The 51,535-nt window shown below is 70.7% G+C and carries 74 protein-coding genes, 1 tRNA gene and 1 pseudogene (2 of these 76 running past the window's edge); 67 read left to right on the forward strand and 9 right to left on the reverse strand.

From position 1 onward, the window contains the following. The 30 genes from ACTYVM_RS05115 to ACTYVM_RS05260 all read left to right on the forward strand — a co-directional run. Window positions 1-604, forward strand: the 3' portion of a protein-coding gene (locus tag ACTYVM_RS05115) for a sigma-70 family RNA polymerase sigma factor (RefSeq protein ID WP_445524747.1). Its footprint begins 29 nt before the window's first position; the window shows 604 of its 633 coding nt (coding positions 30-633); its start codon lies off the left edge, out of view; it ends in the stop codon at window positions 602-604. Continuing rightward, complete coding sequence (locus tag ACTYVM_RS05120; RefSeq protein WP_445524748.1) at window positions 601-1,362, forward strand: BN159_2729 family protein; 762 nt, start codon at window positions 601-603, stop codon at window positions 1,360-1,362. Before ACTYVM_RS05115 ends, ACTYVM_RS05120 begins: the two co-directional genes overlap by 4 nt. After that, window positions 1,359-1,709, forward strand: a complete 351-nt coding sequence (locus ACTYVM_RS05125; RefSeq protein WP_445524749.1) for a hypothetical protein — start codon at window positions 1,359-1,361, stop codon at window positions 1,707-1,709. The genes ACTYVM_RS05120 and ACTYVM_RS05125 overlap by 4 nt, the downstream gene beginning before the upstream one ends. After that, window positions 1,706-2,362, forward strand: a complete 657-nt coding sequence (locus ACTYVM_RS05130) for a hypothetical protein (protein ID WP_445524750.1) — start codon at window positions 1,706-1,708, stop codon at window positions 2,360-2,362. Before ACTYVM_RS05125 ends, ACTYVM_RS05130 begins: the two co-directional genes overlap by 4 nt. Then, a complete protein-coding gene (locus ACTYVM_RS05135; RefSeq protein ID WP_445524751.1) occupies window positions 2,359-2,655 on the forward strand; it encodes a hypothetical protein in 297 nt (98 codons plus the stop codon). The genes ACTYVM_RS05130 and ACTYVM_RS05135 overlap by 4 nt, the downstream gene beginning before the upstream one ends. Beyond that, window positions 2,652-3,974: an AAA family ATPase gene (locus ACTYVM_RS05140; RefSeq protein ID WP_445524752.1), complete on the forward strand. Its 1,323-nt coding sequence runs from the start codon at window positions 2,652-2,654 to the stop codon at window positions 3,972-3,974. Before ACTYVM_RS05135 ends, ACTYVM_RS05140 begins: the two co-directional genes overlap by 4 nt. Before the next feature lie 75 nt (window positions 3,975-4,049). After that, window positions 4,050-5,525, forward strand: a complete 1,476-nt coding sequence (locus tag ACTYVM_RS05145; RefSeq protein WP_445524753.1) for a UvrD-helicase domain-containing protein — start codon at window positions 4,050-4,052, stop codon at window positions 5,523-5,525. Then, window positions 5,522-5,839 (forward strand): hypothetical protein, encoded by a 318-nt coding sequence (locus tag ACTYVM_RS05150; RefSeq protein ID WP_445524754.1) that lies wholly within the window; start codon window positions 5,522-5,524, stop codon window positions 5,837-5,839. Before ACTYVM_RS05145 ends, ACTYVM_RS05150 begins: the two co-directional genes overlap by 4 nt. After that, window positions 5,836-6,351, forward strand: a complete 516-nt coding sequence (locus tag ACTYVM_RS05155; RefSeq protein ID WP_445524755.1) for a hypothetical protein — start codon at window positions 5,836-5,838, stop codon at window positions 6,349-6,351. Before ACTYVM_RS05150 ends, ACTYVM_RS05155 begins: the two co-directional genes overlap by 4 nt. Beyond that, window positions 6,348-6,824, forward strand: a complete 477-nt coding sequence (locus tag ACTYVM_RS05160; protein WP_445524756.1) for a WhiB family transcriptional regulator — start codon at window positions 6,348-6,350, stop codon at window positions 6,822-6,824. Before ACTYVM_RS05155 ends, ACTYVM_RS05160 begins: the two co-directional genes overlap by 4 nt. A 74-nt stretch (window positions 6,825-6,898) precedes the next feature. Then, the gene (locus ACTYVM_RS05165) at window positions 6,899-7,954 is read left to right on the forward strand and encodes a helix-turn-helix domain-containing protein (protein ID WP_445524757.1); all 1,056 of its coding nucleotides are present in this window, start codon (window positions 6,899-6,901) and stop codon (window positions 7,952-7,954) included. After that, a complete protein-coding gene (locus ACTYVM_RS05170) occupies window positions 7,951-8,658 on the forward strand; it encodes a zinc finger domain-containing protein (RefSeq protein ID WP_445524758.1) in 708 nt (235 codons plus the stop codon). Before ACTYVM_RS05165 ends, ACTYVM_RS05170 begins: the two co-directional genes overlap by 4 nt. Continuing rightward, window positions 8,655-8,918, forward strand: a complete 264-nt coding sequence (locus ACTYVM_RS05175) for a zinc finger domain-containing protein (RefSeq protein ID WP_445524759.1) — start codon at window positions 8,655-8,657, stop codon at window positions 8,916-8,918. The genes ACTYVM_RS05170 and ACTYVM_RS05175 overlap by 4 nt, the downstream gene beginning before the upstream one ends. Next, window positions 8,915-9,211 carry a hypothetical protein gene (locus tag ACTYVM_RS05180; protein ID WP_445524760.1) on the forward strand — a complete coding sequence of 99 codons (297 nt, stop codon included), beginning with the start codon at window positions 8,915-8,917 and terminating at the stop codon, window positions 9,209-9,211. Before ACTYVM_RS05175 ends, ACTYVM_RS05180 begins: the two co-directional genes overlap by 4 nt. After that, entirely contained in the window at window positions 9,208-9,426 is a 219-nt protein-coding gene (locus ACTYVM_RS05185; RefSeq protein ID WP_445524761.1) for a hypothetical protein, read from the forward strand. Before ACTYVM_RS05180 ends, ACTYVM_RS05185 begins: the two co-directional genes overlap by 4 nt. Next, the gene (locus tag ACTYVM_RS05190; RefSeq protein ID WP_445524762.1) at window positions 9,423-9,704 is read left to right on the forward strand and encodes a hypothetical protein; all 282 of its coding nucleotides are present in this window, start codon (window positions 9,423-9,425) and stop codon (window positions 9,702-9,704) included. Before ACTYVM_RS05185 ends, ACTYVM_RS05190 begins: the two co-directional genes overlap by 4 nt. A 2-nt stretch (window positions 9,705-9,706) precedes the next feature. Further along, window positions 9,707-10,213, forward strand: coding sequence for a single-stranded DNA-binding protein (gene ssb / locus ACTYVM_RS05195; protein ID WP_445524763.1), 507 nt, complete (start codon window positions 9,707-9,709; stop codon window positions 10,211-10,213). A 127-nt stretch (window positions 10,214-10,340) separates the two neighbouring features. Continuing rightward, window positions 10,341-10,514 carry a hypothetical protein gene (locus tag ACTYVM_RS05200; RefSeq protein ID WP_445524764.1) on the forward strand — a complete coding sequence of 58 codons (174 nt, stop codon included), beginning with the start codon at window positions 10,341-10,343 and terminating at the stop codon, window positions 10,512-10,514. A gap of 62 nt (window positions 10,515-10,576) precedes the next feature. Continuing rightward, window positions 10,577-11,140, forward strand: coding sequence for a WDGH domain-containing protein (locus ACTYVM_RS05205; protein WP_445524765.1), 564 nt, complete (start codon window positions 10,577-10,579; stop codon window positions 11,138-11,140). Next, window positions 11,133-11,390: a hypothetical protein gene (locus tag ACTYVM_RS05210; RefSeq protein WP_445524766.1), complete on the forward strand. Its 258-nt coding sequence runs from the start codon at window positions 11,133-11,135 to the stop codon at window positions 11,388-11,390. The genes ACTYVM_RS05205 and ACTYVM_RS05210 overlap by 8 nt, the downstream gene beginning before the upstream one ends. Next, the gene (locus ACTYVM_RS05215; protein ID WP_445524767.1) at window positions 11,387-12,238 is read left to right on the forward strand and encodes a 3'-5' exonuclease; all 852 of its coding nucleotides are present in this window, start codon (window positions 11,387-11,389) and stop codon (window positions 12,236-12,238) included. Before ACTYVM_RS05210 ends, ACTYVM_RS05215 begins: the two co-directional genes overlap by 4 nt. 70 nt (window positions 12,239-12,308) lie before the next feature. Beyond that, a complete protein-coding gene (locus tag ACTYVM_RS05220; protein ID WP_445524768.1) occupies window positions 12,309-12,659 on the forward strand; it encodes a hypothetical protein in 351 nt (116 codons plus the stop codon). Beyond that, the gene (locus ACTYVM_RS05225; protein ID WP_445524769.1) at window positions 12,656-12,985 is read left to right on the forward strand and encodes a hypothetical protein; all 330 of its coding nucleotides are present in this window, start codon (window positions 12,656-12,658) and stop codon (window positions 12,983-12,985) included. The genes ACTYVM_RS05220 and ACTYVM_RS05225 overlap by 4 nt, the downstream gene beginning before the upstream one ends. Continuing rightward, window positions 12,982-13,194, forward strand: a complete 213-nt coding sequence (locus tag ACTYVM_RS05230) for a hypothetical protein (RefSeq protein ID WP_445524770.1) — start codon at window positions 12,982-12,984, stop codon at window positions 13,192-13,194. The genes ACTYVM_RS05225 and ACTYVM_RS05230 overlap by 4 nt, the downstream gene beginning before the upstream one ends. Then, window positions 13,191-14,504, forward strand: coding sequence for a hypothetical protein (locus ACTYVM_RS05235; RefSeq protein ID WP_445524771.1), 1,314 nt, complete (start codon window positions 13,191-13,193; stop codon window positions 14,502-14,504). The genes ACTYVM_RS05230 and ACTYVM_RS05235 overlap by 4 nt, the downstream gene beginning before the upstream one ends. Continuing rightward, window positions 14,501-14,827 (forward strand): hypothetical protein, encoded by a 327-nt coding sequence (locus ACTYVM_RS05240; RefSeq protein ID WP_445524772.1) that lies wholly within the window; start codon window positions 14,501-14,503, stop codon window positions 14,825-14,827. Before ACTYVM_RS05235 ends, ACTYVM_RS05240 begins: the two co-directional genes overlap by 4 nt. A gap of 3 nt (window positions 14,828-14,830) precedes the next feature. Continuing rightward, window positions 14,831-15,265, forward strand: a complete 435-nt coding sequence (locus ACTYVM_RS05245) for a hypothetical protein (protein WP_445524773.1) — start codon at window positions 14,831-14,833, stop codon at window positions 15,263-15,265. Between the two features lie 2 nt (window positions 15,266-15,267). After that, window positions 15,268-15,396 carry a hypothetical protein gene (locus ACTYVM_RS05250; protein WP_445524774.1) on the forward strand — a complete coding sequence of 43 codons (129 nt, stop codon included), beginning with the start codon at window positions 15,268-15,270 and terminating at the stop codon, window positions 15,394-15,396. 89 nt (window positions 15,397-15,485) lie between these two features. Then, a complete protein-coding gene (locus ACTYVM_RS05255; RefSeq protein WP_445524775.1) occupies window positions 15,486-16,352 on the forward strand; it encodes a hypothetical protein in 867 nt (288 codons plus the stop codon). Between the two features lie 44 nt (window positions 16,353-16,396). Beyond that, entirely contained in the window at window positions 16,397-16,615 is a 219-nt protein-coding gene (locus ACTYVM_RS05260; RefSeq protein ID WP_445524776.1) for a hypothetical protein, read from the forward strand. Window positions 16,616-16,850: 235 nt separating this feature from the next. Here the strand turns inward: ACTYVM_RS05260 and ACTYVM_RS05265 are convergent, their stop codons facing one another. Next, window positions 16,851-17,114 (reverse strand): hypothetical protein, encoded by a 264-nt coding sequence (locus tag ACTYVM_RS05265; protein ID WP_445524777.1) that lies wholly within the window; start codon window positions 17,112-17,114, stop codon window positions 16,851-16,853. 142 nt (window positions 17,115-17,256) lie between these two features. Between ACTYVM_RS05265 and ACTYVM_RS05270 the strand changes: the two genes are divergently transcribed. The 16 genes from ACTYVM_RS05270 to ACTYVM_RS05345 all read left to right on the forward strand — a co-directional run bounded on the left by ACTYVM_RS05270 (window position 17,257) and on the right by ACTYVM_RS05345 (window position 27,404). After that, window positions 17,257-17,433 carry a hypothetical protein gene (locus ACTYVM_RS05270; protein ID WP_445524778.1) on the forward strand — a complete coding sequence of 59 codons (177 nt, stop codon included), beginning with the start codon at window positions 17,257-17,259 and terminating at the stop codon, window positions 17,431-17,433. Continuing rightward, window positions 17,433-17,630 (forward strand): hypothetical protein, encoded by a 198-nt coding sequence (locus ACTYVM_RS05275; RefSeq protein ID WP_445524779.1) that lies wholly within the window; start codon window positions 17,433-17,435, stop codon window positions 17,628-17,630. Before ACTYVM_RS05270 ends, ACTYVM_RS05275 begins: the two co-directional genes overlap by 1 nt. A gap of 75 nt (window positions 17,631-17,705) precedes the next feature. Then, the gene (locus ACTYVM_RS05280; protein ID WP_445524780.1) at window positions 17,706-18,563 is read left to right on the forward strand and encodes a hypothetical protein; all 858 of its coding nucleotides are present in this window, start codon (window positions 17,706-17,708) and stop codon (window positions 18,561-18,563) included. Window positions 18,564-18,580: 17 nt separating this feature from the next. Further along, on the forward strand, window positions 18,581-18,880 hold the full coding sequence (locus ACTYVM_RS05285) for a hypothetical protein (protein ID WP_445524781.1): 300 nt from the start codon (window positions 18,581-18,583) through the stop codon (window positions 18,878-18,880). Next, window positions 18,877-19,458 (forward strand): hypothetical protein, encoded by a 582-nt coding sequence (locus tag ACTYVM_RS05290; protein ID WP_445524782.1) that lies wholly within the window; start codon window positions 18,877-18,879, stop codon window positions 19,456-19,458. The genes ACTYVM_RS05285 and ACTYVM_RS05290 overlap by 4 nt, the downstream gene beginning before the upstream one ends. After that, a complete protein-coding gene (locus tag ACTYVM_RS05295; RefSeq protein ID WP_445524783.1) occupies window positions 19,455-20,039 on the forward strand; it encodes a hypothetical protein in 585 nt (194 codons plus the stop codon). The genes ACTYVM_RS05290 and ACTYVM_RS05295 overlap by 4 nt, the downstream gene beginning before the upstream one ends. Continuing rightward, window positions 20,036-20,860, forward strand: coding sequence for a hypothetical protein (locus ACTYVM_RS05300; RefSeq protein ID WP_445524784.1), 825 nt, complete (start codon window positions 20,036-20,038; stop codon window positions 20,858-20,860). The genes ACTYVM_RS05295 and ACTYVM_RS05300 overlap by 4 nt, the downstream gene beginning before the upstream one ends. Window positions 20,861-21,013: 153 nt before the next feature. Further along, on the forward strand, window positions 21,014-21,259 hold the full coding sequence (locus tag ACTYVM_RS05305) for a hypothetical protein (RefSeq protein WP_445524785.1): 246 nt from the start codon (window positions 21,014-21,016) through the stop codon (window positions 21,257-21,259). Window positions 21,260-21,359: 100 nt separating this feature from the next. Further along, window positions 21,360-21,584, forward strand: a complete 225-nt coding sequence (locus tag ACTYVM_RS05310) for a hypothetical protein (protein WP_445524786.1) — start codon at window positions 21,360-21,362, stop codon at window positions 21,582-21,584. Window positions 21,585-21,668: 84 nt separating this feature from the next. Continuing rightward, window positions 21,669-21,884: a hypothetical protein gene (locus ACTYVM_RS05315; protein WP_445524787.1), complete on the forward strand. Its 216-nt coding sequence runs from the start codon at window positions 21,669-21,671 to the stop codon at window positions 21,882-21,884. A gap of 296 nt (window positions 21,885-22,180) precedes the next feature. Beyond that, a complete protein-coding gene (locus ACTYVM_RS05320; protein WP_445524788.1) occupies window positions 22,181-22,669 on the forward strand; it encodes a hypothetical protein in 489 nt (162 codons plus the stop codon). A 143-nt stretch (window positions 22,670-22,812) separates the two neighbouring features. Next, window positions 22,813-23,316, forward strand: coding sequence for a helix-turn-helix domain-containing protein (locus ACTYVM_RS05325; protein WP_445524789.1), 504 nt, complete (start codon window positions 22,813-22,815; stop codon window positions 23,314-23,316). Next, on the forward strand, window positions 23,303-24,580 hold the full coding sequence (locus ACTYVM_RS05330; RefSeq protein ID WP_445524790.1) for a PBSX family phage terminase large subunit: 1,278 nt from the start codon (window positions 23,303-23,305) through the stop codon (window positions 24,578-24,580). Before ACTYVM_RS05325 ends, ACTYVM_RS05330 begins: the two co-directional genes overlap by 14 nt. After that, window positions 24,580-24,753: a hypothetical protein gene (locus tag ACTYVM_RS05335; RefSeq protein WP_445524791.1), complete on the forward strand. Its 174-nt coding sequence runs from the start codon at window positions 24,580-24,582 to the stop codon at window positions 24,751-24,753. Before ACTYVM_RS05330 ends, ACTYVM_RS05335 begins: the two co-directional genes overlap by 1 nt. Beyond that, complete coding sequence (locus ACTYVM_RS05340; RefSeq protein WP_445524792.1) at window positions 24,753-26,273, forward strand: phage portal protein; 1,521 nt, start codon at window positions 24,753-24,755, stop codon at window positions 26,271-26,273. The genes ACTYVM_RS05335 and ACTYVM_RS05340 overlap by 1 nt, the downstream gene beginning before the upstream one ends. Window positions 26,274-26,288: 15 nt before the next feature. Beyond that, on the forward strand, window positions 26,289-27,404 hold the full coding sequence (locus ACTYVM_RS05345; protein ID WP_445524793.1) for a phage minor capsid protein: 1,116 nt from the start codon (window positions 26,289-26,291) through the stop codon (window positions 27,402-27,404). On the opposite strand, the gene ACTYVM_RS05350 is transcribed toward ACTYVM_RS05345, so the two are convergent. Further along, window positions 27,401-27,646, reverse strand: coding sequence for a hypothetical protein (locus tag ACTYVM_RS05350; RefSeq protein ID WP_445524794.1), 246 nt, complete (start codon window positions 27,644-27,646; stop codon window positions 27,401-27,403). The genes ACTYVM_RS05345 and ACTYVM_RS05350 overlap by 4 nt on opposite strands. 134 nt (window positions 27,647-27,780) lie before the next feature. Between ACTYVM_RS05350 and ACTYVM_RS05355 the strand changes: the two genes are divergently transcribed. The 19 genes and pseudogenes from ACTYVM_RS05355 (at window position 27,781) to ACTYVM_RS05445 (ending at window position 44,653) form a co-directional block, all read left to right on the forward strand. Then, the gene (locus ACTYVM_RS05355) at window positions 27,781-28,569 is read left to right on the forward strand and encodes a hypothetical protein (RefSeq protein ID WP_445524795.1); all 789 of its coding nucleotides are present in this window, start codon (window positions 27,781-27,783) and stop codon (window positions 28,567-28,569) included. A 14-nt stretch (window positions 28,570-28,583) separates the two neighbouring features. Then, window positions 28,584-29,516 (forward strand): P22 phage major capsid protein family protein, encoded by a 933-nt coding sequence (locus tag ACTYVM_RS05360; RefSeq protein ID WP_445524796.1) that lies wholly within the window; start codon window positions 28,584-28,586, stop codon window positions 29,514-29,516. A 4-nt stretch (window positions 29,517-29,520) separates the two neighbouring features. Further along, entirely contained in the window at window positions 29,521-29,850 is a 330-nt protein-coding gene (locus ACTYVM_RS05365; protein WP_445524797.1) for a hypothetical protein, read from the forward strand. A 101-nt stretch (window positions 29,851-29,951) separates the two neighbouring features. Continuing rightward, window positions 29,952-30,392 (forward strand): hypothetical protein, encoded by a 441-nt coding sequence (locus ACTYVM_RS05370; protein ID WP_445524798.1) that lies wholly within the window; start codon window positions 29,952-29,954, stop codon window positions 30,390-30,392. Between the two features lie 20 nt (window positions 30,393-30,412). After that, entirely contained in the window at window positions 30,413-33,415 is a 3,003-nt protein-coding gene (locus ACTYVM_RS05375) for an ATP-binding protein (RefSeq protein ID WP_445524799.1), read from the forward strand. 2 nt (window positions 33,416-33,417) lie between these two features. After that, window positions 33,418-34,113, forward strand: a complete 696-nt coding sequence (locus ACTYVM_RS05380) for a hypothetical protein (RefSeq protein WP_445524800.1) — start codon at window positions 33,418-33,420, stop codon at window positions 34,111-34,113. Then, window positions 34,110-34,427 carry a hypothetical protein gene (locus ACTYVM_RS05385; RefSeq protein WP_445524801.1) on the forward strand — a complete coding sequence of 106 codons (318 nt, stop codon included), beginning with the start codon at window positions 34,110-34,112 and terminating at the stop codon, window positions 34,425-34,427. Before ACTYVM_RS05380 ends, ACTYVM_RS05385 begins: the two co-directional genes overlap by 4 nt. 61 nt (window positions 34,428-34,488) lie before the next feature. After that, window positions 34,489-34,788, forward strand: a complete 300-nt coding sequence (locus ACTYVM_RS05390; RefSeq protein ID WP_445524802.1) for a hypothetical protein — start codon at window positions 34,489-34,491, stop codon at window positions 34,786-34,788. Beyond that, on the forward strand, window positions 34,785-35,225 hold the full coding sequence (locus ACTYVM_RS05395) for a minor capsid protein (RefSeq protein WP_445524803.1): 441 nt from the start codon (window positions 34,785-34,787) through the stop codon (window positions 35,223-35,225). Before ACTYVM_RS05390 ends, ACTYVM_RS05395 begins: the two co-directional genes overlap by 4 nt. A gap of 10 nt (window positions 35,226-35,235) precedes the next feature. Beyond that, on the forward strand, window positions 35,236-35,730 hold the full coding sequence (locus ACTYVM_RS05400) for a phage tail tube protein (RefSeq protein ID WP_445524804.1): 495 nt from the start codon (window positions 35,236-35,238) through the stop codon (window positions 35,728-35,730). Beyond that, complete coding sequence (locus ACTYVM_RS05405) at window positions 35,730-36,251, forward strand: DUF7426 family protein (protein ID WP_445524805.1); 522 nt, start codon at window positions 35,730-35,732, stop codon at window positions 36,249-36,251. Before ACTYVM_RS05400 ends, ACTYVM_RS05405 begins: the two co-directional genes overlap by 1 nt. A 68-nt stretch (window positions 36,252-36,319) precedes the next feature. Continuing rightward, a complete protein-coding gene (locus ACTYVM_RS05410) occupies window positions 36,320-36,460 on the forward strand; it encodes a hypothetical protein (RefSeq protein WP_445524806.1) in 141 nt (46 codons plus the stop codon). 6 nt (window positions 36,461-36,466) lie between these two features. Further along, entirely contained in the window at window positions 36,467-39,904 is a 3,438-nt protein-coding gene (locus tag ACTYVM_RS05415; protein ID WP_445524807.1) for a phage tail tape measure protein, read from the forward strand. After that, window positions 39,904-42,615, forward strand: a complete 2,712-nt coding sequence (locus tag ACTYVM_RS05420) for a hypothetical protein (RefSeq protein WP_445524808.1) — start codon at window positions 39,904-39,906, stop codon at window positions 42,613-42,615. Before ACTYVM_RS05415 ends, ACTYVM_RS05420 begins: the two co-directional genes overlap by 1 nt. 14 nt (window positions 42,616-42,629) lie before the next feature. Beyond that, window positions 42,630-42,956: an H-type lectin domain-containing protein gene (locus ACTYVM_RS05425; RefSeq protein ID WP_445524809.1), complete on the forward strand. Its 327-nt coding sequence runs from the start codon at window positions 42,630-42,632 to the stop codon at window positions 42,954-42,956. Window positions 42,957-43,021: 65 nt separating this feature from the next. After that, window positions 43,022-43,249 (forward strand): hypothetical protein, encoded by a 228-nt coding sequence (locus tag ACTYVM_RS05430; protein WP_445524810.1) that lies wholly within the window; start codon window positions 43,022-43,024, stop codon window positions 43,247-43,249. Then, window positions 43,249-43,791, forward strand: a pseudogene (locus ACTYVM_RS05435) (glycoside hydrolase family 25 protein); the annotation flags it as partial. The gene ACTYVM_RS05430 and the pseudogene ACTYVM_RS05435, both read left to right, overlap by 1 nt. 316 nt (window positions 43,792-44,107) lie before the next feature. Next, complete coding sequence (locus tag ACTYVM_RS05440) at window positions 44,108-44,332, forward strand: holin (protein WP_445524811.1); 225 nt, start codon at window positions 44,108-44,110, stop codon at window positions 44,330-44,332. A gap of 3 nt (window positions 44,333-44,335) precedes the next feature. Next, entirely contained in the window at window positions 44,336-44,653 is a 318-nt protein-coding gene (locus tag ACTYVM_RS05445; protein ID WP_445524812.1) for a hypothetical protein, read from the forward strand. 63 nt (window positions 44,654-44,716) lie between these two features. Here ACTYVM_RS05445 and ACTYVM_RS05450 read toward each other — a convergent pair whose 3' ends face one another. Genes ACTYVM_RS05450 through ACTYVM_RS05460 form a run of 3 tightly spaced genes read right to left on the reverse strand, consistent with a single transcriptional unit; the run spans window position 44,717 to window position 46,348 of the window. Beyond that, on the reverse strand, window positions 44,717-45,565 hold the full coding sequence (locus ACTYVM_RS05450; RefSeq protein ID WP_445524813.1) for a helix-turn-helix domain-containing protein: 849 nt from the start codon (window positions 45,563-45,565) through the stop codon (window positions 44,717-44,719). A 23-nt stretch (window positions 45,566-45,588) separates the two neighbouring features. After that, window positions 45,589-46,116 (reverse strand): DUF6879 family protein, encoded by a 528-nt coding sequence (locus ACTYVM_RS05455; protein ID WP_445524814.1) that lies wholly within the window; start codon window positions 46,114-46,116, stop codon window positions 45,589-45,591. Next, window positions 46,088-46,348 (reverse strand): hypothetical protein, encoded by a 261-nt coding sequence (locus ACTYVM_RS05460; protein ID WP_445524890.1) that lies wholly within the window; start codon window positions 46,346-46,348, stop codon window positions 46,088-46,090. The genes ACTYVM_RS05455 and ACTYVM_RS05460 overlap by 29 nt, the downstream gene beginning before the upstream one ends. Window positions 46,349-46,579: 231 nt before the next feature. On the opposite strand from ACTYVM_RS05460, the gene ACTYVM_RS05465 reads away from it, so the two are divergent. After that, a complete protein-coding gene (locus ACTYVM_RS05465) occupies window positions 46,580-46,972 on the forward strand; it encodes a hypothetical protein (protein WP_445524815.1) in 393 nt (130 codons plus the stop codon). A gap of 271 nt (window positions 46,973-47,243) precedes the next feature. Then, window positions 47,244-47,435, forward strand: a complete 192-nt coding sequence (locus tag ACTYVM_RS05470) for a DUF397 domain-containing protein (protein ID WP_445524816.1) — start codon at window positions 47,244-47,246, stop codon at window positions 47,433-47,435. A 51-nt stretch (window positions 47,436-47,486) separates the two neighbouring features. Here the strand turns inward: ACTYVM_RS05470 and ACTYVM_RS05475 are convergent, their stop codons facing one another. From ACTYVM_RS05475 to gyrA, 4 genes are all read right to left on the reverse strand, one after another. Beyond that, the gene (locus ACTYVM_RS05475; RefSeq protein WP_445524891.1) at window positions 47,487-47,708 is read right to left on the reverse strand and encodes a helix-turn-helix transcriptional regulator; all 222 of its coding nucleotides are present in this window, start codon (window positions 47,706-47,708) and stop codon (window positions 47,487-47,489) included. Window positions 47,709-48,257: 549 nt separating this feature from the next. Next, window positions 48,258-48,331 (reverse strand) — tRNA-Ile (locus ACTYVM_RS05480). A gap of 132 nt (window positions 48,332-48,463) precedes the next feature. Beyond that, entirely contained in the window at window positions 48,464-49,204 is a 741-nt protein-coding gene (locus ACTYVM_RS05485; protein ID WP_445524817.1) for a DUF3566 domain-containing protein, read from the reverse strand. An 18-nt stretch (window positions 49,205-49,222) separates the two neighbouring features. Further along, window positions 49,223-51,535, reverse strand: the 3' portion of a protein-coding gene (gene gyrA / locus ACTYVM_RS05490) for a DNA gyrase subunit A (protein ID WP_445524818.1). Its footprint extends 282 nt past the window's final position; only the last 2,313 of its 2,595 coding nucleotides appear in the window; its start codon lies off the right edge, out of view; its stop codon occupies window positions 49,223-49,225.

Genomic DNA, 51,535 nt, shown 5'->3' on the forward strand with positions numbered 1-51,535 from the left:
CCCGCCGGGAGGTGCCGCCGTGACCGACCTGGTCACCCGCGCCGGCCTCGGCGACCGTGACGCCTTCGCCACCCTCTACAACGAGTACCGGGCCGGGGTGTACCGCTTCCTCGCCAGGCGGACCAAGGACCGGGGCCTGGCCGAGGACCTCACCAGCGAGACGTTCGTGCGCGCCCTGCGCAGGATCGACGTCTTCGCCGAGCGGTCGGCCAGCGGCGGCTTCAGCGCCTGGCTGATCACCATCGCCCGGAACCTGCACCTGGACCACCTCCGGTCGGCCCGCTTCCAGCGCGAGGTGCTGGTGGCCGAGATGTTCGACGACTCGGTGGGGCGGGAGCCCAGCGCCGAGGCGACGGCCCTGCACGGCCTGGACTTCGCCGAGATGGTCGGGGACCTGAAGGCCGCGATGGACGAGCTCACCCCGTACCAGCGCGACTGCGTGCGGCTGCGGTTCCTGGAGGGCCTGTCGGGGCCCGAGACGGCCGCCCGGCTGGGCAAGACCGGCATGGCAGTGAAGATGGCCCAGCACCGCGCCATGTCCACGATGAAGCACACCATCCGTAGCCGCGCCGCCGTGCGGCAGCAGGACGGGGCCGCCGCGTGAACAGCAACCTCTCCCACGCTGTCCGTGTCGTCCGCGAGGCTCTGGCATCCAGCGGCAGTGACCCGGCGGCGGCTATCGTTCACGCCCTGGCCGACGCCAAGCTCCTGGCCGCCCCGCGGTCGAAGGGGGTCGTCCTGCGCCGTGCGGCTGGCGGCGGCTGGGCGCGCGAGGACCAGAAGCTGACGGACCTGGAGCAGCAGGCGCTCGCCTGGGACCAGTCGTGCCAGCGGGCCGGCAAGGTGGCGGCCGCCATCGAGGCCGCGATCGGTGAGCACCCGTCGTTGCAGCGGGTGAAGGTCGACGGGGACCGGGTCCTGGTCGCGCTGCACATCACGCAGCAGGCCGAATGGGCGCACTGGCGGCAGTTCTTCGGGATCACGCACGACAAGGAGCAGCCGCTGCCGTATGCGGTGGCCGGGGATGGCTACCGGGACGGGGTGCGGGTGTCGGTCGTGGCGTACGACCTGCCGCAGACGCGGGCCCGCGAGGCCTCGCTCGCAGCTCGTCCGTTCCAGCTCGACGGGTTCGTGTACGACCTGGCGGTGCCGCAGCGCGACCGCGATGGTGACGTCTGGTTCTTCCAGGGCGAGACGCGCGCGGACGGGATGCCGCTGCTGTCGATCGACGGCCGGCCGGAGCGGTGCTCGCTGGCGAACATCGTGGAGCAGGTCGGCCCGTTGACGCCCGTCAGGGACGCCTCGTCGGACCTGGTGACGCCCGTCACCGCCAAGGGTGCCGAGGGCGGTGACGCGGCATGAAGACGCACATCGCGGTCCAGGCGGCCGTCGTCACGATGCTCGTCGCCAAGCGCCCCGCCCTCGCCCAACTGCCCATCGAATGGTCACTGAGGAGCGACGGCTCGATCTACGTCGACATGGCCCTCCGCGCGGATGCCGCACTCGTTCCGCAGGCTGCTGCCGAGATGGCGCGCGCTATGCGGGGCGCCCGCGAGTACAGCTTCGACCTGCGGCAGGACGACGGCACGGTGACCCGGACCTTCCAGGTCGAGGGCAAGCCGTCGGGCGTGTCAGTGGAGTTCCTCGCCTCCCAGCGGGGCCTTCGTCTGGACGAGGCAGCTGCTCCCGAGGGTGGTGACGGCGCGTGAACACGAGGTTGGTGAACACCGCGGCGAAGGTCATCGCGGCCGCGATGGAGCAGGGGAAGCGGATTCCGGCCACGCTCGCGATGGCGCTGGAGTCGGCGCAGCTGCTCCAGTCCCCGGAGACCGTCGCCGAGCACGTCCAGGCCAAGGAGTACCTGACGGGCGCCCGGCTGTCCCTTTGGGAGGAAGAGCAGGACAACGCGCGGCTGCGGCTAGCGCTGGCGTCCGCGAAGCGCGGACGCCGGGAGCTGCGGTCCCGCGTCGCCGAGCTGGAGGCCCGGCTGGCCGAGGCCGAGCGTCCGGTGGACGGGTACACCCGGAAGTTCGCGCCGGTGCTGGCCCTCCGCGAGGACACCCCGTCGCACACGGCCGAGGGCTCTCCGGCCGCGCGCCTCGCACGGCGCCTCCGCACGCAGCCCGACGTCCAGGCCATCGACGTGATCGACGACGGCGCGATCCGGGTCACCATCCACCCCCAGACGCTCGACTGCTGGCGCTGGTGGCAGGCCCGGTTCAACGTCGACGCCGCCTCCGCAACGTCGCGCGGCAGCCTCATGACCGCGACGGGCCGTCATGACGGGGTGACGGTGCACTTCGCCGCCCTGGGCGTGCCCGCACTGATCGTCGACGCCGTGAAGGGTCGTGACGACCAGTGAGCGCGTACAGCAGCGTCTACCAGGCCCTCACCAGCGGCCGGCCCCTCCGCCCCGGCGAGGCCGCGCAGCTGCTCGCCGACCTCCGCCGCGAGACCGGCGACGAGCTCGCGGACGCGATCGAGCGGGACCTGTCCGGCAAGTACCGCCGCGGCCCGCAGGACACCGACGGCGAGTTCCGGAAGAAGCGCCGTCAGTACGGCGCCGCCATGCGAATCGTCAAAGCCCTCCGCTCTCTCGCCGCCGTCCCCATCCACCCCGCCTTCCCGCACCAGCGCAACCGGAGCACCTCATGACCACGTTCTCCTTCGCCCCGGCCACCCGTGAGGCCGCCCGCGCCCGCATCGGACTCCAGGGCCCGGCCGGATCTGGCAAGACCAAGACCGCACTGCGCCTCGCCGAGGGCCTCGCCCAGGGCGGGCAGATCGGCCTGGCCGACACCGAGCGCGGCTCCGCCCTCAAGTACGCCCCCGTCCCCGGCCGCCCGGAGCTCGGCGGGCACGCTTTCGGGCACCTGCCCATGGACCGGCACGACCCCCGCGACCTGATCGAGGTCGTGCGGGCCGCCGAGGCCGCGAACCTGGCCGTCCTCATCGTCGACTCCTGGAGCCACTTCTGGAACGGCCGCGGCGGTCTCCTGGAGATCGTCGAGGAGGCCGGGTCCCAGAAGGGCGCCGGCGGCACCTTCGGCGGCTGGCGCACCGGCAACCCGATCGAGCAGGAGATGCTCGACGCCCTTCTGAACTTCCGCGGCCACCTCATCGTGACCATGCGGACCAAGGGCGACTACGTGATCGAGGGGAAGAAGGTCACGAAGGTCGGTGTGAAGGCTGTCCAGCGCGAGGGTGCCGAGTACGAGCTGGACGTCGTGATGGACATGGTGGAGGGCACGGCCACCGTCACGAAGACCCGGTACGAGCCGCTCAACGGGCAGGTCATCCACCACCCGGGCGAGGACGTCGCCGAGATGATCCTGGAGCAGCTCGGGCAGGGCGTGGACCCGGTGCAGGTCATCGTGGACGAACTGACCGGCGAGGGCCTGACGTACGAGCGGGCGCTGGAGCTGCACGGCCGGGCCCGGGCGCGGAACCTGCTTGCCACCGGCCAGATGCACCCGGTGTCGGGTGAGCCGACGACGCTGGGGGACCTGATCCGGGAGTACGGGCAGGCCGTCAAGCCTGCCGCGACGCCCGTCACGACGGGTCAGACGACTCCGCCGGCGCCGCCCGCCGCGCAGCCGAACGGCGAGGAATGGACCGGCCCGTCGGCTCATTCGCTGCCCGACGCCGAAGCGTCCGCCCCTGCGGTGCGCAGGTCGGCAGTGCCGGAGGAGCCCTCGGTGACGCCCGTCACGGCTCCGCAGATGCGGATGATGCACGCGCTCTTCAACAAGCTCGCCGTGACGGGCCGGGACGACCGCCTCCGCGCGACCTCGATCATCATCGGCCGCCGCGTCACCAGCGCGAACGAGCTGACCCTGGCTGAGGCCCAGACGCTGCTGGACTCGCTCAACCTCTACAGCGACCGAGAGCCGAGCGAGTTCGCCGCGATGGTCCAGGGCCTGGAAGCAGAGGCCGAGGCCAGCTGGGCCGCCGAAGACGTTCCCGCCGCCTGATTCACCACTGACCGCGGGTCCGCCCCGACCCCACGCCGGGGCGGGCCCGCACCCCCCGAAAGGAGGTGCACCCCAGTGGTGAACCCCACCAAGGAACAGACCGAGGCGATCGACGCCTACGGTGACGGGCTGGACCTCGTCCTCCAGGCCGGCGCCGGGTGCGGCAAGTCCTCGACGCTGAAGCTCATCGCCCGTAGCGACCGGCGCCGCCGGATGACGTACGTCGCCTACAACAGCGCCATCGCCGCCGACGCCCGCCGCAGCTTCCCGCCCAACGTCAGCAGCAAGACGGGCCACGGCCTCGCCTTCGAGCCGCGGTACGGCGAGCGTCTCAACCGGCCGCGCCAGACCGCGCACCAGGCCGCGCAGGCCCTCGACGTCCGCTCAATCCTCGGCATCATCGGCGCGACCCCAAGCATCCGCACGGACCTCGGCGCGCAGAAGGCCATGACGTCCAAGATCATCATGCGGATGGCGCTGGACACCGTCACCCGGTTCTGCCACAGCGCCGACGCCGAGATCACCCCCAAGCACATCCCGCACTACGACGGCCTGACGAAGAAGGACGCCCGCGGCGAACTGGAGAAGCTCGTCCTGCCGGTCGCCAAGGCCGCATGGGAGGACCTCCAGCGCGACGAGTCCGTGCTGAACCTGTCCCACGACCACTACCTGAAGATGTGGGCCCTCTCACGGCCGAAGATCCCGACGGACGTGGTGCTGCTCGACGAGGCGCAGGACACCAACGACGTGCTGTCCGCGGTCCTGCTCGACCAGGAGCACGCGCAGCGCATCGCCGTCGGCGACTCCGCCCAGCAGATCTACAGCTGGCGCGGCGCCAACGATGCCCTGGCCAAGTTCGTCCGCGAACTCGGCTGCCCCGAGCTGAACCTGTCCCAGTCGTTCCGCTTCGGGCCGGCCGTCGCCGCCCGCGCCAACATCTGGCTCCGCTTGATCGACGCTCCGCTGCGGCTCACCGGCTGGGATGCCACCGAGTCCACTGTCGGCCCGCTCGATGCCCCGGACGCGATCCTGTGCCGCACCAACGCGGGCGCCATGGGCATCGTCATGGAGGGCCTCGCCAGCGGCCGGAAGGTGGCCCTGGTCGGCGGTGGCGGCGACATCAAGCGTCTCGCCTGGGCAGCCGAGTCCCTCCAGGACGGCCGTCCGACCGACCACCCCGAGCTGTGCGGCTTCGTCTCCTGGGACGACGTCCGCCAGTACGCCGCCGAGGAAGACGGCTCCCTCGAGGTCCTCGTGAAGCTCATCGATGAGCACGGGCCGGACCGGATCGTCGCCGCGGCGGACGGACTGTGCTCGGAGCAGCAGGCCGAGCTGGTGGTGTCGACCGCGCACCGCAGCAAGGGCCGCGAGTGGCCGGCCGTTCGTATCCACTCGGACTTTCGGGCACCGAAGCCGGACCAGAAGACCGGTTTGGTCGTCCTGCCCCGGGAGGAGGCCCGCCTGGCCTACGTGGCCGTTACGAGGGCCCGGGAGCAGCTCGACGACACCGCGCTCGCGTGGGTCCGTGACGTGACGGCGGTGGCGGCATGAGCGTCCCTGAGCGCACTGGCCGTGCCCGGCCCGGGCGCGGGTGCCGCTGGTGTGGGTCGAAGGCGGAGATCGTCAGATACGAGATCCGGGACCCGGAGAGCGGCGGCACCGGCAGCGAGGTCATGTGCTGCGTCTGCGGCAAGCATCAGTGGCGGTGGGGCGCCGAGAGGGAGTTCTGGGCGCAGGAGACTCACAAGGAGATCGCCTGCGACGTGCTGGTGGCCGCATGGCTCGCTGCTCAGATCATCCAGCTCGGCAAACAGGCTCCGGCCAAGCCCGAGCAGCTCGGTTTGTTCGAGGCGGTGGCGGCATGAAGACGCCCACCACCTCCGTCACCGGCGTCCCGGCCGGCCGTCAGCGGGGCTGGATCCCGGTCACGACCCTGGCCGTCCCCACCGTCTGGATGGCCACCCCTGAGGGGCTGGTCTGCCTCGACCTGATCGCCGTGGAGCTCGCCGCCAACGGGTTGCGGAAGGGCTGGACGCTCACCTCGGACGAGGCCCGCTACGCGGCAGGCCTCCTGTTCGAGCGGCAGGTGCCCTACTCCGTCGTCTCTGTCCGCACCGGGACGAACGGAGCCACGTTGCAGGCCTGGTTCCCGGAGCAGGCCGTCGCGAAGGAAGGCAAGGCCCGGCCGCGCCCGTCGAAGCCGAAGCCCGCGCCGAAACGGAAGCCGCCCGCCCCGTGCGGCACCTATCAGGGCTACCGGCGGCACCACCGCCACCGCGAGCCGGCGTGCGAGCTGTGCAAGGAGGCAAGGCGGGCCGCGGACCGCCACTACCGGCAGCACGGAAGGTACGTCGATACCCCGGAGGTGACGTCATGACGGCCGTCGACGACACCCGTCATGACGGGACGCAGGGACGGGACTGGGAGCTGGACGCCGTGTGCCGCCCCCTGGACCCGGAGGTCTGGTTCAGGAAGGCGGACCGCTCGAAGGCCCGCGAGTTCTGCGAGGCCTGCCCGGTCGCGGCCCGGTGCCTGGAGACCGTGATGCGTCGTGAGGAGGACCTGTCCGCGGGCTACCGGCACGGGATCTTCGCCGGGCTGACCGGGCCCGAGCGCGCGGCCCTCGCCAGGGCCCGCGAGCGGGCCCGCGAGGAGGCCCTGGAAGAGGAGACGCCAGCCACGCCGAAGAGCAACGCCGGGCGGCCGCTGTCGCCGTGCGGCACCCGGGCGGCGTACCAGCGGCACCTCAGCAAGGGGGAGCCGGTCGACGACGCCTGCCGGGCCGCGAACACCGTGAGCAAGCGGCAGTACCAGCTCACTGGCTCCAGCGTGCTCCCGGCCGGCCGATAGGCGCCGGTGGTCCGGCGGATGACACCGGCCGCTGGACCACCGGTCACCAACCACCACGACGTGAAAGAGGGCGAGTGAGCACCGAGGCCATGACCTGGGCGATGGACGACGCCCCGATGCTGCGGACCGACAAGGGACGGCCCGACAGCACGGCGCGGCATGTCCTCCAGGTCCTCGCCGAGCACGCGCGCCCCGACGGCTCCAACTCGCACCCGTCGAACCTGCGGATCCAGTACCGGACCGGCTACGACGAGCGGACCATCCAGCGGGCACTGCGCCGCCTGGAGACGGGTGGCCTGATCAAGCGGCAGGGCGCCGTGCAGGGGCGGACGAAGTGGAAGCTTCAGATGCACTTGCGGCGGCCGGAGTTCGACTGGGCGGAGCTGGAGGACGAGGCCGAGGCTGCGAGGCAGCAGGCTGCGGAGCGTCAGCGGCGTGCCCGAGCGAAGCGCGTCACGCAGTCAGAATCCGTGACTGTCACGCACGGAGAGTCCGTGACAGTCACGCACTCAGACGACGTGACAGAGGGGGGTGTCACGCACTCAGAGTCCGTGAGTCACGCACTCCCAATGCGTGACGTCACGCACTCTGCGTCCGAATGTCACGCACTCAGTGCCCCCCTAACCGTCATTAACCACCAGGGGAACCACCAGGAACCGTTCCCCGCTCCCGCCGACGCTTCCGGTCCTGCCGCCACACCCGCCCCCGGTGACACAAGAGACGCGGACGACGACGTCCTCGAGGGCGAGCCCGTCGACGACGACCAGGCCGACGCCGCCGACGCACCCATCACCGCGCAGACGATCGTCGGCGAGTGGCTGGACCGCTGCACCGAACGCCCGCCCTCCCGAGTCGTCGGCCAGATGGCCAAGGAGATCCGCGTCCTCCTCGACGACGACGGCATCCACCCCGACTGGATCCGCCGCGGCATCGCCCGCTGGATGCAGCGCGGCCTCCATCCCTCAACGCTCTCCAGCGTCGTCAACGAGGTCATGAACGCGCCCAGTCCCGCAACGCCGCGCCAGTCCGCCGGCCCGCGCTACGACCCCGCCACCGGCACAGACCTTTTCGAGCGCGCCATGGCCCGCGCCAAGGCCCGCGACGCAGCCGCCGAAGGAGGCACCCCATGAACAGCCAGGAGGCCACGGCCCTCTGCGCCTACGTCCACCAGCTGTGCCCTCAGCAGCGCTTCAACGAGCACACCCCCGACGTGTGGGGCGACGTCCTCGCGCCGTACGACTTCGACGAGGCCCGCGCCGCCGTCGTCGCCGTCGCCTCGCGCCAGGCCTTCGTCGCTCCCGCCGAGATCATCACCGAGATCCGCGAGCGCCGCGCCGAGCGCATCGAGCTGTCGAACCTCGTGTACGACGGCGACCCGCTGGAGACCGGCGCCCAGTCCGCGGCGAACATCCGCGAGATCATCCGAGCCGCTGGAGACGGCCTCACAGGCCCCAGCAGCATCCGCGCATCTCTCGGTGCCGGAGATCGCCTCGCACTGCCCCCTGGCGCCGATCACGGCCCGTACGAGGGCCGTGCAGCCGCCATCCGCGCCTCCATCGGCAAGATGCCCCCGCGCGTCCGCGAGGGCGTCGTCAACGTCCGCGCCGTCCCCTGCCAGACCTGCCAGGCCCTCCCCGGCGCCAGCTGCACCACCCGCGGCCGCCGCCGCCAGGACGTCCACCCCAGCCGCCTCGACGACGCACGCCGCGCAGCCGCCGGCCTCCCCCCGGTCGACGCCGCCGAGGCGCTCCAGGCGCAGGCGCGCATCCAGGCCGCTTCCGCTGCCGCGCTTGCCCGCGACGAGGGCCAGGAGCAGGAGGCCGAGGCGTCATGACGCGCCGCTACCGCTTCCCGCAGATGGCCGTCCGGTGCCCCTGGTGCCGGGCCGCCGTCGGCGAGCTGTGCACGAACCCGCGCGGCACCCAGGCCCGACGCCGGGACACGCACGACGCCCGCCGACTCGCCTGGGCCATGACAACCAGGTGCGCTGAATGCCACGCCGACCCCGGCCAGGCCTGCACCACCGAAATCCACGGCCACACCATCCCCCTCCCCGACGTCCACCCCACCCGCACCCCCACCACCACGCCATGAAACGACTCGCCACCTGCCACGACTGCCGCCAGCCGATCCTCTGGACCATCACCGAGGCCGGAAAGCGCCTCGCGGTCAACCCCGACCCCGACCCCGCCGGCAACACCGCCGTCCGCTGCGACGGCACCGGCGCCTGGCGCTCCCGACGCCCCACCACCGAACTCCCAATCACCGGCTGGGAGCGACTCCACGCACCGCACGTCGCCACCTGCCCCACCCGCACCGAACAGCTCACCCTCCCCGTCGGCGTGACCAGCCTCGCCGCCCACCGTCGAAAGAGGAGGGCCCGATGAAGTGCCGGTACTGCCCCCGCCGCCTCAAGACGAAGGAGTCGCAGGACCGCGGCTACGGCCTGGTGTGCGGCCGGAAGCAGGGCCTGATCCCGCCGCCGACGCCCCGTCACGCCCGCCCGACGACACCCGTCACGGCCGTCACGACGCCCGACGTCCACCCCGACCAGATGGCCATCCCCATCCAGCCCGAACTGCCGAAGGAGCCGATCCTGTGACCGGACCCGAGCACTACCGCGAAGCCGAACGCCTCCTGAGCGCGGCTTCCTACACCCACGGCCCCGGCGGAGACCCGGTCCACCCGGAGGCCGCCGCGCACCACCTCGCCATGGCGCAGGTGCACGCCACCCTCGCCCAAGTCGCCGCGCTCGTCTCCAGCCAGCCCCTCGAGGTCCACAGCAAGGACAGCAGCGGATTCGGCGAAGAGGACTGGGACGAGTGGCAGGAGTCCTTTCACTCGACCACCAAGCCCAGCACCACCACGAAGGAGAACTGATCTTGCTTCCCACCCTGACCGGCGTCGGCCGACTCACCGCCGACCCCGAACTCCGCTTCACCCAGTCCTCGAAGGCCGTCGCGAGCATCCCCCTCGCCTTCAACTCCCGCCGCCTGAACAAGCAGACGAACGAGTGGGAGGACGGCGACGTCTTCTACATCCGCGGCACCGCCTGGGAACGCCTCGCCGAAAACGCCGCCGAGACCCTCGCCAAGGGCATGGAGGTCATCGTCACCGGCGAGGTGCGCACAGAGTCCTGGGAGAAGGACGGCCAGAAGTACGAGCGGCCGGCCCTCCTCATCCGCTCCATCGCCCCGAACCTCGCGTTCGCCGTCGCCCAGGTGTCGAAGGACGCCGCCAGCCAGCAGAACGGCCAGGGCGGCGGACAGCGCAGCGCCGGACGACCCCAGCAGGGCCAGACCCAGCGCTCCCGCCCGACCAGCCCGCCCGCCGACGACCCGTGGGCCGTCGACCAGGCCAACGGCTACAGCAACGAACCCCCGTTCTGATGCGCACCCTCCGCACCATCGCAGCCACCACAGCAGCCGCCATGCTGCTCCTCGCCTGCCACCCCGCAAGCAAGGCAGTACCCGCACCCTCACCCCAGGCCGCACCCCAACCCCCGGGACAGACCTGATGGCTGTCAGCATCCGCCTCCAGAGCACCGACGACCTGGCGGAAATCGTCGAAGCACTCCTCACCGCAGCCGAAGCCAAGGAAGAACACGCGCCCGAACTCGCCCTTCGCTGGCGCTGGCTCGCCAACGACATCGGCGACGCACTCGACACCATCCCCACACCCACGCAGTAACCCACCAGCGGACAGGGACCCCACGCAGGGACCCGCCCCGGCCACCACACCGGAGCATGTCCATGACCAGCAACAACCCCAGCAGGAACCAGTCCCCGGCACCGGTTACCCCCTGGTTCGCGCGCCTGTTCCGCCGCCCCAGCCCGGCCACCACCACCCCGGCCCCGGCCGCACCCAACCGCGCTGACCTCACCGCCCGCCTCGCCCGCGACCTCCAGCACGCCCTGGAGAAGACCGACCGCTGGAAGCGGCACGCCAACGAGTTCGCCACCGAGCGCGATGGCGCGTACCGGGAGCGGGCGCAGCTGCTCGCCTGGCTGGCCGCACTGCACCCCGCGTTGGCCGTCATCACCCCGGCCGCCGACGTCACCGACGAGGACGGCTGGCACCTCCTGTACCTCGTGGCCGGCGGCTGGCAAATGTCGTGGCACATCCACCCGCGCGACCTCCCGCTGTTCAAGCACGTGACGGTCGTCGAGCCGTCGGATGAGCGGGCGCAGTGGGATGGGCACGGGACGGAGCAGAAGTACCAGCGGATGCGGAATCACGTCCGGCTGCTCGCCCTGGACGAGCTGGCGGCTGACGGGTCGTCGACGCCCGTCACGCCGGAGGCCCGCAGTGCCTGACGCCCCCGAGATCGAGGCCCGAGCAATCCAGCCCCAGCGGCTCGCCGAGATCCGCGCACTGAAGTTCACCACCGGCCTCAACCCGGCGTGCGGCGTGTTCGCCACGGGCACCGAGCGCGAGCTCTACCGCCTGGCCGCCACGTCCTGGAACGCCCTTCAGGACCTGCTCCGCGACCACGCCCACCTCACCGCGGCGCACGCCGACACCGCCGAGCGCCTCGCCCAATGGGAAGGAACCCCAGACCAGTGACCGCCATCGCCTTCGTGGACTGCGAGACCACGCACCTGGACGCCGAGATCGGCGAGGCCTGGGAGGTCGCCGTCATCCTCCGCACGCAGGAGGACGGCGAGCAGCCCATCGACACCGAGTACCTGTGGCAGTTCGCCATCGACCAGGCCGCCGCCGACCCCGAGGCCCTGCGCATCGGCCGCTTCCACGAGCGCAACATCGTCCACCCCGGATGTCCCGCGGCACGCATCGTCCCCGGCGGGGCTGACTGCGTGAGTCGCAAGGAGGCCGTGGAGGCCATCGTCTCCGTGCTCTCTGGCGCGGTCCTGGTCGGCTCGAACCCGGGCTTCGACGAGCGGTTCCTGCGCAAACTCCTCGGCCCCGGCGGCGCGCAGTGGCACTACCGGCCGTACGACATCGTCCAGCTCGCCGCCGCGAAGATCGGCGCGCAGGCGGCCGGCCCGCTGCCCTGGTCGTCACGCGCCCTGTCCCGGGCCATCGGCGTGGAACCGCCGACCCCGGACACGGCACACACCGCGCTCGGAGACGCCCGCTGGGCCCGCGACGTGTACGACACCGCCACCACCCCGCAGCCGTTCGAGCTCACCCCGGAAGACCGGGCACGGCACGCCATCGGCCTGTACACCCAGACCGCCATCGAGCTGGAGGACGCCCGCCGCGACCTCGTCAAACTGCGCGGCGCCTACGACAGCGCGTGCCAGACCATCGCCGCCATGCACAAGGCGGCCGTCGGCGAGGCCCGCGGACCGGACCGCGGTCTCGTCGAGGACGTGGAGGACCTGCGCGCCCGCGTCACCGAGCTGGAGCAGGGCGAGACGGCCGACGGGCACAGCGACGACGACGCCTGACCGCGCCCGGCCGCCCGCGAAGCCAGCGCGGGCGGCCGGCGCCCCACCATCCCACCCACCAGGAGCCGCCATGTCCGAACACCCTGCCACCCTCGACCGCGTCCCGGTCGCCCACTCCGTCGTATACGTCGTCCGTGGAGCCCCGGAGGTGCCGGACGAGTACAACGAGACCCGCACCATCGCCCCGACCGAGATCACGCTCACCTACCGCGCTGCCCCGGACTCCGCACTGGGTCGCGTCCACGCGTACGTCAAGGGCTGGTGGATGCAGGACGGCGCGCGCGTGCACGTGGAAGCCGTGGGCCGGCACTTCCACGGCGACCCTGCGGCTTGGCCGGAGTGGCTGGCGGCCGAGGCCCGGCTGCACGACCCCGAGCAGCCCACCGCCGAGGCGCAGCAGCCCGGCGAGCAGCCGTCATGACGGGCGTCACCGTCTACGTCGTCCTGGTCGTCGTCATCGCCGCGCTCCTCTGCGGCCACCACGGCGAAGACTTCCCGCCCATCCTCACCGCCCTGAGACGGAGACAGCACGTGTTCAGCCACCTCCTCACCGCCACCCTCGCGACCGCCACCCTCGCGGTCTCCGCGGGCTGGTGCTGGGGCCACCGCACGGCCCGGATCCGGCACGTGCCCATTGGCGCGACCGCCGCCCACGACGAGACGGCGCTGAGCGCCCACGACCGGGCCACCTTCGACGACCTGGTGGCCGGCCTCGACCACCCCGACCACCCTGGGAGCACCACATGACCGACCAGCCCAGCCGCAAGCCGTACGACCACGCCCTCCACCTGATCAACCACACCGGCGAGAGCATCAGCATCGTCACGACCGGGGCCGACGGTCGTCCCCGTGAGCTCGATGGCCGCACCACGGCTGGCGTCCTCGCCGCCCTCTCGAACCTGGCCGTCGCCTCCGCGCTGCTCGCCGTGGCCGACGCCGTGCGAGGTGAGAAGTGACCTCCGTCCGCTACCGCAAGCGCCCCGTCGAGGTCGACACCATCCAGTGGACCGGCGACAACGAAGCCCAGGTGCAGGCCTTCACCGGCCCGCAGAACTTCTACGCCCTGGACGACGCCGACCGGGCCAACAGCGACGACCCCGAAGCCACCGCCACCGTCTACGACCGGCTGCACTCCACCTGGATGCTCGTCTACACCGGGCAGCACATCGTCCGCGGCGTGAAGGGTGAGTTCTACCCGATCGCCGAGGACGTGCTCGCCGAGACGTACGAGCCGGTGCTGGTTGACCCAGTCAGCACCGTGGCGGCCGTCGGGATGCCCGTCACGACGGGGCTGACGGGTGAGGCCAGCGGCCCCGAGCTGCCGCCCGCCCCGACCGAGGCCGAGCAGCTCCGCGACACCCTCCGCACGTTGGAGACGATCGTCAACCGCGTCCGCGAAGCCGTCGGCACCAGCGAGCCCGCCCCGGCAGCGCCCGCCGACGACGCACAGCGCACCGCCCGCCGGGCCAGCATCCGCAACCTCCTCGACCGCGCCGGCCGCGGCATCCTCATCGGCGGCACCGAGGGCGAGCTGCTGCGCCAGCAGGTCGAGGCCGAGATGCGGCTGAGCGACCAGCGCGTCGCCCAGGCCGAGGAGCGGGCCGAGGGCCGCGCCCAGGCCGCCGAGCAGCGCGCCGACATCTACCAGGCCGCGTGGCATTCCGCCCGCGACCGCGCCCACAAGGCCACGAAACGCACCAGGCATGACGCCGAGACGTACGAGACGCAGACCGCAGCACTCCGCAGGCAGCTCGCCCGCGCCGAGCAGGCCGAGGCCGCAGCCGAGCGCGTGCGCACGCTGCTGCCCGACGCCCCGGTAGACGACTTCCTCGCGGCAGGCATCCGCCCCGCAGACCTCCGCGCCGCCCTCGACGGCACCGAGCAGCCGCCCAGCCCGACCCCAACCGACGCGGCCGAACCCGAACCGTCCCCGCTACGCGAGCAACTCGCCGAAGCCCTCGCCCGCTCCGAAGGCTGGGCATGGGACCCGGAACACGGCAGCCCGTCCGCCGCCAACATCCACCGCTACCGGAAGCTCGCCGGAGCGGCAGTGGCTGCCATCCTGCCCACCACCAAGCTGCTCGGCGCGCTCCACGAGTCCGCCGAGCAGGACGTCACCCGCGTCATCGACCTGTACGAGCGCTGGTGCAAGGCCGGGCCGCCGCCTCTCGGCATCAGCCTGTCGCGCTGGTGGGACGAGCGGCTCGTCGAACTCCGGCACGCCGTTGTCGTCGAACCCGCCGAGCGCCCGTCGGACCCGTCATGACGGGGCGTCTGGAGGTCCTCGGCGACGACGGCGAGTGGCACGAAGTCCCCGGCGTCGCCTCCGTCGAGCTACGCCAGGAGCAGCCCGAGCCCTGGGCCGAGATCGCGGACGAGGCGTCGCTGAGCGTCGCGCAAGTTCGTGAGCGGTACGCCGCCGTCGTGCACGCCTACGGCAAAGCAGCCGCCGAGGCTGCGCGCGTCATCGCCACAGCCGCTCGCGCCCTCCGCCAGGCCGGCCTCGTCAATCAGGACGGCCGCCCGATCCGGCGCCCGGACCGGCCCGCCTGGCAATCCCCGTACGGACCACCACCCAGGAGGCACTGACCCATGACCCTTGCAGTCGACTTCGACGGCGTGATCCACACCTACAGCCGCGGCTGGGCCGACGGCACCATCTACGACCCGCCCCTGCCCGGCGCCCTCAACGGCCTCCGAGCGCTCATGCAGCACGACGCCGTGTTCATCCACACCACCCGCGACCCCGCCCAGGTCGCCGAGTGGCTGACCACGCGCGGCTTCATCTGCCGGACCGAGCACGACGGCCCGTTCTGGAACGTGCGGGGCGTCCTGCTGGTGACCAACCGGAAGTTGGCCGCGACCAGCTACCTCGACGACCGGGCCGTGAAGTTCACCGACTGGAACCAGGCCCTCGCCACCCTCCTCCCGGCCGCCATTGTCCGACGCGCCGTCCGCGACGCCTCGAAGTCGCCGAGCCGGATCCTCCTCGGCGACAGCACCCCGACGCCGACACCCGAGAGCTGATCATGCGGCGAACCATCGCGATCTACGCCCGCCACTGGATCGCCCGGCCCTTCTACCGGCTCCTAGGCATCCGTCGCCCGTCCGACGGTCTCAGGGAGCTGGAGTACCGAGCACTGCGGCACGGCCGCTGAGCAGCACGAAGGGGCGCGCTTCTTGTCTCCCCAGACCAGCGCGCCCCCAGGCAGTGATCACCGTACCCCTCGCCACCCCAGGAGCCACGATGACCACCGCCCCCACCCCGCCCGCCATCTGCGGCGCCTGCAACCACCACCACACCGACCACGACACCCGCAAAGCCCACTGCAACACCTGCCAGGCCGACTGCGCCTACCGCCCGCCCCGCCTCCTCGCCTGCCGCCTCTGCTACGAGGAGCTCGGCCAGGAAGTCCACCCGCACCCCGAGTGCCCCATCGGCCACCTCGACACCGTCACCGACCGCTGGACCACCCTGGAGGAGCGCGCCGGCACCCGGCCGACCACCAGCTGGCCCCCCGCCATGGGCATCACTCGGCTCATGTCCGACGAGGAGCGCCAGGAGCTCGCCGACGAACGAGCCGACACCAACCCCGACGCCCCCGGACCCCGGCCGGCACCCGTCGACGTCGACGTCCTGGACGTCATGACGACCGTCACGACGGGCCTGACCACGGCCGCCGACTGGCTCGCCTCCCGCATCCAGCGCGAGCCCATCAAGGCACCGGCCGGGAAGGGCTGGGGCGACCAAGCACACAAGGCGGCGGTCCTGCTCGCCGCGAAGGACGCGGCCGACCCGGCCCGCTGGCGCTTCACCGGGCAGCGCAGCGCCACCACGGCCGCGCAGTGGCTGTCCGACCGGCTCGCCCAGCGGCCCGGCCCGTGCCGCCAGCTCGACGACGGCGAGCGCCAGGCCGTCGCCGAAGTCGCGCGCATGGCTGCCGAGCTGGTGCGCCTGGCCCTCGGTGACGCCCGACGCAAGACGCCCGTGTCCGAGCCGTGCCCGGCACCGTGCCGCGGGCAGCTGGTCGTCGAGGGCGGCGACGGCGAACCGCCCGTCGTGCGCTGCGAGGACTGCGGCCGCACCTGGACCGACAACTCCACCGCCGCCTGAGACTTCCCGCCCATCCCGGGACGGGACCCACCGAGAGGAACACCATGCGCGACCTGATCATCCCCGAGAGCAGCGAGGGCCGGACGAAGGAGGACCTCCTCGCCGCGATCCGCAAGCAGACCGCGGTCGCCGCGTGCATGTTGCCCCGCGAGGGGGCGGCAGCGCTCCGCGATCTCGCCGAGGCGTACTCCGCCCTCACCGTCGTGCCGCTGCCGCTCCTGCACGAGCGGACCACGGAAGGGCCGGCCAGTGACGGCGCCTGACGGGCCCCGTCACCCGCAGGCCTGCGACGTCCCCACCGGCGAGCACGAGCCCGGTCCCGCCCGCCTCTACCCGTGCGGCTGGCGCTGCACCAGCCACAAACCGCAGCCGCGCGTGACGCCCGTCGACACCCCGTCACCGCAAGCCCGTTGAACCCGTAGTACGGGCCGCCCCCCTCGCGGTACCGTCATGGACGGCAGATGCCCCCCGCAGGGCGTCACCTCCAGCGCCGCGGACCTACTCTTCAGCCTTCGGCGGCTTCCCTTTCAGGTCCGTCCTCCAGCCCGGCCGTGTGATCCGGCTTCGGAAGTACGGCGCAGCGAGCCGATAGTCGACAGCGTTCGACCTGCCGACCTTCACCACGGGCGGGAAGCCCGGGTCCTCTTTCGAGATCTTCGACACCCGCTGATGGGTGATCCGCTCGACGATCCCATCTGCGACGAGTCTGCGCGCAAGCTCACGGAACGACACCATGTCCGGCCCTCCTTCGGCGTCGGCCATGGGCACCATCCTGTCTGACCTTATTGCCACATGGCAACAAGGTCTGTACTTTGAAGCTGGCAACAACAAGTGGCCCCGGCTGGTCTCTCACCACCGGCCGGGGCCGGACCCACCACAACCTCTACGAAATGGCAGGTCCGCCATGGAGCGTACCGACCAGCCCGACCACCAGCCCAGCCCCATCGCTGACGACATTGACGCGACCACCCCCGAACTCCTCGCCCGCGCCTCCGTCGACTACGCCGACGCGCAGGGCCGCCGCGAGCAGCTCTCCGGCGAGGACCGCGTCAACGGCAACGAGACCGGCGGTGTCTCCTGATGGGCTTCGGCGACTTCGTCCGCAGTCTCAAGCCGGGCAATGACCGCGCGTTGGCGGCCGAGAAGTATGCCGGCCGCGAGTCCGCCACCGCCCGGGCCACCCGCAAGCGGCACGAAGGCCACCGCCGCACGGGCGTCAACCGCGCAGCCCAGCAGGGCGAGCGGTGGGAGCAGAAGGACCGCCGCCGCTTCCGCTGAGCCCACCCCCACGCCTGCCGCGCCCCGGCACCCCCGCGCGGGGCCGGCCCCGTTCCCTGCTCCCGGAGGAGCACCGTGAAGACCCGCCTGCAACGCCTCCGTCACCGGCTCACGCACCGCCCGGGACGCCCGCACTACCCCGCCCCGTGGTGGGTGCGCTGGTTCACCAACGCGGGACGCCCCGTCGTCGCCGTCGTCGTCCTGATCATGTGCGCGCCCGGCGAGCACCACCTGGCCGTACTGGCCGGGTGGGACAAGCGTCTCGCCTGGGGCATGGCCGCCGTCCTCGCTGCCTACGCAGGCATCGCAGCCTCCGTCGCGTCCAACCGGCCGGCCGGATCCCCGGGCAAGATCTCGGCAGTCATCGGCGCCTTCGTCTCGCTCGGCGCAGCAATGGCGGCTCAACCCGTCTCACACCTCTTCGTCACCGGCTGGCTGTCCTCGACGCCCCGTGCTCCATGGCCGCTCGTGGTGGTCGTCTCGTGCGTCCCACCGCTCGTCTTCGGCCACTTGCTGCACTTGGCCGCCACGCCCCTGCCGCGGGCTGCTGAGACGCCCGTCAAGGAGCCTGCGACGCCTGCGGCCCCGGCCGTCCCGACCGTCCCGGCCGCCCCTGCGTGGGAGCACGCCGTACCCGCCGGAGCCCGCCTCCTCCCGATCGTCGCCCGCCCGACCGCACCCGCCGCGCAGGCACCCGCCCCGGTCCCGCAGCCGATCACCTACAGCGACCCCCGCTGCGCCGTGATCCGCGCGCTGTACGACACCGTGCCGCCGACCCGCCCGGGCACCAAGGCCATGCGCTCCGCGATCATCGCAGCCGGATACAGCGACGCCTCCGACGGCACGATCCGCGGCCAGCTCCGCGCCGAAGTCGAGGCACACGAGCCGCACCTCACCCGCCTGCCGACCGCGCCCGTCGCCATCGGCGCCTGACCACCTGCGAAGTGCCCATGCTGTTCCTCGCCATCTGCCTCGCCGGACTCGCCCCCGGCCTCGCTACCGTCTGGCTCGTCCACAGCCGCGGCCACAGCTGGGCCCTCGCCATCGCGGCTGGCGTCGGCGTGACCGCCTGCCTGCCGCTCCTGCTGCTCGCTGCGGTCCTTGCCTGGCCGCCCGCCGCGTACGCGATCACCGCCGTTGCGGTGCTGGCCGCGCTCAAGGCCTACGACGACGGCCGGGTCTTGATCGCCTCCGCCTGGGCCACGGCCGCCGTCGCCGCGTACGCCTGCGCCGGGTGGTGGACGCCGTGACCGACCGGCGCCCCATCACACCGACCCGGGTGATCCCGGCCGGCCAGCCGCTGCCCGCCCCGGCCGACCCGCCACCGCCGCCCCCGCCGCCTGCTCCTCCGGCCGTCCCGGACCAGCATCCGGACTGGTGGCGGACCGGATCCGGACCATCCGGACCGCCCCCGCCCGTTCCGGTCGACGTCCACGTGACCGTGACCGTTGACCAGGGCGGACCGCTGATCCCGGTGGATCCGGAGCCCGGTCCGCGCTGGTGGCAGCGGATCCGGATCGGCTACAACGCCGCCCTGGCCGTGCTGTCCCTGGGCCTGGCCGGGCCGTGGGCCGCCGTCCTAGTCTCCGTCCGGGACGAGGAGTCCCTCGCCGGGGCCTGGGTCATGGCCCTGATCCCACTGGTTGTCCTCGGCTTCGTCGACAACGCGAAGCGCGCCGAGGCCGCCGGAGCCGACCCCGACCTGTGGGCGCCGAAGTGGCGCGCCGCCCTGGTGCGACTGCTGCTGTGGGCCGCGGTCATCGGTACCTGCCTCGCCCTCCCGCTCACCACGCTCGTCTACGCCCTCACGGGAGTGAAGCCCGCATGACCACGACTGTGGCCGCCAGCCAGTACACGACCACCACCATCAGCACGGCAGGGTTCGCCCTCGGCCTGGCCCTGCTCGGCGCTGAGCTGTGGCGCTGGCACAAGGGCAGCAAGGGCGCCGGACCCAAGGGTGCCGGGCCCGATGCAGGCGGTGCCGGCAAGGACCCGAAGGCCCTCATTCCGCTCGTCTTCGGCATCGTCTGCGGCATCCTGATGATCGCCTGCCCCGCAGGCTTGCTCGGCGCCCTCGCCGGGTTCCTCCGCTGGGGCGGCAACAGCGTCGGTGACCTGGCCATGAAGTGGCTCACCGGCGCCCCGTCCCAGACCCTCGGCACCGCCGCCACCCCCCGCATCGACCAGTACGGCGCCATCGTCGTCACCGCCGTCATCGTCACCCTGTGGCTCCTGCGCAAACAGATCGCCAAGGCCATCAAGGGCCGCTGGTGGAAAGGCGTCCTGATCGGCTGCCTGCTCTGCGTCAGCACCGGCACCGCGGCCCTCATCGCACAGCAGGTCGTCGAGGGCGCCAACGGCCTCGGGGCGTGGGCGATCGGCGGCCTCGCGAAGGGCACCTTCGTATGAGCGCCCCGACGACGATGCAGTGGCTCCGGCAGGCCGGACAGCGGATCGCCACCGGATCCGGCCGCCTTGCAACCCACCTGGCGGCCCGGGCCGTTCACGCCGGTCGTCGGGTGTGGCGGGCGGCCGCGGGCTGGCTGGGGGAGTCCTCGGGTCTGGGCTGGCTGCTCCGCCTGGCCGTGCTGCTCGCGGTCGCCGCCGTCCTCCGGAAGATCGTCGCAGCCGTAGCCGTCGGCGTGTACATGCGGGTGGCCTCCGGGTCAGCGCCGTGGCTGCTCTGGGGCACGGCCGGCACGTGGCTCGTCGCCGCGTACCGGTGCGGCCACGACGGCTGGACGCCGAAGCAGCCCGTCGGCCCTGAGCCCGCGACGCCCGACCCTGACGGCGCCACCGTCCAGGAGGCAGGCGAGGAGCCGCCGACCGTGCCCGCCTCGGGACCGTCGCCGGTGTCGCCCACCGCGCTCGTCGCCGCGGTCCGCGATATCGGCACCCCGCACGCCCAGTTGAAGCCCCTCGCCGAGCACCTCGGCACCACCACCGAGGCGGTGCGCGCCGCGGCGGCCGGGATGGAGTGGGAGGTGAAGGACGTGCGGATGCAGGGTCGTTCGGCGTCGGCTGGGCTGCGCTGGGACGAGGTCCCCTCCCCTCCCCCTGCTGGCCCCTCTCCGGGTGTCGTCGGCGCAGGTCAGGCCACCGACGACAACGACGACGACACGTGCGGGGAGGAGCCCGGAGAGGGGATCGATGTACGGCGCACCGGCAGCGGGCTGACCATCTACGACCTCGCCGACGTCCACCGGCACCACCGCGTGGACGACCACTAGACCCTGGGGCGGCTGGGTCCGCCCGGAGCCCAAGCCCGTCCCCGGCACGCCGAAGAAGTGACGGCCAGGCTGAGAAAGCCAAAGCCTGACAGAACCTTGACAGCTTGCCGGTCCGGCTGCGGACCGGCCCCCTCCCTCTGGAGACTTACCTCCATGACTCACCAGACCGACATCGCCGCCTTCATCGCCGAGCACCCGCCGCGCCCCGGATTCTCCGCAGACCAGATGGCCGCCACCTGGGACCACCTCAGCTCCATCGCTGACGGCCAGGACCACTCCGCCCGCCGTCAGTTGGCCGCCGCCGTCCGATGGGTGCAGAAGTACCACGGGGCCGAGACCGCTGACGCTTTCGTGACTTACCTCAGCGCTGCTTCCTCAGGACCTGACCAGTCCGTGTGACGCAGACACGACGTCCGTAGCCGCCCTCGTAGCAGAATGACCCCGGGTCCCGTCGCGCACTCCCCCGCCGCGGCGGGGCCCACTGCGAGAGGATCAGTCCATGAGTCACCACTACGGTCTCGGCGCTGCCTGGAACCTGGCTCCCCGTGCAGGGGTAGAACTCGGCTACCGCATGGAGGCGTTCTACGCCCGTGCGGCATCCCTCGGATTCGACCGCGGTGACGCCGACCTCGCCCTGCGCGAGGCGCAGGGCCGGCAGGCGGGCAGCTCACCGTCGCAGGCGGAGTGCGACGCCGCGATCGCCCAACTCTGCGCTGGCCAATAGTCGCGCCACCGCGAGAGGATGGGCCCGGCTCCGCGAGGAGTAGCGCAGCGTGCGCCTGCCCCAGCCCGGGGCGAAGCTGGAGGCATGAGCACAGCGCGCGTCGTGGTTCACCCGCCGGCCGAGACCGGCGGCCGCCGAGTCACCGTCGACGGCGTCTCCATCGGCGTCGCCTTCAGCCTCCATGATCTCGCTGTCTTCCTGGAGCGGGCCAGCCTCGAAGGCTGGGACGAGCTGGACGTCGCGCAGCACGCCGAGCTGATCGACTGGCGGGGCGGCGGGCCGGAGGCATGGGAGAGCTGACGCGGTCTTCCCTTGCGTCGGGACTCATGCTTATGGTCGGCGTGCACCACGCCTGGGGGGCAACCGCGACGGCCCGCCGGCCCCCGTACCCCTGGGGCCGGCGGGCCGCGTGCTGTTCGGTGGCAGTGCGGGCGGGGTGCGTAGTCCCGCGCTGTCCGGACACTGCATCAGCACTTCCGCACTGCCACCCGCAGGATAGCCACCCGCGAACGTCACAGAACCGCCACAGCCACACACAACACCCCCACAAGCGGCGATGATTCACCTTCCGCCACAACCACGCCCCAGGGGGAACCATGCGCATCTACCACGCCGCCGCCATCGCCACCAGCGCTCTCGCCCTCACCGCCTGCATGACCACCACCAGCGGCAGCGCCAGCGGCGAAACCAAGGCGGAACCGAAGGCCACGGCCAGCAAGGCGGCCGCCAAGCCCGCCGGCCTCACCGCGAAGCAGGCCGCCGCCAAGCTCGCCAAGGCCACCGGCGTCACCGACCTCGGCACCGTGACCGACAACACCGCCACGTGCTCGAACAAGGCCTTGGGTAAGAAGGCGCACGCCAACGACTGCACGCAGCTCATCACCACCGACACCGTCTCGATCTACGAGTTCGAGAAGCCGGCCACCGCCGCGCACTGGGTCAAGGAGATGAAGACCAGGGGCGACTGGCGGCAGGTCAACCGCTTCGCCCTCGCCTGGACCGCGCGAGGCCAGGACATGACGAGCGACGAGCGGCGCGCGGAGTTGGTGAAGGCGCTGGAGAAGGCGACCGCCAACGAACCGTGACGTGACCTGGTTGCATTCCAGGACGGCGTGATCCATCCTGGGGCCAAGTCCGGCGTGCCCGGACACCACAGACACCAGCGCCCCTTGGCGCACAGGAGGCCCGCCACCGTGCGGGCCTCCGTCATGTCCAGGGGGTGACCGCCGTGGTCGCAGCCCGACCAGTCACCGATGAGGAACGCGAGCGGGTCCGCGAGCTCCACGCCGCGGGCAAGGGCCGCAACGAGATCGCGGCAGAGCTGAAGCGCTCCGGCCGCACCATCAGCAAGATCGCAGCCAGCTTCGACCCGCCCCTCTCGTTCGCCCGGGCCGCCGAGGTCCGCGTCGCCACCGAGGTCCGCCAGGCCGACCTCGCCGACCGCCGCGCCGAACTCGCCCAGCGCCTCCAGGACGTCGCCGAACGCGAGCTGGAGAAGGTCAACAAGCCCCACACCTACTTCGACTGGGGCGGCAAAGACCACGACTTCGACACGTACGACGCGCCCGAGCCGACCCCGGCCGACAAGCGGGCGCTGATGGGCGTCGTCGCCACCGCCATCGACCGGTCGATGAAGCTCGCCCCGCCGAAGGACGAGGACAACTCCGGAGAGGTCGGCTCCCTGCTCACGAACCTCTTCGACCGGCTCCGAGAACGCCATGGAGACCACTGAACTCACGCTGTCCGACAAGCAGGAACGGAGCATCGCCCACTCCACGGCCTGGCTGAACGTGTGGGAAGGCTCGGTCCGGTCGGGCAAGACCATCGCCAGCCTGCTGCGCTGGCTGATGTACGTCGTGACAGCACCACACGGCGGGCAGCTCGTCGTCGTCGGCAAGACCTACGACACCGTCGCCCGCAACGTGTTCGGCCCGCTCCAGGACCCGAACATCGTCGGACGCGAGGTAGCCAAGCTCGTCTCATACACCCGCGGCTCCAGCGTCGCTTGGATCCTCGGCCGGCAGATCGAGGTCATCACCGCCAACGACGCCAAGGCCGAAGCGAGGCTCCGTGGCCTCACGGGCGCGGGCGCATACGTCGACGAGCTCACGCTGCTCCCGAAGGAGTTCTTCAAGCGGCTCGTCGACCGCATGTCCGTCCCCGGCGCCCTGATCTTCGCGACAACCAACCCCGACAATCCGGGCCACTGGGCGCGCAAGGAATGGCTGAGCAAGGCCGATGAGCTGGGCATCCGCACCTGGCACTTCGTCATGGACGACAACCCGTCCCTGACCGAGGACTACAAGGCCCGGATGCGCCGGAACTTCACCGGCCTCTGGTACCGCCGGTACATCCTCGGCCACTGGGTCCAGTCCGAAGGCGCGATCTACGAGCAGTTCGACGTGAAGAAGCACGTCGTGTCGACCCTGCCGCGGATCGACCGCTGGCTGTGCGACGCCATCGACTACGGCACCGTCAACCCGTACGCGGACCTGCTGATCGGCCTGGGCGCGGACCGCAAGCTCTACGTGGTCTCGGAGTACCGGTACGACTCGCGGCGCGAGCGCAAGCAGATGACGGACGCGGAATACTCGCGGGCCCGCCGGCAGTGGCTCGCGAAGGTCCCGCAGCCCGGCACCAACGTGGTCGGCGTACAGCCGGAGTGGACGGTCGTCGACCCCTCTGCCAGCTCGTACATCGAGCAGCTGCACCGCGACCAGGTCCTCGGCGTCACCCAGGCCGACAACACGGTGCTGGACGGTATCCGGACCGTCAGCAGCCTCCTGTCGACGGAGGACCTGTTCATCCACGAGTCCGCCGAAGGCCTCATCGACGAAATGCCCGGCTACTCCTGGGACGACGAGGCAGCAGAGCGGGGCGAGGACAAGCCGATCAAGCAGGACGACCACTCCTGTGACGCGCTCCGATACGGGGTGCGTACCACCGAGTCGCTGTGGCGGCCCTACCTACCGACCCGGCTGGAGGTGGCCGCGTAATGGCCAGTACGCCCGAGCAGCCCGTCACCTGGCAGGCCGCCATTGAGAACGCTGCCCGGCTGCTCCGCGCGGCCGAGCTGGAGACGAACCTCGCCCTGATGGAACGGCTCGACGAACTCGCCACGTCTTGGCTGAGCCTGGCGCACCTGCTGATGGAACGGGAGGGCGTCTGATGCCGCTGCCGACGGGTAACGTCCCCTGGCCTCCGCCCTACCTGCGGCCAGCCCTGGACTCCATGCACACCTGGGATGCCTGGTGGTCCGGAGACCCCGACCGCCTGGAGGACCTGTACGGCGGCGGCACGGCCGGCGGCATGGACCCGAAGCGGTTCGCTGCCACCACGTCCGGAGGCGTCTGGGGCAAGCTGGCCCGCTGGTGGTGGGGCACGCCGACCGCCGAGGGGGAGCGGCGCACGAAGATGCACGTGCCGATCGCCGGGGACCTGTGCGGCGGCAGCGCGGACCTGTTGTTCTCCGAGCCGCCGCGGTTCACCGTCGACGATCAGGCGACTCAGGACCGGCTCGACGTGCTCACGGACGACGGGATGCTGGCCACTCTCCAGACTGCGGCCGAGGTCATCGCCGCGCTGGGCGGGGGCTACCTGCACCCCGTGTACGACCAGGACATGGCGGACCAGGCGTGGCTTCACACGACCCACGCCGACCGTGCCATCCCCGAGTTCAGGTGGAACCGGCTCTCCGCGGTGACGTTCTGGAAGGTCGTCCACGAGGAGGACGGCCAGGTATGGCGGCACCTGGAGAGGCACGAGCCGGGCATGATCCTGCACGGCCTGTACCAGGGGACGAAGGAGAAGCTGGGCCGGGCCGTACCGCTCCAGGACCATCCGGCCACCGAGGACTACGCGCCGCTGGTGAACGAGGACGGCGCGCTCCTCACCGGCTACGACAAGCTGGACGTGTCGCACGTCCCGAACCAGAACAGCCGCCGCTGGCGCCGCAACGAGCGCCTCCAGGATCTAGGCCGCTCGGACCTGGATGGCGTCGAGCCACTCATGGACGCGCTGGACGAGACCTACTCCAGTTGGATGAGGGACATCAGGATCGGCAAGGGCCGCATCATCGTGCCGGACTCCTACCTCCAGTCCCAGGGCCCCGGCCGTGGGGCGAGCTGGAACCCGGATCAGGAGGCGTTCGCCGGGGTTAACGCCCTGACGCGTGGCGACTCCGGCCTCCAGCTCACGGTCGCCCAGTTCGCGATCCGCGTGCAGGAGCACCGGGAGACTGCGGAGGACCTGGTCAACCAGATCCTCCGCAGCGCCGGATACAGCGGGCAGACGTTCGGCCTCGGTGGCGACGCCGCGGTGACCGCGACGGAGGTCAACGCACGCGAGCGCAGGTCGATGACGACCCGCGGCCGGAAGATCCTCCGCTGGCGGCCGGCCCTCGCCCACGCGGTGGAGGCGCTGCTCACCGTCGACCAGGAGGTGTTCCGCACAGGGAGCATTCCGCAGCGGCCGACGATCGAGTTCCAAGACAGCGTCCAGGAGGACCCGCTGTCGCTGGCGAACACGGCGGAGGTGCTGCGCCGGGCGTGGGCCGCGTCCACCGACACGCTGGTGCAGATGACGCATCCGGAGTGGGACGACACGATGGTGGCGGCCGAAGTGGAGCGGATCCACCAGGAGCAGGGCATGGCCGTCGAAGACCCGATGCAGGCAGGTCTCTTGCCGTAGCGGAGGTGGTCGACCATGCCCGTGTCCGCGGCTATGGCCGAAGACCTCGCCGCCGCCGTCGCCGACCTGTACGAGGCAGCCGAGGGCGTGCTCATCCAGAAAATCCGGCGTGCCCTCGCCGAGGGCATCGACAGCCCGGTGTGGGTGGAGCTCAAGCTCGCCGCCCTGGGCGATCTTCGGGCCGCGATCGACGAGGTCCTCGCCGCCCTCCAGACCGACGCCACCGGGGCGATCGCGCAGGCTGTCGCGGAGGCGTACGAGCGTGGGCAGCAGGCGGCCGTGGCTGAGCTGGGGGCGCTCGGGGTGGGGCAGGCAGCGGCCGCGGCGGAGGCGCTGCCGACAGCGTCGGTCGTGGACCGGCTTGCCGCGGCGGTCGTGGACGACACCCGCCCGGTGCACCTGCGGATGCTGCGACAGAGCATGGACGTCTACCGCGACGTCATCGCGCGCGCGTCCGCGGCTCCGGTGCTCGGGGCGCAGACACGGCAGCAGGCCGCACAATCGGCGCTCGACCAGTTCGCGGACAAGGGCATCACCGGGTTCGTCGACCGGTCCGGTCGGAGCTGGGAGCTGCGGTCGTACACCGAGATGGCCACGCGGTCGGCGGTCGGCAGGGCTGCGGTTGAGGGGCACTCGGATCGGCTTGCCGCGGCGGACGTGGATCTGGTGCTGGTGTCGCAGGCGCCGGAGGAGTGCAAGCTGTGCCGTCCGTGGGAGCGGAAGATCCTCGCCCGCACGGGCGAGGCCGGCGCGCGCGAGGTCCGTGTGGAACACGCCACCGAGGACGACGAGGTGGTCACTGTGAAGGTGGCCGGCTCCCTCGAGGAAGCTCGGTCGGCCGGGCTGATGCACCCGAACTGCCGCCACACCGTCAGCGCCTACCTGCCCGGCGTGTCCCGCATCCCGGAGGAGCAGCCGTCGCGCGGCACGTACGAGGACACGCAGAAGCAGCGGTACCTCGAGCGGCAGGTACGGAAGTGGAAGCGTCGGGCCGAGGCCTCGTTGGACGAGCAGGGGGCCAAGGCTGCGCGGGCGCGGGTGCGTGAGTACCAGAAGCGGATCCGTGAGCTGACCACCGAGACAGGCCTGCCGCGCAAGTCGCACCGCGAGCAGCTCACGACCGCCCGTTAGAAGCCAGCAACCCGTCCAGGCCCGCGATCGGACTTGCCGAGCGCAGAACCGGTGACGCTGAACCAAGCCGCGGGCCCGTAGACGGCGATCGGAAGAGCGTCCGTCTTCACGTACTTGCCGGACTCCTTCTCGAAGACCGACAGAGCACCGCTGTCCTCAACTCGGTAGCGGTACTCATTGCCTTCGCCGTCCTCGTACTTGAACGGCTCTTCCCTACCTATGAACTTGATCTCTACAGACATGCCGAAACGGTAGCCCAACTGACCTAACCGGGGCTCGTCTTCACACAGTCTTCCGCCCGCCAGGCGCGGGCCGGATCGCACAACCCCCGCCAGGCGCGGGGCAGAACATCCCGACGCGCACCAGGAGTGCACGCATGCAGAAGCGAACCCTTCCCCGGCTGGCTGGCGCTGGCTGGGCACACCCGTACCCGACGGGCCCTTTCGACCAGTTCCTGTACGCCGACGGCGGGGACGGAGACGACTCCGGATCCGACAGCGGCGACGGTGACGACGGCGCGGACGACGACCAGAGCGACGACGATGCCGGCGGGACCGGCGACGACGACGGCCAGGACGACGATGCGGCCAAGGACGCGAAGCCCAAGCCGAAGCCGCCCGCGAAGAAGGACAGCGGCGAGGACCCGGCCGCGACGATCGCCCGGCTCCAGAAGGAGCTGAAGACGGCGAACGGCGAGGCCGCGAAGGCGCGCACGTCCGCGAAGAAGGCCGCGGCCGACGAGGCCCGCACGGAGATCGTGCAGGAGCTCGGCAAGGCGCTCGGTCTGATCAAGGACGACAAGGATGCGCCGCCGGACCCGGCCGCACTCACCGCGCAGATCGAGAAGGCCACGGCAGCGCACCGGGAGACCGCCGTCGAACTGGCGGTGTACCGGGGCGCATCGAAGTACAGGGCAGACCCAGACTCGCTCACCGACAGCCGCGCCTTCCTCAAGTCCATCGCTGGCCTCGACCCGTCCGACGAGGGATTCGCAAAGGCAGTCAACGCCGCCATCAAGAAGGCGGTCGACGACAACCCGAAGCTCAAGGTCGCGACCGCGCCCAAGCGCACGTCCAGCGACTTCAACGGATCCGGGGCCGGCGACTCCGGGCCCAAGACCATCGACCAGATCCGCGCTGAGCGCCGGAAGCGCCGCGCTGGATAGAAGGAGTAAGCCCCATGGGCAACACGCTGCTCACCCCCGAAGTCATCGCGCAGCAGGCGCTGGCCACCCTCTACGAGACCACCGTCATGGCGCCGCTCGTCCACCGCGACTACGAGCCGGAGTTCGCCCGCAAGCAGGGCGACGCCATCACCATCCGCAAGCCCGCCGTCTTCGAGGCCAAGGAGTACAACCGGGCGGCCGGCATCACCGTGCAGGACGCTCAGGAGTCGGGCATCCCGATGTCCCTGAACCACTTCGCGGACGTGTCCTTCGCGGTGACCGCCGAGGACCTGACGCTGAAGATCGAGGACTTCGACGAGCAGCTCCTCGGCCCAGCCATGGAGGCGATCGCCCAGAAGATCGACAAGGATCTGCTGGCGCTGAGGGACGACATCGTCCAGGAGGTCGGCGTCGTCGGGGGCGACAACATCAAGCCGTGGGACGACCCGCGTGTCCTGATCGACGCGGGCCGGGTCCTCAACCAGCGCAGCGTGCCGCTGACCGAGCGCCGCGCGGCGGTCGGTCCGCTGACGTACGCGAACTGGTCGATGGACGAGCTGCTCACGGACACAGACAAGCGCGGGTCGACGGAGGGCCTGCTGGAGGCGTCGATCGGGAAGCGGCTGTTCCAGTTCGACGGCTACATGACGCAGCACGTCGCCAAGCCCGCGCAGACCATCGGCAACTCGACGACCGAGGTCGGCGTCGCGTTTCACCGGACCGCGTTCGCGCTGGCCTTCCGGCCGCTTCAGCTGCCGCGGGGCAACCCGAACGCGGCGATCGCGAACTACAAGGGCTTCGGCCTGCGGGTGATCTACGGCTACGACATGGACAAGAAGCAGGACGTCGTCTCCGTCGACTGCCTGTACGGCACGAAGACGCTGGACCCCAATCGTGCCGTCCTGATCAAGGGTGCCGACGTCGGCGCCGAAGAGGACGAGGACTGAGGGCGTGTCGCGCATGTTCGTGTACCGCAACAAGAACACGGGCGACGTCGTCGAGCGTGAGCATCGTTCGGCGCGGCTGGAGATGCTGCCGAACTGGGAGACGCTCCAGGAGCCGGAGGCCCGCACCGAGCCGGGCCCCCAGGAGCCGCAGGAACCATCGGGTGGCGGTGGAGGGAACGGCAGCGGGCCGGGCGTGATCGAGCGTCCGGCCCGCTCCGCTCCGAAGGCCGACTGGGTGGCCTACGCCCGCACCCGCGCGCAGGACTCCGACGAGGACGCCGCGATCGACGACCTCACCAAGGAGCAGCTCGTCGACCAGTACGGCGACAGCTGACAGCAGTTGCTCGCGGTGAGCGCGTAGCCCGAGACCCCACGACGAGGGAGCCCCAAGCCCCGGGGCTCCCTCGCGTCCACCAGCCTCCGAGAGGACACACGATGCCCAACATCGTCTTCAACGTCGCCCTCGGGCGACTGGCCGCATACGCCGATCTGCCCGCCGAGACGGACGAACTGGTCATGGTGCCGCTCGCGTCGTCCGGCCTGCCGAACGACGCGGCCATGCGGGACTTCACCACCCTCGCCGCGGTCAAGGGCGGCGCGACCGAGCAGACCACGCTCGGCCGCAAGACCCTTCAGGGAGTCACCGTCACGGTCGACCAGGCCAACGACCGCGTGAATCTCGACGCCGACGACGTGACGTGGACGGCCACGGCCGGCGGGGCGATCGGCGCGGTGGTGATCTGCTACAAGCCGGACGAGGAGTCGGAGGATGAGGACATCATCCCGCTGACCAAGCACGACGTCGCGATGACCCCCGACGGCAGCGACTTCACGCTGACCATCAGCGACTTCACGCGGGCGACGTCCGCAGCCTGACAGCAGAGGAGGGCGGGCCGATGGCGCGGAAGTTCACCACCGGCTTCGAAGCGGGTACCGAGTGGACCACCACCAACGGCTCGCCCACCATCGTCACCAGTCCCTTCAACTCCGGCGGGCACGCGCTCCGCTGCCACCCCACCACGGCCGTGCAGACCTCGATCTCACAGCAGGTCTACCCGGGCGACCAGACCGCCCACGTCTACATGCGGGCGTACATCTACGTCGCCGCTGCCCCGGCCGCTACCACCGGCCTGATCGCCTGGTCCGAAGAACCGACGACCGTGTCCGGGTTCTACGGCGTGAAGATGCTGACGAACCGCACGCTGATCATCACCAGCAGCACCAGCACCACCGGCGGCACGGCCACCTCAGCGATCCCGCTGAACACCTGGACACGGGTCGAGTTCGACTACGACGACTCCACAGGTACCGGCTCGATCTACATCGACGGCGTTCTCGCCACCTCCCGCACCGGGATCAGCATCGGCGGCGCCTCATACGCCCGCTTCGGCGTGATCAACCCGACCACCGCCGACATCTACTTCGACGACATCGCCGTCAACGACAGCACCGGCACCAGCGACAACGGGCTCCCCGGCCCGGTGTCCACCCCACCACCGGCCGGAGTGCTCGGCACAGCATCCGAGACGAGCACGGCGCAGGCCCTGGGCTCGATCGTCGGGCGGCCGTTCCACACCCTTCAGGACGACTTCAACGACAACAGCGTCGACCCGGTCAAGTGGCCCGACTCGTACAACGAGGACGGCTACAGCGAGGTCGGCGGCCGCGCCCGGGTCGTGTGCGACACGGGCTACAACGCGTACGCGTCCGCGACGGCGTACCACCTGCGCGAGTCCTCGGTGCACGTCCGTATGTGGCCGCCGGCCGCAGGAGGCGCGACCGACGAGGCGTGGGGCCAGGTCCTGATCCAGACGGCCACCGCTGGCACCGACATCGTGTTCACGATGATGGCCACCACTGGCCAGCTGATCATGGCTGTCCGCAGCATCTACTACGACCCCGAAGAGACGCGGATCCCCTACGACCCAGTAGCCCACGCGTGGCTGCGGGTCCAGGAGACCGGCGGGCAACTCCTGTGGGACACCAGCCCGGACGGGAAGACGTGGACCACCAGGCGCACGGCCACCAGCCCGGCATGGGTGAGCAATACGCCGCTACAGGTGCAGCTCATCGCCCACCGGGACGGCGGAGTCAACGACGTCGTCGAGTTCGATTCCTTCAACACCGGGGCCGCCCAGACGGCAGCGCTCACCGTGGCCGCCGAGGCCGACGAGGCGCAGGCGCTTACCAGGCGCCGGGCCCGGGCGCTCGACATGGCCGGCGAGCCGGACACCGCGCAGCCGCTCACCGGACGCCGGACCCGGGCACTCGGGACCGCCGTCGAGTCGAGTGCGGCGCAGGCACCCGGGTGGGCGCGCGCTCGCGGGCTCGCGCCCGGGGCGGAGACGGCCGCGGGGCAGACTCTCGTCGGCACGAAGCGCGCCACCCTCGCCCCGGCGGCGACGGTCGAGGCCGCGCAGCCGGTCACCTGGGCGAAGCAGGGCCAGCTCGGCACTGCGGAGGAATCCGCGGCCGCGCAGCCGGTCACCACCAGCCGCACGGCTGCGCTCGGCACTGTGGCGGAGACCAGCCTCGCGCAGCTGCTCGCCGTCGGCCGTACGGCCAGCCTCGGCACGGCTGGGGAGACCGCGGCCGCGCAGCTGATCGGCGTACGCGTGGCGGGTGCCCTGCCGACTGCGGCCGCCGTCGACACCGCGCAGCAGCTCGCCGGAGCAAGTCGGGCCGCCCTGGTCCCGGCCGTCGAGACAGTCACAGGCCGGGCTCTCGCCCGCGCGAAGCACACCGTCCTCCCCGAAGCCTCCGAGAACACTGCGGCGGTGCCGCTGGTGCCTACGGCTGACCTGGTGGGGGCGGAGGAGACCAGCGCGGCCCGCACCGTTGGCCACGTGAAAGCCACCACGCTGGGAGTGGCGGGTGAGGTGGGTGAGGCTCGGCCGCTCGGCCGGGCCAAGGCTGCGGGCCTCGGTGGGGCAGCCGAGACCGCGACCGCCCGGCCGCTCACGGGCGGCCGGAGCTGGGCTCTCGCCCCGGCGGAGGAGACGTGGACGGCGCGTCTCCTCACCGGGGCGAAGGCCGGCCAGCTTCCCACCGCGACGGAGTGGGCTGAGGCGCTCGGCCTGTCCGGCCAAGTGGCCGGTGCTCTCGGCTCCAGCGTGGAGTCGAGCGCAGCCCTGCCTGCGGTCCGCCGCAAGTCGCGCACCGTGGCGGCCGCGGCGACGGCCGAGGAGGCCCTTGGCCTGTCCGGCCGGGCAGCGGGCGGTCTCGGCCCCAGTGCGGAGACCAGTACGGCCCAGGCCACCACCGGCCGCAAGGCCCGCCCCATGGCGGCTGCGACCGTGAACGAGGCCGCGCAGCCCATCAGGGGCTCCAAGGCGGGCGCTCCCGGCCTGGCCGACGAGACCAGCACGGTGCGCCCGCTGACCGGTGCGAAGCAGCAGGCGCTCGGTACGGCCGCCACGGTCGACCAAGCGCAGCGGCTCACGATCCCCGGCACCGCCAACCCAGCAGAGGAGACCAGCACGGCCCGCCCGCTGGGCGAGGCCAAGCGGCAGTACCTCACTGGCGCGGTCGGCGTGGAGGAAGCACAGCCGCTCGGATCACACGCGCTGCTCCACCTCGGTCGCGCAGCCGAGATTGCCACGGCGATGCCCGCCCGTCGGCGGAAGACCCGCGCCCTCGGCCTGGCCGCCGCGGTGGATACGGCCCGGCCAGCCCAGGCGACGAAGGCCCTGCACCTGGGCGCCGCGACGGAGACGACACGGGCCTTGATCGGCCCGCAGATCCGTCTCATCTGGGCGGCGCACGGCGAGCAGGTGCTGCCCCTGGCAGGCAGGCGGCAGCGGCCTGCGGACCGGCTGGACGCCACCACGACAGGCCCGCGCCTCACCCCGTCAACGGGCGGGCCGCGGCTGACGGCCACAGCGACGACAGGAGGCTGACGATGCCCGACGTGGGAGACCTCGTCACCGCCCGGCTGGAGGTCGAACCGGCCGACCAGACGACCGCGGCGACGCTGCTGGTGACACGACCGGACGGAACCACGGTGTCGCCGGTCGTCACCGCGGCGGAGAGCAGCGGCGGGGTGTGGACGGCGCCGGTGGTCTACACGCTGGCGGGGGTGTGGCGGCTGTCGTGGACGGTCACGGGGACCGGCGCGTCGGTGGAGCACCAGCTCGTCTCCGTCGCCCCGACCCCAGGCGCGAGCGCGGGCGCGGGTGTGCGGGTGTACGCGACGACAACCGATCTCGCCAACTACCTCCAGGCTGCGCCGCCGCTGGACTCCGAGCAGCTGCTGGGGGGAGCCTCGCGGATGCTGGACGCGCGCGTGCTCCGCTGGTGCCGCTACGACGTCGATACCGACGGCAGGCCTACCCATCCGAAGGTCATCACGGCGATCGGTCGGGCGGTGTGCGCTCAGGTCGCCTGGTGGGACGAGGTCGGCGACAGCCGGGGCGCGGCCGGGGTGGGCTACGGCAACGTGTCGATCGGCTCGGTCGTGCTCGGTCGGTCAGTCACCGCAGTCTCCGGGGAGGACAGTCCGGCCCGGCAGATTGCCCCGCAGGTGTGGGACGAGCTCCGGGACCCCGAGCTGCACGACCTGTTGTTCATCGGTGCGATCTCGGCGGCGGGCGGATGAGCCGCATCCCCGGGTGGCTGCTGCGGCACCGGATCACGGTCGAGCCCTACCGGGGGGCCTCCAGCACCGGCCACATCTACGGGTCCCCGCAAGAGGTGCGTGCCTTCGTCGACGAGCAGACCCGCACGGTGCGGTCCCCGGGCGGCGAGGAGGTCACCTCGTCGTCGACCGCCTACGCCGCGCCGGAGACGACCGTGCCGTCTCTGTCCCGGGTGACGCTGCCGTCCGGCCGCACCACCACGGTCATCGCTGCGCTGAAGCGCGACGGCGGCGGGCTGTCCACTCCGGACCACGTGGAGATCCAACTCGAATAGGGAGGCTGCCGTGCCGCAGAGCTTTCGACTGCAATTCAACGAGACTGCGGTGGAGCGAACCATGCGGCGGGGCACCGCGCGTGGCCTGCTCCTTGGCGCCGAGCACGTGCTGACCGAGTCGCAGTCGTTCGTCCCGCTTGACGAGGGTTACCTCCAGAGCACCGGTACCGCATCGGTCGACGAGGGGACGCTCACGGCCGCCGTGGCGTACGACGGGCCGTACGCGGTCCGTCAACACGAAGAGATGGACTGGCGGCACGCGCCGGGCCGACAGGCGAAGTACCTGGAGACGCCGCTCAACGCCGAGCGGCAGCAGGTCCAGGCACTCATCGCCGCACAGCTGAGGCGGGCACTGCGGTGAGCGGCGGAACCCACGACGCCGACCTCCTCGTCGGCGTCGCTGAGCTGCTCGCCGCCGAGGGCGTCGGCGTTTACTCGCCGGACGCCCCGCTGCCCGCCGGCGTTACCGGGGTCGTGCTCGGCCGGGTGCCGGACGGCCCGGACCGGGCGCTAGGCCTGACGCCGTACCCGGTCGCGGACGACGACTCCACGGACTCCGTGACCGGGATCCAGGCGCGCATGCGGGCGGGCCCGAACCCACTCGACGTCGTGGCCCTGGCCGACCGCGTCTTCAACGTCCTGCACAACCGGCGAAGTTGGGACGCACACGGCGTCCGCGTCGAAATCTCCTGGCGGAACAGCCAGGCATGGATCGGCCAAGACTCGCGTGGTCGCGAGGAGCTGACCAGCAACTACTACTTCCGGACGGTTCGGTCCGGGATCCATCTGAACGACTGAGGAGGACCTGATGGCGAACCCGCCCGAGACCCCCACCAACGAGACCGAGCTGGCACGCGAGTGGCGGCTGGAGATCAACGTCGGCACCGACGCGGCCCCGGACTGGCAGCTCTGCCCGGGAGTCCGCGCGTTCCAGCCCGCCAGCGAACCGAACATCGAGGACTCGTCGGACTACGACGGCGAAGGCTGGGCGGCCAACGAGAAGACCGGCCAGTCCTGGGAGGTCAGCGTCACGATCCGCCGCAAGGCGAACAAGGACAGCAAGAAGTACCACCCGGTACACGAGGCCATCCGCCTGGCGCACTTCGCGTACGGCGACGCCAACAAGATCCACCTCCGCTACATGAACCGCGAGGGCCTCCCCGAGGCGTACGAGGGCAAGGCCATCCCCAACTGGCAACCCAGCGGCGGCGAGTACACCGCGCTCGGTGAGGTCGAGATCACGTTCACCGGCGACGGCCCGCTCACCCCGATCGACAACCCGCTCGCCACGGAAACGCCCTGATGGCGGGCGAGACTTTCGAGGCGCTCGACAACTTCCTTGACGACTACCTGGAGTTGCCGGTCAAGGGCCGCGACGGACAGACCCGGGTGTACCGGATCGAGGACCCGTCCGCCGAGGACGGCATCCGGATCGAGCGCATCACCTCGCTCGCCGCCCGCCTCGCCGCCGGCGGGAAGCGGCCGGACGCTCCGGTCCTCGACGACGAGGAGGAGCTCGACCTGTACCGCGCGTGCCTGGGCACGGAGTACGAGCCGCTCAAGCGTGAGCTGTCGTGGTCGGTCTTCAAGCACGTGAGCCTCACAGTCATGTTCTGGGTCACGACCGACCGTGAGACGGCCGCCGAGTTCTGGCAGACGGGGCAGCAGCCGGGAAAAGCGCAGAACAGGGCGGCCCGGAGAGCGCAGGCGAAGCCCGGTACCTCGGGATCGGCCGCGGAGAGTACGACCCGGTCACCGGCCTCTACGAGTGGTACGAGGGCGGGCTCCCGACGTCGCGGGAATCGCGGTCGCTCGCAAGCCTGACCTGGGAGCGGCTGCTCGCCCAGTGGCCGCTCATCGAGGCCGACCTCCACCAGACCTACGGGATCGACGTGGAGGACGGCATCCTCCAGCGCCGCTCCTGGCGCTGGTTCCAGGCCCGCGTCCTGGGCCTGCTCTCCACTGAGTCCCGCCTGCACCGCCACTTCGCACCACCTCCAGAGGAACCCAAGAACCGCACCCGAAGGAGGTGAGCCGTCGTGGCGCTGACCGTCGGCGAGCTGCACGCGATCCTCAAGGTCGACGACCGCGCCGTGCGCCCGGCTCTCCGCCGCGCGGAGCAGGCCCTGCGACAGTCCGGCCAGCGCATGGGCAGCGAAGCCAGCCGGTCCGGGCGGCAGTCGGGGCAGCAGCTCGCCGACGGCGTCGCCGACGGCACCGCCCGCGTCACACGCGATGCTGCCCAGACCGGGCAGCAGGCCGGGCAGCAGCTCGGCCAGGGCCTGATCCGAGGCGCCGACGGCCAGTGGCGGAACATGCGCGGCGAGCTCGTCGACGCCGTAACCGCGGCGGCCGCCGAGGCCGAGGCGCAGGCCCACCGCGCCGGGCAGCAGACCGCGCAGCGGTTCGGCGACGGCGTGGGAACCGGCGCCCGGGGAGCCGGGGACGGGCTGACCGACGGCGTCCGCCGCGGCGGTGACGAAGCGGCCCGCGCCGCACGCGACTCGGGGGACCAGGCCGGCGAGGGCTTCATGTCCCGGATGCGGAGCAGCGCGTCCGGAGGCGTGAGCGAGCTGGCGGGCAACATCCGCTCCGGCCTGGCCGGCAAGCTGGGCCTGGCCGCTGTAGGCGCGGCCGCTGGCGCGGCCCTGATGGCCGGCATCAGCACGGCCATGGAACAGGGCCAGGTCACCGGCCGCCTGGCCGCGCAGCTCGGCGCGACCGGGCCCGAGGCGCAGCGGTACGGGCACGTCGCCGGGCAGATGTACGCGGCCGCCGTGACCGAGGACTTCCAGGGTGCGGCGGACGCGATCTCCGCGACCATGCGAGCGGGCATCGCGCCGCCTGGCGCGACGGAGGCTCAGCTCCAGTCGCTGGCCACGAAGGTCCACGACGTGTCGGAAACCTTCGAGCTGGATCTGGGGCAGGCCGCGAACGCCGCCGGTCAGATGATCAAGACCGGGCTGGTGAAGAACGGCGACCAGGCACTCGATGTCCTCACTCGGGGGCTCCAGAAAATGGGGCCTCGCGCCGACGATATCGCCGATACATTCAACGAATACAGCGTCATTTTTCAGCGGCTCGGAATTGACGCCAAGACCGCAACGGGCATGATGTCGCAGGGCCTGAAAGCGGGCGCGCGCGATACCGATGTCGTCGCCGACGCCCTGAAAGAATTCGTCATTGAAGGCGTCGCTGGCTCCGACAAAATCGTGAACGGTTTCAAGGCTATCGGCCTGAACTCCGACACGATGATCAAGAAGCTTTCCAAGGGTGGCCCGGAGGCAACCGAGGCGCTACAGAAGACCCTCGACACGCTGCGGAAGATGGAAGACCCCGTCAAGAGGGACGCCGCGGCGACGGACCTCTTCGGCACCAAGGCAGAGGATCTCCAGGGCGCGTTGGAGGCCCTCGACCCGTCGACCGCTGCTGATGCGCTCGGCAAGGTCGGCGGTGCCGCCGACGAGATGGGCAACACCATCCGCGACAACGCAGGCACCAAGCTGGAGGCCTTCAAGCGCGGAATGCAGCAGAAGCTCGTCGACTACCTCGGCGGCACGGTAATCCCCGGCCTGCAAACCGCGAAGCAGAAGATCGGCAAGTATCTCGGAGGTATCTGGGACGAGGCCGGAAAGGACGGCGCCAAGGGCGCCGACCGGGTCGTCTCGTTCTTCGAGATCCTCGGCCAGCGGCTGCTGGATAAGGCCGGGGAGCTGGCACCGAAAGCGATCGAAGCGATCGCCGGACTCGGGCAGAAAGCGGCCGACTACATCATGGCCAACCCGATGCAGGTGCTGAAAATCACGGCGATCGCGGCAGCCATCATCATGGCGATCGCGTTCCTCCCGGAACTGGTCGCCGCGGGTATCAGCGCGACCGTGGGTTTGATCGTCGCTGGTTTCGTCGGCCAGCTGGTGACGGTCACCAACGAGAAATTGCCGGAGTGGTGGGACTCGTTCACCGACTGGATCTCGTCGAAGGCGAGCGCTGCGGGCTCGTGGATGGCCGGGCTCGGCCTGGCGATCGCCCTTTGGTTTGGTGGCCTGTGGTCCACGTACGTGTCGGGACCGGTGAGCCGGACCTGGGACTCGTTCCTCACCACCGTAAGAGGGCTGCCTGGCCGGGTGATCGGCGCTCTGGCCGCCCTGGGCTCGCTCCTGGCCGGCAAGGCCAACGAGTCGTGGCAGCGCTTCAAGGACGCCGCGGCAGCGAAGGCAACCGCCTTCGTCACGTGGATCGCTGGCCTCCCGAAGCGGATCTCGTCCGGGATCGGCTCCCTGGGCTCGCTGCTGTACACCAAGGGCGTCAACGTTGTTCAGGGCCTGTGGAACGGCATCAGCGCGATGGGCGGCTGGATCCGCAGCAAGCTGATCGGCTGGGCGAAGGCGATGATCCCCGGGCCGATCGCGAAGGCTCTCGGCATCAACTCGCCGTCGAAGGTGACGAAGGCTCAGGGCCAGTGGATCGCGCGCGGCCTGGTCGACGGGCTCACCGGCTCGGAGAAGCAGATCAAGGCCGCGGCGACCAAGCTGTCGGACATCGTCGCCGACGGGCTGAAGCCGGGCACGAAGCGGTCCAAGGCCCTGGCCACGGTGTCGTCGGGCACCAAGAAGCTGCTGAAGCTCGCTAGCCAGGAGCAGAAGGTCGCGGACAAGCTGAAGGCCGCGACGAAGAAGCTCAACGACCAGATCGCGGCCCGCGACAAGCTTGTCGACTCCGTGAAGAAGGGCGTCCTCGAGGGCGCGGACATCACCAAGCAAGACACGGGCGGCTGGACGCAGACTGCGGACACGATCCTCGCCCAGCTCCGGCAGGACACGGCCGCCGCGCAGGCCTTCGCGAAGAACCTCGCGGAGCTGAAGAAGAAGGGGGTGCGCGCGGATCTCATCTCGCAGATCGCGGAGGCCGGCGTCACGCAGGGCGGGGCTACGGCCGCCGCGCTGGCGAACGCCAGCAGTGCGCAGATCAAGGCCATCAACTCGCAGCAGTCCGCGCTCGTCACCGCGGCGGGCAAGGCGGGTACGACGGCTGGTGACGCCATGTACGGGGCGGGCATCGCGGCCGCGCAGGGTCTGGTGAAGGGGCTCCAGAAGGAGCAGAAGAGCATCGAGGCGCAGATGCTCAAGATCGCCAAGAGCATGTCCAAGTCGATCAAGAAGGCGCTGGGCATCAAGAGCCCGTCGAAGGTGATGGCGTTGGTCGGCCAGTACACCGCGCAGGGCCTGGTGAAGGGCGTGGAGTCGGAGCGGTCCGCCGTCAACCAGACGATGGCCTCGCTCGTGGAGACGCCGGCGCCGGGCTCGTGGGACCTCGCGTCGTCTCGGGCGCGCGCGGCTGCGTCGGAGCGGGTGGTGCTGGAGCTCCGCTCGTCTGGCCGCGCCGAGGACGACTACCTGGTGGAGCGGCTGCGCCGGGGCGTGCGGAAGAAGGGCGGCGGTGACGTCGACCTGGTCCTGGCTGGAAGGAGGAGCGGCTGATGGGCTTCCCGGAGGACCCGCTCGGCACGCAGGTGGAGCTTCAGATCGGGGGTGTGTGGACGGACGTCACCGAGCATGCGCTGACGCGGGACATCATCACGCACACCCGCGGTCGTACGGGTGAGGGGCAGGCGGTTGACCCGGCCTCCTGCTCCCTCACTCTGAAGAGCCCGAACGGCTTGTACTCGCCGCGGAATCCGCGCTCGCCCTACTTCGGGAAGATCGGCCGCAACACGCCGATGCGGGTGTCTGTGCACACCGGTACGCCGTACCTGGACCTGCCAGGCATCCCGGACACGGCCACCACTCCCCACCACACCAGCCTCAGCATCACCGGAGACATCGACCTGAGGTGGGAGGGAGAGGCCGACTGGTACGGGGCCGGCGGGCAGATGCTCATCGGCAAGTGGGGCGCAGCCGGAAACCGCAGTTACCACCTGCGGATCGAAGACGGCCGCTTGTACATCCACACCACCCAGGACGGCACCGTCGGCAAGAACACGTCCGCCCCACTCCCGGCCGGCATGCCTCGCCACGCCGCCGTACGCGGCACCGTGGACGTCGACAACGGCCAGGGTGGCATTACAACCGGCCTCTACTGGGCCACGTCCCTCAGTGGCCCCTGGACTCAGTTCCTCACTGCCCCAGACAGCGATGGCACGATCACCATCTACCCAAGCACCGCTCCGCTGTCGATCGCACCGCAGCAGCTGGACCTGGTCACGGTCCTCCGGCAGCCGGTGGTCGGCCGCGCCTACCGGGCGGAGGTCCGCAGCGGGATCAACGGCACGATCGTCTCGGCCCCGGACTTCACGGCACGCCCGGTCGGCGCCACGTCGTTCACGGACAGTGCGGGCCGTGCCTGGACGGTGGACGTTGGAGCTATCACCAACCGGCAGATCAGGTTCAGCGGGGAGTACAGCGACTGGCCGCCCCGCTGGGGCCGCAACGGCGCCCTGATCACCGTGCAGGGCGAGGCGTCCGGGATCCTCCGCCGCCTCAACCAGGGCCGCAAACAGCTCCAGTCCACGCTGCGGCGCCGGATCCCCTCCGACCCGACGCTGATCGCGTACTGGCCCATGGAGGACGACCAGGACGCCACCTCCGCGGCCAGCGCCATCCCCGGCGTACAGCCGATGAAGGTGGCCAACGTCGAGTTCGCCGCCAACGACAAGTTGGGCGGATCCAATCCGCTGCCGGAGATCCAGCCCGGCGCCACCGTCTCCGCGACCGTGCCGCCCCCACCGACAGGCACCGGCCCATGGCATGTTGAGTGGGTCAACTACCTTCCCGGCGCGCCCGTCTCGAGCACCGTCCTCATCGAGATCCAGGCCACCGGCACCGGCGCCCTGTACCGGGTACGCGTGGCCACCAACCAGGTCCAGCTGCAAGTGCTCGACGCCGATGGCAACCAGCTGCTGCTGACGTCCACGACCGCCGGCACGACCCCCAACTTCTTCACCAACTGGAACCGCGTCCGGGTGTTCGCCCGCCAGACCGGCAACACCGTCACAGTCGACCTGGCGTGGCTGAACACCGCGGCGTCGATCGGCCACTACCAGTCTGGGAGCTTCACCGGCACCGTCGGGCGGGTGAGCAGTATCCGCTCCAGCTTCGGGCAGGGCCTGGAGGACACGTCGATCGGCCATATGGCCGTCTTCCAGGCAACCGACACCAAGATCTTCAACAACGCCGAGAACGGCTACAACGGCGAACCGTCAGGAACCCGCCTGCTGCGCCTGGGCGCCGAAGAAGGTATCCCGGTGATGGTCATCGGGGACCCTGCGGAGCATGCCCGCATGGGCCCGCAGCGGCCTGGCCAGCTGCTGGAACTGCTCGACCAGTGCCAGCAGGCGGACGGCGGGATCCTGGTGGAGGACAGGGAGCGGCTGGGTCTGCGCTACCGGGGCCGGACCACGCTGTACAACCAGCCGCCGGCGCTCACGCTGTCATACCAGGCGAAGGGCCTGGGCGAGCTGGAGCCGATCGACGACGACTCCACGGTCCGCAACGACCTGACCGTGGAGAGGATCGGCGGCAGCTCGGCGCGCGCGGTGCTCGAGGCGGGGGCCCTGTCGGTGCAGCCTCCTCCGGACGGGGTCGGCCGCTACGACGACTCGGTCAGCCTGAACTTGTGGTTGGACGAGCAGACGGAGCCGATGGCGTGGTGGCTGCTGCACCTGGGGACGTGGGACGAGCCCCGCTACCCGACGGTTACCCTGCGCCTGCACAAGGCGCCCGCCCTGATCCCGGCCGTGCTCGGTATCACCGAGGGCGACCTGATCCGCATCACGGATCTGCCGGACTGGCTGCCGCCCGGCCCACTGGACCTGATGGTGCAGGGGTACACCGAGCGGATCGGCACCCGCACGTGGGAGATCGACCTCGTGTGCGCGCCGGCGGGCCCGTATCAGGTGGGCGTGGTCGATGACACCGTGCTTGGCATCGTCGACACGGATGGCAGCGAACTGGCGGCCGCTGTGACTGGGACTGCCACGTCGCTGTCGGTGAAGGTGACTGCCGGGCCGCTGTGGAAGTTCGAGACGCCGTTCCTGATCAGGGTCGGTGGCGAGGTGATGACCGTGACTGGCATCACCGGCAGCTCGTCCCCCCAGACGTTCAGCGTGACCCGCTCCATGAACGGCGTGGTCAAGCCGCACGTGTCGGGCACTGACGTACGCCTCGCCGATCCCGCCATCGTCGCCCTGTAGGAAGGAGTACGCCTGTGGCTGTACAGGCCACCGCGTGGCAGCCCGGTATGCGGATCACTGCCGAACGCCTCGCCGCCCGCAACGACCAGAACGGCACAGTCTCGCTCACCTGGACGACGGCCACCGCCAACCAGTGGGTTCAGGCTGACGTCGTCTTCCCGCAGCCGTTCGCGACAACGCCTGTCGTCCATGTCACGCCGCAGGCTAGTGCCCCGGCTGTGGGCGGCACTACGACGTTGATGTACGCGGTCAGCGGCGTGACGACCACCGGGTTTTCCATCCGCGCGCTCCGCAGCACCGCTTTCAGCGGGCAGCCGTTTGCGTGGACTGCGATCGCCTAGCCCTGCCCCCACCCGCCCCGCGCCGACCGGCCCGGGGCTTTCTCTATGCCCTCCTGGAGGCGTTCATGGCCGCAGAGATCCACCCCGCCACGGCGCGGATGCTCCGCAACTTCCGCTACGACCACCTGCCCGTCCACCTCCAGAGGGTGTCCCGGCCGTTCCACGACCTGGCGCACGAGCTCGCGGAGACGCTGGCCGGGCCGGAGGTTACGAAGGCGCTCGACGACCTGTGGAAGGCGAAGAACTGGGCCGTCGTCGCCGCGTCCAACGAGGGCCAGGAGGTGACCAGCTGATGGCCACCTGCCGCGGCATCGACGTCAGCTCGTACCAGTCCGAGACGTACAGCACGAGCGGCAGCGACTTCGTGTTCGTCAAGGCCACCGAGGGCGTCTCGTACATCAACCCGAAGATGCGCGCGCAGGCCGCGCACGCACGCGCTGCCGGATGCGTCGTCGGGTTCTACCACTTCCTGCGCCCCGGCGACATGGCCGCCCAGGCGCGGTACTTCGTCGAGAAGTGCGCGTCCCTCGAGGGCGACCCGCTGTGGGCCGACTGGGAAGACCCCGGGGTCTCATGCGCGGACAAGGACCGGTTCCTCGCCGAGGTGAAAAAGCTCCGCGGCAGCACGCACCGGGTCGGCCTGTACTGCAATCAGGACTACTGGCTACGCCGGGATACGACGTCGAACGCGGGCGACGCCTTGTGGATCGCCGACTACGTCACCGCCGGGCAGCCCCGGATCAAGGCGGAGTGGCTGTTCCACCAGTACACCGACCGGCCCGTCGACACCAACGTCGGCCAGTTCGCCGACCGTGCCGCGCTGCGCAAGTGGGCCGACATGGGCAGCACTTCGAGCAGCGGCTCGTACACGCCGCCAGCCTTCCCGGCCGGGCTCGGGCCCAACAAGACCAGCCCGTCGGCCGTGCCGTTGCAGCGGGCGCTCAAGGCCGCGGGGCTCATGGACAAGTCCGTGCCGGAGTCGCCGAACTACGGGGCGAAGACGCAGGACGGCGTCATCGCGTTCCACAACGCGCACCCCGAGTACCGCTCGAAGGGCGTCACCCGGGACCCCGCGATCGGACCGCAGGGCTGGGCCGCCCTGCACCGCCTCGCCTACGCCAAGCCCACCACCTGACAAAGGGGAAACCGCCATGCTGACTCGCGCTTTCTGGAAGGCCACCGGCGAACGATCGGTGCGCACCTTCGCCCAGTCCACGCTCGCCGTCCTCACGGGCGGCTCGTTCGGCCTGCTCGACGCGCCCTGGCAGGGCGCAGTGGGCGCCGGCGGGCTCGCCGCGGTGCTCGCCGTGCTCACCGCGATCGCGACCAGCGGCGGCAGCGAAGGGCCGGGCCTGACCGAGACCGTCACGAAGTAGGTCATGATGACCGCGGCCCCGGACCCGACGACGAACCTCGCTGTCGAACTGGCCGAACTGCGAGGGGAGATCCGCACGGGCCTGGAGCAGATCAACGGCAAGCTCGGCGTCCTGGTCGAGCGCACGAACCGTACCGACGCCGACGTTCGCCAGCTCCGCACCGACACCGAGAGCGAATTCCAGAAGCGCGACGACGAGATCAAGGCCCTGCGTGCGGAGGTCGAGGCCCTGAAGTCGGGCCGGTGGCCGCTCGCACAGCTCGGCGCCATCGTTGGCGTCCTCGGCCTGGCCGCCGCGGTGGTTGCCTTCTTCGTCCGCTGACACAGCATCACGGCCCCGTCCTCCCCTGGTGGGAGGGCGGGGCCGTTTCGTCATGCCCTGGAGTCAGTGCAGGGCCTCGATGGCGCGCAGGATCAGCGCCCGCGCATCGGCGCCGTACACCGCCATGCTCCGTAGCTGCTCAAACGCCTTGAGGTACAGGGCCACCTCGGACGGCTGCGTGATGCGGACCCGGGCCGCCATCAGCTCCACGGACACCAGCTGGTTGTCGTAGACGTGGAACAGCTCCTGTGGCCACAGTCCGCGCTGCGTGCTGGAGGGGATGATGCCCAGCGACACCGTGGGCAGAGCGCCGGCGGTGAGCAGGTAGCCGAGCTGTGCGGCCATCGCGGCAGGGTCACCGAGCTGGTAGGAGAGGGCGCTCTCCTCGATCACCATGACGAAGCGACGCCCCGGCCGGTGGATGATCTGCGACCGCTGTACCCGTGCCACCGCGGCCTCGTCCGCGTCGTTGGGCAGATCGAGTAGTTCGGCGGTGGCAGATAGCACGGCCCGCGCGTATCCCTCGGTCTGGAGCAGCCCGGGCACCAGCGTCGGCGAGTAGATCCGGAACAGCTCCGTGGACTCGTACAGGCGAACGTAGCTGTCCTGTAGTCGCTTCAGGCCGGCGCGGACCGTGCGCTGCCACTCCGTGTATGCGGACTCGGCGTCGCGGGACTCGACGATGATGTCCGCCGCCTGGTCCTCGGCGTCGCACGCCTGGCACCATCGGCGGATGTCGTCCGGGGTGGGTGGTGTGCGGGCGTTCTCGATTCGGCTGGTCTTGGGGTGGGTCCAGCCGCAGCGCACAGCCAGCTCAGTTCCCGTGAGGCCTGCGTCGGCCCGCAGGTCCCGCAGGCGTCGCGCAACGCGTTCACGCGCGGCCTGGGCTGAGGAAGATGGGGACGTCGGCATGTCGTGCGGCTGGACCCTTCGTTCTAGCTGATCTTGTACTCGTCGTGCGGGATCGCCCGGGCCCACACCGCCTCGAATGCGTTGGCGCAGAGCTGGGCCGCGGCCGGGTCCTCGCTGATCTCGCCGGGCGCGCTGGCGCCGTCGCCGGTGAAGTGGTTCCACCGGATCAGGCAGCCGTCGATCAGCCAGAAGTCGTTCCCCGGAAGGGCGATCGCGGACGCCTGGCGGCGTGGAAGCCATCGGACTTGTTCGCCGGCGGCCACGTTGGCGGCGGTGCCGGCGTGCTCGTACCGGATGTAGTCGCTCACCGGCTCGGACACGATCCGTGCACGGCGCACCAGGACGCCCCGCGCGACGGTGCGGTGGATCAGCCGCGTCCAGGGCGCCCAGTTGGGCGAGTCGGGGTCGTCGTCGACTTCCCCGGTGCCTTTCCAGTGGGCGAAGTCTGCGGCCTCGCTGGCGACGCCGTATGCGTCCCGCATCTCCAGGTGGACGGCTGACCGTTGTGCGCTGTCGAGGAGTTCATCCCAGCTGGGCACGTTCTGCGGCATCGCACGCCTTCCTCAAGATCGGCACCATGCGGGCCGGTACCCGCACTACCTGCTCGTGCTCTGGGATGCCTGCTGCATGGCCCGGCACCTTGAAGGCGGCGCACTCCGCCTCCGTCTGCGCGTCGGGCTTCCAGCCCTGGATGACCAACTCACCTTTGCTCTCGTCGACCCACACGGTCGGGCTTTCGCCTTGCCCGGTGTTGGGGTCGATGCCGACGAACCGTAGTGACACCTCAGTCTCCAATGCTCGCCATGTTCACGGATGTGCATCAGGCTCGGCCAGTCGTGGGAGCTGAGTCAAGGAGCGCGTCGGCCATCAGGCTGCTCATTCCAGTTGGTGTGAACATCTGTGAACATCGCTGGATGTGTTGCACACCACACTCCTAGCGTCGGCGGGGACAACAGAGCCCCGGCGAGGCGGACACCTCCCGAGGCTGTGGCCGACGCCCGGAGGAGCGCCGACATGACGAACCGTACCGTTCCCGCCCCCGGCCCGGCAGAGGGCTTACTGGAAGTGCCGGCCGCCGTCCTCACCTTGCTGGGCCTGCCAGCCCTCGAGGACCTGAAGGACGCGCAAGTACGCGGCCGGGCCTGCGTATGGTGCGGCACGGGCCCGCTGACCGCCGAGACCGCTGTTGACTACGGCGAACAGCTCAGCCCGATCTCCGACGATGCCGACAGCGCCCGGATGCGCTGGTACCCGCGCTCCTGCCGCGAGTGCCGCCCCCGCACCGGCCAACGCGCGTACCGTGCGCTCCTCGACCACGCGCCCGGCTGCGCCGAGTGCTGCGCGGCCGCGCCCGGCTGCGAGATCGGCCGCGGCCTCACCCGGCTCGTGCGGGAAGGACGGCGATGATCTGCGCGCGCTGCGGCCAGCCGATCAAGCCCGGCGAGGAGTACGACACGGAGATTATCCCTGGCGCATCCGCCGCCGGGGCGGACATCCACCTGCACAAGCGGCTCTGCAAGCGCCCCCCGGAAGCGGAACGCCCCCGTACCTACCCGCTCCGGCCGGCGCGCTGAAGACTCCCGCCGCGCGCAGGTACGCGCTGCGGCGGGCGGGTGGCCGTCTCCTGGGGCTCGGACGGCCGCCCACCACGTATCAAGCACCAGTGAAAGGTGAGCACATGGACAGCACTCTGCCCTGGCGTACATCGAGCTACAGCACCGGCAACGGCGCCTGCATCGAGGTCGCCAAGACGTCGTCAGGCGCGTTCTTCCGGGACACCAAAGACCGTCCCCGCGGCGCGGCGGCTGCCTCGCCCGCGGCCTGGGGCACGTTCCTCGGTGCCGTGAAGGTGGGCGCGATCAGCGCCTAACCCGCACACACCGCGGCCCCGCCCCCGCTCCGCATCGGGGGTGGGGCCTGTTCATGTGCGCACCAGGTCCTCGAGGTCGACGCCAACAGCATCGGCGATGAGTAGCAGGTCGCTGAGGTTCGGCTCCCGCTGCGCGTACTCCCAGCGGTGGATGGTTCGGTGCTCGCGGCCGATGCGATCTGCCAGCTGCATCTGGGTCAGGTTCGCCGCCAGTCGAGCTGTGCGGATGCGTGTCCCGATCTCCCGGCGGCGGGCTGCTACCCAGTCGGGCATCGGGTCGAGGGGCACCCGACCACGCTGTAATGATCTTCACCTGGTGTCTTTGCCTGTCTGGGCAAATTCTACGATCTTGCTGAGCGGTAGAGGGCTGCCGTTCCTCGTCTGCGGTCTGGGTGGGGAGCGGCGCCGGGGCTACGTGATGTGCGTCCGTGGCTCCGGGAGTGCTCGCCCGTGTGGCTGAGCACGATCGCCCCGTCCTCCGTATTGGAGGGCGGGGCGGTTTACTGTCCTGAGGGGGGCGTCCCCCGCCGATCTCCAGGGAAGGGGGCGTAACTCCAGGGGGGGGGGATACCAAGAACCCCGGCCGGGCCTGTCATGGGGCTGTGCGTCAGGCGGACAGGAACCGGTCCGTCCGCCTCCCCACGCGCACTGTACCTACGGTGCTGCCGGATCTCCTACATGTAGCTGTAGCGGCCAGTGAACGTTCAACCGCCGGGCCGCGCAGAAGTTACGGGGTAGTAGCGGGATACCAAGATCGGCAAATGTAGATGGCCGGTAGATCGAGGGGATCTACCGGCCATCTGAGCTGGCGCTATGCCGTTGTGGGGCTAACAGGATTTGAACCTGTGGCCTCATCCTTATCAGGGATGCGCTCTAACCAACTGAGCTATAGCCCCGCCGCGCTCTGCGGTGGTGTCCCGCGCGCTGACTCCTGAAGATTAGCGCACGAGGGGGGCAGTCCCAAAATCGGTTGTCGGAGGACCGTCAGCGGACGTTTCGCGACACCCGCGCAGGCGCGGTCGGCCGGTCTACTCGTCCTCGGCCAGCGTCAGCTCGACACCGCCGACGAAGCCCGCGGAGAGGTTGTAGATGAACGCTCCGAGGGTCGCGAGGGCCGTCGCCAGCACCACATCGATCACGGCGATGATCGACGTGAACATCAGCACATGGGGGAGGGACAGGAAGGACTGGAGGTCGAAGCCGTTCGACTCGTTGGAGCCGGTGGCCTCGGAGATCGTCCCGCCGACCGTGGAGAACACGCCCATCGCGTTCATGACCATCCACAGCACGGCGGCCGCCACGACCGTGCAGACGCCCAGGGCGATGGAGAGCAGGAAGCTGACCTTCATCACCGACCACGGGTCGGCCTTGGCCACGCGCAGCCGGGCCTTGCGGGTGCGCGGTGCGGTACGCGCGCCCGTACGCGGCCGGCGCACCGCCTGGGAGGCGGACTCGGCCGACGGGTAGGCCTGCGGCGGGTGGTACGGCCCGGAGGGCTGCTGCTGCCGCTCTCCCGGCAGCGGAGAGCCCGCCGCCTGCTGGCCGGCCGCGGCGTTCACCTGCTGGGCCTGCGGGCCTCGGGTGTCCGTCACCGTTCCCCCCTGGGATCCGTGGGTGTGGGGCGTGTGTGCGTCGGTCGTGGGCGACTTGATCGCTTGCAGATTGGTCGTACGCGTGTCCGTCGCAGACGCGGCGGAGCCACGGCCGCCGCCGTTCGCATCCGTACCAGTGGAGGTACCGGCCGATCCGGCGCCCGTGGCTCCGCTCACGATGACTCTCTCCTCGTGCTACTCGGCCGAGGGCACCCCGCCCTCGTCCGTGCCGCTGGTCGCGGCCTCCTCGGCGATCTCGTCCACGGCCACGTCGCCGTCGACTTCCTCCGCCTCGCGCCCCGCCTCGGCGTTACGTGCGATACCGACGACGGCATCGCGCTTCCCCAGATTGATCAGTTGGACGCCCATGGTGTCACGGCCCGTCTCCCTGACCTCGTTGACCCGCGTACGAATCACGCCACCCGAGAGCGTGATGGCGAGGATCTCGTCGGTCTCCTCGACAACCAGCGCCCCCACGAGCGAACCGCGGTCCTCCACGGTCTTGGCAGCCTTGATGCCGAGGCCACCGCGACCCTGGACGCGGTACTCGTCGACCCGCGTCCGCTTGGCGTACCCGCCGTCCGTGGCAGTGAACACGAACGTACCGGGTCGAACAACATTCATCGAGAGCAGCTCGTCGCCCCCGCGGAAGCTCATGCCCTTGACACCCGAGGTGGCACGGCCCATCGGACGCAGGGTGTCGTCCGTGGCGGTGAACCTGATCGATTGCGCCTTCTTGCTGATCAGAAGCAGGTCGTCCGCGGCGGAGACCAGCTCGGCTCCGATCAGTTCGTCGTCGGAACCGTCCTCCTGCTCGCGCAGGTTGATCGCGATGACGCCACCGGAGCGAGGCGAATCGTAATCCTTCAGAGGCGTCTTCTTGACCAGGCCCGCCTTGGTGCCGAGCACCAGGTACGGCGCCGCCTCGTAGTCGCGGATCGCGAGGATCTGGGCGATCGCCTCGTCCGGCTGGAAGGCCAGCAGGTTCGCCACGTGCTGACCGCGCGCGTCCCGGCCGGCGTCCGGCAGCTCGTAGGCCTTCACGCGGTACACCCGGCCCTTGTTGGTGAAGAACAGCAGCCAGTGGTGCGTGGTGGTGACGAAGAAGTGGTCGACGATGTCGTCTTCCTTCAGCTTCGTACCGCGCACGCCCTTGCCGCCGCGCTTCTGGGCTCGGTAGTCGTCGGTCTTGGTGCGCTTGATGTAGCCGCCCCGGGTGACCGTGACGACGATGTCCTCCTCGGCGATCAGGTCCTCGATGGACATGTCGCCCTCGTAGGGGATCAGCTTCGTCTGGCGGTCCTCGCCGTACTTCTCGACGATCGCGGCCAGCTCCTCGCTGACGATCCCGCGCTGACGGACCGGGGAGGCGAGGATCTGGGTGTACTCGTTGATCTTGGCCTGGAGCTCGTCGTGCTCCTGGACGATCTTCTGCCGCTCCAGGGCGGCCAGTCGCCGCAGCTGCATCTCGAGGATGGCGTTGGCCTGGATCTCGTCGATCTCCAGCAGGCTCATCAGGCCCCCGCGGGCGGTCTCGACGGTGTCGCTGCGCCGGATCAGGGCGATGACCTCGTCGATGGCGTCCAGGGCCTTCAGCAGACCGCGCAGGATGTGCGCCCGCTCCTCCGCCTTGCGCAGCCGGAACCGCGTACGGCGGACGACGACCTCGATCTGGTGCGTCACCCAGTGGCGGATGAACGCGTCCAGCGACAGCGTGCGCGGCACGCCGTCGACCAGCGCCAGCATGTTGGCGCCGAAGTTCGTCTGGAGGTCGGTGTGCTTGTAGAGGTTGTTCAGGACGACCTTGGCGACCGCGTCCCGCTTCAGGACGATCACCAGGCGCTGACCGGTGCGCGAGCTGGTCTCGTCGCGGACGTCCGCGATGCCGCCGATCTTGCCGTCCTTCACCAGGTCGGCGATCTTCTGCGCGAGGTTGTCCGGGTTCACCTGGTACGGCAACTCCGTGACCACCAGGCACTGGCGGTTCTGGATCTCCTCGACCTCGACCACGGCACGCATGGTGATCGAGCCGCGGCCGGTGCGGTACGCCTCCTCGATGCCCTTGCGGCCGACGACGAGCGCTCCGGTGGGGAAGTCCGGGCCCTTGATCCGCTCGATCAGCGCCTCGAGGAGCTCCTCGTGGGAGGCCTCCGGGTTCTCCAGGTACCACTGGGCGCCGGAGGCCACCTCGCGCAGGTTGTGCGACGGGATGTTGGTCGCCATGCCCACCGCGATACCGGCCGAGCCGTTGATCAGCAGGTTCGGGAAGCGGGAGGGCAGGACGGTCGGCTCCTGGGAGCGGCCGTCGTAGTTGTCCGTGAAGTCGACGGTCTCCTCGTCGATGTCGCGGACCATCTCCATCGACAGCGGCGCCATCTTGCACTCGGTGTAGCGCATGGCCGCCGCCGGGTCGTTGCCCGGAGAGCCGAAGTTGCCGTTGGAGTCCACCAGCGGCATCCGCATCGCCCACGGCTGCGCGAGGCGGACCAGCGCGTCGTAGATCGAGGA

The organism is Streptomyces cyslabdanicus (assembly GCF_052663305.1).

What these genes read in the sequence shown, in the direction of transcription:
- ACTYVM_RS05475 (WP_445524891.1), bottom strand. Translation starts at nt 47,708, where the DNA reads ATGCCCGACTGGGTAGCAGCCCGCCGCCGGGAGATCGGGACACGCATC.
- ACTYVM_RS05315 (WP_445524787.1), top strand. Translation starts at nt 21,669, where the DNA reads ATGAGCACAGCGCGCGTCGTGGTTCACCCGCCGGCCGAGACCGGCGGC.
- ACTYVM_RS05180 (WP_445524760.1), top strand. Translation starts at nt 8,915, where the DNA reads ATGAAACGACTCGCCACCTGCCACGACTGCCGCCAGCCGATCCTCTGG.
- ACTYVM_RS05360 (WP_445524796.1), top strand. Translation starts at nt 28,584, where the DNA reads ATGGGCAACACGCTGCTCACCCCCGAAGTCATCGCGCAGCAGGCGCTG.
- ACTYVM_RS05155 (WP_445524755.1), top strand. Translation starts at nt 5,836, where the DNA reads ATGAAGACGCCCACCACCTCCGTCACCGGCGTCCCGGCCGGCCGTCAG.
- ACTYVM_RS05270 (WP_445524778.1), top strand. Translation starts at nt 17,257, where the DNA reads ATGGAGCGTACCGACCAGCCCGACCACCAGCCCAGCCCCATCGCTGAC.
- ACTYVM_RS05220 (WP_445524768.1), top strand. Translation starts at nt 12,309, where the DNA reads ATGTCCGAACACCCTGCCACCCTCGACCGCGTCCCGGTCGCCCACTCC.
- ACTYVM_RS05345 (WP_445524793.1), top strand. Translation starts at nt 26,289, where the DNA reads ATGCCCGTGTCCGCGGCTATGGCCGAAGACCTCGCCGCCGCCGTCGCC.
- ACTYVM_RS05260 (WP_445524776.1), top strand. Translation starts at nt 16,397, where the DNA reads ATGCGCGACCTGATCATCCCCGAGAGCAGCGAGGGCCGGACGAAGGAG.
- ACTYVM_RS05300 (WP_445524784.1), top strand. Translation starts at nt 20,036, where the DNA reads ATGAGCGCCCCGACGACGATGCAGTGGCTCCGGCAGGCCGGACAGCGG.
- ACTYVM_RS05310 (WP_445524786.1), top strand. Translation starts at nt 21,360, where the DNA reads ATGAGTCACCACTACGGTCTCGGCGCTGCCTGGAACCTGGCTCCCCGT.
- ACTYVM_RS05465 (WP_445524815.1), top strand. Translation starts at nt 46,580, where the DNA reads ATGACGAACCGTACCGTTCCCGCCCCCGGCCCGGCAGAGGGCTTACTG.
- ACTYVM_RS05160 (WP_445524756.1), top strand. Translation starts at nt 6,348, where the DNA reads ATGACGGCCGTCGACGACACCCGTCATGACGGGACGCAGGGACGGGAC.
- ACTYVM_RS05370 (WP_445524798.1), top strand. Translation starts at nt 29,952, where the DNA reads ATGCCCAACATCGTCTTCAACGTCGCCCTCGGGCGACTGGCCGCATAC.
- ACTYVM_RS05150 (WP_445524754.1), top strand. Translation starts at nt 5,522, where the DNA reads ATGAGCGTCCCTGAGCGCACTGGCCGTGCCCGGCCCGGGCGCGGGTGC.
- ACTYVM_RS05230 (WP_445524770.1), top strand. Translation starts at nt 12,982, where the DNA reads ATGACCGACCAGCCCAGCCGCAAGCCGTACGACCACGCCCTCCACCTG.
- ACTYVM_RS05375 (WP_445524799.1), top strand. Translation starts at nt 30,413, where the DNA reads ATGGCGCGGAAGTTCACCACCGGCTTCGAAGCGGGTACCGAGTGGACC.
- ACTYVM_RS05355 (WP_445524795.1), top strand. Translation starts at nt 27,781, where the DNA reads ATGCAGAAGCGAACCCTTCCCCGGCTGGCTGGCGCTGGCTGGGCACAC.
- ACTYVM_RS05350 (WP_445524794.1), bottom strand. Translation starts at nt 27,646, where the DNA reads ATGTCTGTAGAGATCAAGTTCATAGGTAGGGAAGAGCCGTTCAAGTAC.
- ACTYVM_RS05185 (WP_445524761.1), top strand. Translation starts at nt 9,208, where the DNA reads ATGAAGTGCCGGTACTGCCCCCGCCGCCTCAAGACGAAGGAGTCGCAG.
- ACTYVM_RS05440 (WP_445524811.1), top strand. Translation starts at nt 44,108, where the DNA reads ATGCTGACTCGCGCTTTCTGGAAGGCCACCGGCGAACGATCGGTGCGC.
- ACTYVM_RS05250 (WP_445524774.1), top strand. Translation starts at nt 15,268, where the DNA reads ATGCGGCGAACCATCGCGATCTACGCCCGCCACTGGATCGCCCGGCCC.
- ACTYVM_RS05225 (WP_445524769.1), top strand. Translation starts at nt 12,656, where the DNA reads ATGACGGGCGTCACCGTCTACGTCGTCCTGGTCGTCGTCATCGCCGCG.
- ACTYVM_RS05170 (WP_445524758.1), top strand. Translation starts at nt 7,951, where the DNA reads ATGAACAGCCAGGAGGCCACGGCCCTCTGCGCCTACGTCCACCAGCTG.
- ACTYVM_RS05455 (WP_445524814.1), bottom strand. Translation starts at nt 46,116, where the DNA reads ATGCCGCAGAACGTGCCCAGCTGGGATGAACTCCTCGACAGCGCACAA.
- ACTYVM_RS05295 (WP_445524783.1), top strand. Translation starts at nt 19,455, where the DNA reads ATGACCACGACTGTGGCCGCCAGCCAGTACACGACCACCACCATCAGC.
- ACTYVM_RS05330 (WP_445524790.1), top strand. Translation starts at nt 23,303, where the DNA reads ATGGAGACCACTGAACTCACGCTGTCCGACAAGCAGGAACGGAGCATC.
- ACTYVM_RS05385 (WP_445524801.1), top strand. Translation starts at nt 34,110, where the DNA reads ATGAGCCGCATCCCCGGGTGGCTGCTGCGGCACCGGATCACGGTCGAG.
- ACTYVM_RS05245 (WP_445524773.1), top strand. Translation starts at nt 14,831, where the DNA reads ATGACCCTTGCAGTCGACTTCGACGGCGTGATCCACACCTACAGCCGC.
- ACTYVM_RS05175 (WP_445524759.1), top strand. Translation starts at nt 8,655, where the DNA reads ATGACGCGCCGCTACCGCTTCCCGCAGATGGCCGTCCGGTGCCCCTGG.
- ACTYVM_RS05335 (WP_445524791.1), top strand. Translation starts at nt 24,580, where the DNA reads ATGGCCAGTACGCCCGAGCAGCCCGTCACCTGGCAGGCCGCCATTGAG.
- ACTYVM_RS05445 (WP_445524812.1), top strand. Translation starts at nt 44,336, where the DNA reads ATGATGACCGCGGCCCCGGACCCGACGACGAACCTCGCTGTCGAACTG.
- ACTYVM_RS05240 (WP_445524772.1), top strand. Translation starts at nt 14,501, where the DNA reads ATGACGGGGCGTCTGGAGGTCCTCGGCGACGACGGCGAGTGGCACGAA.
- ACTYVM_RS05340 (WP_445524792.1), top strand. Translation starts at nt 24,753, where the DNA reads ATGCCGCTGCCGACGGGTAACGTCCCCTGGCCTCCGCCCTACCTGCGG.
- ACTYVM_RS05285 (WP_445524781.1), top strand. Translation starts at nt 18,581, where the DNA reads ATGCTGTTCCTCGCCATCTGCCTCGCCGGACTCGCCCCCGGCCTCGCT.
- ACTYVM_RS05470 (WP_445524816.1), top strand. Translation starts at nt 47,244, where the DNA reads ATGGACAGCACTCTGCCCTGGCGTACATCGAGCTACAGCACCGGCAAC.
- ACTYVM_RS05420 (WP_445524808.1), top strand. Translation starts at nt 39,904, where the DNA reads ATGGGCTTCCCGGAGGACCCGCTCGGCACGCAGGTGGAGCTTCAGATC.
- ACTYVM_RS05450 (WP_445524813.1), bottom strand. Translation starts at nt 45,565, where the DNA reads ATGCCGACGTCCCCATCTTCCTCAGCCCAGGCCGCGCGTGAACGCGTT.
- ACTYVM_RS05305 (WP_445524785.1), top strand. Translation starts at nt 21,014, where the DNA reads ATGACTCACCAGACCGACATCGCCGCCTTCATCGCCGAGCACCCGCCG.
- ACTYVM_RS05255 (WP_445524775.1), top strand. Translation starts at nt 15,486, where the DNA reads ATGACCACCGCCCCCACCCCGCCCGCCATCTGCGGCGCCTGCAACCAC.
- ACTYVM_RS05400 (WP_445524804.1), top strand. Translation starts at nt 35,236, where the DNA reads ATGGCGAACCCGCCCGAGACCCCCACCAACGAGACCGAGCTGGCACGC.
- ACTYVM_RS05200 (WP_445524764.1), top strand. Translation starts at nt 10,341, where the DNA reads ATGGCTGTCAGCATCCGCCTCCAGAGCACCGACGACCTGGCGGAAATC.
- ACTYVM_RS05275 (WP_445524779.1), top strand. Translation starts at nt 17,433, where the DNA reads ATGGGCTTCGGCGACTTCGTCCGCAGTCTCAAGCCGGGCAATGACCGC.
- ACTYVM_RS05380 (WP_445524800.1), top strand. Translation starts at nt 33,418, where the DNA reads ATGCCCGACGTGGGAGACCTCGTCACCGCCCGGCTGGAGGTCGAACCG.
- ACTYVM_RS05125 (WP_445524749.1), top strand. Translation starts at nt 1,359, where the DNA reads ATGAAGACGCACATCGCGGTCCAGGCGGCCGTCGTCACGATGCTCGTC.
- ACTYVM_RS05140 (WP_445524752.1), top strand. Translation starts at nt 2,652, where the DNA reads ATGACCACGTTCTCCTTCGCCCCGGCCACCCGTGAGGCCGCCCGCGCC.
- ACTYVM_RS05265 (WP_445524777.1), bottom strand. Translation starts at nt 17,114, where the DNA reads ATGGCCGACGCCGAAGGAGGGCCGGACATGGTGTCGTTCCGTGAGCTT.
- ACTYVM_RS05430 (WP_445524810.1), top strand. Translation starts at nt 43,022, where the DNA reads ATGGCCGCAGAGATCCACCCCGCCACGGCGCGGATGCTCCGCAACTTC.
- ACTYVM_RS05405 (WP_445524805.1), top strand. Translation starts at nt 35,730, where the DNA reads ATGGCGGGCGAGACTTTCGAGGCGCTCGACAACTTCCTTGACGACTAC.
- ACTYVM_RS05205 (WP_445524765.1), top strand. Translation starts at nt 10,577, where the DNA reads ATGACCAGCAACAACCCCAGCAGGAACCAGTCCCCGGCACCGGTTACC.
- ACTYVM_RS05320 (WP_445524788.1), top strand. Translation starts at nt 22,181, where the DNA reads ATGCGCATCTACCACGCCGCCGCCATCGCCACCAGCGCTCTCGCCCTC.
- ACTYVM_RS05390 (WP_445524802.1), top strand. Translation starts at nt 34,489, where the DNA reads ATGCGGCGGGGCACCGCGCGTGGCCTGCTCCTTGGCGCCGAGCACGTG.